The sequence below is a fragment of the Moorena bouillonii PNG genome (assembly GCF_001942495.1).
Lineage (GTDB): Bacteria > Cyanobacteriota > Cyanobacteriia > Cyanobacteriales > Coleofasciculaceae > Moorena > Moorena bouillonii.
The window spans coordinates 3,820,258-3,877,928 of the sequence record NZ_MKZS01000001.1; the positions used below are offsets into that span (position 1 = coordinate 3,820,258).

Annotated in this window: 44 protein-coding genes; 14 read left to right on the forward strand and 30 right to left on the reverse strand. The window is 43.0% G+C overall.

Going from position 1 to position 57,671, the window contains the following annotated elements:
• Positions 1–346: 346 nt before the first annotated feature.
• On the forward strand, positions 347–1,432 hold the full coding sequence (locus BJP37_RS15650) for a pentapeptide repeat-containing protein (protein ID WP_075900110.1): 1,086 nt from the start codon (positions 347–349) through the stop codon (positions 1,430–1,432).
• A 259-nt stretch (positions 1,433–1,691) separates the two neighbouring features.
• Positions 1,692–2,654, forward strand: a complete 963-nt coding sequence (locus tag BJP37_RS15655) for a hypothetical protein (protein WP_075900112.1) — start codon at positions 1,692–1,694, stop codon at positions 2,652–2,654.
• A gap of 82 nt (positions 2,655–2,736) precedes the next feature.
• Here BJP37_RS15655 and BJP37_RS15660 read toward each other — a convergent pair whose 3' ends face one another.
• The gene (locus BJP37_RS15660) at positions 2,737–2,955 is read right to left on the reverse strand and encodes a helix-turn-helix domain-containing protein (RefSeq protein ID WP_143727636.1); all 219 of its coding nucleotides are present in this window, start codon (positions 2,953–2,955) and stop codon (positions 2,737–2,739) included.
• A gap of 267 nt (positions 2,956–3,222) precedes the next feature.
• Between BJP37_RS15660 and BJP37_RS15665 the strand changes: the two genes are divergently transcribed.
• The 3 genes from BJP37_RS15665 (at position 3,223) to BJP37_RS15675 (ending at position 5,411) form a co-directional block, all read left to right on the forward strand.
• Positions 3,223–3,459 (forward strand): hypothetical protein, encoded by a 237-nt coding sequence (locus BJP37_RS15665; protein ID WP_075900114.1) that lies wholly within the window; start codon positions 3,223–3,225, stop codon positions 3,457–3,459.
• A gap of 208 nt (positions 3,460–3,667) precedes the next feature.
• Positions 3,668–4,465 carry a class I SAM-dependent methyltransferase gene (locus BJP37_RS15670; protein WP_075900116.1) on the forward strand — a complete coding sequence of 266 codons (798 nt, stop codon included), beginning with the start codon at positions 3,668–3,670 and terminating at the stop codon, positions 4,463–4,465.
• A 550-nt stretch (positions 4,466–5,015) separates the two neighbouring features.
• On the forward strand, positions 5,016–5,411 hold the full coding sequence (locus BJP37_RS15675; RefSeq protein ID WP_075900118.1) for a hypothetical protein: 396 nt from the start codon (positions 5,016–5,018) through the stop codon (positions 5,409–5,411).
• A gap of 16 nt (positions 5,412–5,427) precedes the next feature.
• On the opposite strand, the gene BJP37_RS15680 is transcribed toward BJP37_RS15675, so the two are convergent.
• The 6 genes from BJP37_RS15680 to BJP37_RS15705 form a co-directional block, all read right to left on the reverse strand.
• Complete coding sequence (locus BJP37_RS15680; protein ID WP_075900120.1) at positions 5,428–6,798, reverse strand: serine/threonine-protein kinase; 1,371 nt, start codon at positions 6,796–6,798, stop codon at positions 5,428–5,430.
• Positions 6,799–6,946: 148 nt separating this feature from the next.
• A complete protein-coding gene (locus BJP37_RS15685) occupies positions 6,947–7,621 on the reverse strand; it encodes a hypothetical protein (RefSeq protein ID WP_075900122.1) in 675 nt (224 codons plus the stop codon).
• Positions 7,622–7,713: 92 nt separating this feature from the next.
• Positions 7,714–7,995 (reverse strand): helix-turn-helix domain-containing protein, encoded by a 282-nt coding sequence (locus BJP37_RS36640; RefSeq protein WP_198954062.1) that lies wholly within the window; start codon positions 7,993–7,995, stop codon positions 7,714–7,716.
• Entirely contained in the window at positions 7,986–8,216 is a 231-nt protein-coding gene (locus BJP37_RS36645; RefSeq protein ID WP_143727637.1) for a hypothetical protein, read from the reverse strand. The genes BJP37_RS36640 and BJP37_RS36645 overlap by 10 nt, the downstream gene beginning before the upstream one ends.
• Positions 8,217–8,537: 321 nt before the next feature.
• Entirely contained in the window at positions 8,538–9,596 is a 1,059-nt protein-coding gene (locus tag BJP37_RS15700; RefSeq protein ID WP_081431203.1) for a transposase, read from the reverse strand.
• Between the two features lie 417 nt (positions 9,597–10,013).
• Positions 10,014–12,194 (reverse strand): glycosyltransferase, encoded by a 2,181-nt coding sequence (locus BJP37_RS15705; protein WP_229415325.1) that lies wholly within the window; start codon positions 12,192–12,194, stop codon positions 10,014–10,016.
• 495 nt (positions 12,195–12,689) lie between these two features.
• Here BJP37_RS15705 and BJP37_RS15710 point away from each other — a divergent pair, with 495 nt between their 5' ends.
• Positions 12,690–13,199, forward strand: coding sequence for a DM13 domain-containing protein (locus BJP37_RS15710; RefSeq protein WP_075900126.1), 510 nt, complete (start codon positions 12,690–12,692; stop codon positions 13,197–13,199).
• A gap of 43 nt (positions 13,200–13,242) precedes the next feature.
• Here the strand turns inward: BJP37_RS15710 and BJP37_RS15715 are convergent, their stop codons facing one another.
• The 9 genes from BJP37_RS15715 to BJP37_RS15755 form a co-directional block, all read right to left on the reverse strand.
• Positions 13,243–14,457, reverse strand: coding sequence for a bifunctional sterol desaturase/short chain dehydrogenase (locus BJP37_RS15715; RefSeq protein WP_075906133.1), 1,215 nt, complete (start codon positions 14,455–14,457; stop codon positions 13,243–13,245).
• Positions 14,458–14,711: 254 nt separating this feature from the next.
• Positions 14,712–15,461, reverse strand: coding sequence for an ABC transporter ATP-binding protein (locus BJP37_RS15720; protein ID WP_081431210.1), 750 nt, complete (start codon positions 15,459–15,461; stop codon positions 14,712–14,714).
• 1,043 nt (positions 15,462–16,504) lie between these two features.
• Complete coding sequence (locus BJP37_RS15725; protein ID WP_070393287.1) at positions 16,505–17,029, reverse strand: chemotaxis protein CheW; 525 nt, start codon at positions 17,027–17,029, stop codon at positions 16,505–16,507.
• Between the two features lie 302 nt (positions 17,030–17,331).
• Entirely contained in the window at positions 17,332–21,096 is a 3,765-nt protein-coding gene (locus BJP37_RS15730) for a hybrid sensor histidine kinase/response regulator (RefSeq protein ID WP_075900128.1), read from the reverse strand.
• Positions 21,097–21,184: 88 nt separating this feature from the next.
• Positions 21,185–24,226, reverse strand: a complete 3,042-nt coding sequence (locus tag BJP37_RS15735; protein WP_081431211.1) for a methyl-accepting chemotaxis protein — start codon at positions 24,224–24,226, stop codon at positions 21,185–21,187.
• Between the two features lie 219 nt (positions 24,227–24,445).
• Positions 24,446–27,496 carry a methyl-accepting chemotaxis protein gene (locus tag BJP37_RS15740; protein WP_075900130.1) on the reverse strand — a complete coding sequence of 1,017 codons (3,051 nt, stop codon included), beginning with the start codon at positions 27,494–27,496 and terminating at the stop codon, positions 24,446–24,448.
• A gap of 123 nt (positions 27,497–27,619) precedes the next feature.
• Complete coding sequence (locus BJP37_RS15745) at positions 27,620–28,165, reverse strand: chemotaxis protein CheW (RefSeq protein ID WP_070393289.1); 546 nt, start codon at positions 28,163–28,165, stop codon at positions 27,620–27,622.
• 29 nt (positions 28,166–28,194) lie between these two features.
• Positions 28,195–28,560 (reverse strand): response regulator transcription factor, encoded by a 366-nt coding sequence (locus BJP37_RS15750; RefSeq protein ID WP_070393290.1) that lies wholly within the window; start codon positions 28,558–28,560, stop codon positions 28,195–28,197.
• Between the two features lie 101 nt (positions 28,561–28,661).
• Positions 28,662–29,870, reverse strand: a complete 1,209-nt coding sequence (locus BJP37_RS15755) for a response regulator (RefSeq protein WP_075900132.1) — start codon at positions 29,868–29,870, stop codon at positions 28,662–28,664.
• A 672-nt stretch (positions 29,871–30,542) separates the two neighbouring features.
• Here BJP37_RS15755 and BJP37_RS15760 point away from each other — a divergent pair.
• On the forward strand, positions 30,543–31,796 hold the full coding sequence (locus BJP37_RS15760) for an FtsX-like permease family protein (protein WP_075900134.1): 1,254 nt from the start codon (positions 30,543–30,545) through the stop codon (positions 31,794–31,796).
• Positions 31,797–32,023: 227 nt separating this feature from the next.
• Here the strand turns inward: BJP37_RS15760 and BJP37_RS15765 are convergent, their stop codons facing one another.
• From BJP37_RS15765 to BJP37_RS15780, 5 genes are all read right to left on the reverse strand, one after another.
• Positions 32,024–33,373 (reverse strand): NB-ARC domain-containing protein, encoded by a 1,350-nt coding sequence (locus BJP37_RS15765; protein ID WP_075900136.1) that lies wholly within the window; start codon positions 33,371–33,373, stop codon positions 32,024–32,026.
• A gap of 1,081 nt (positions 33,374–34,454) precedes the next feature.
• Positions 34,455–35,033, reverse strand: coding sequence for a hypothetical protein (locus BJP37_RS15770; RefSeq protein WP_075906137.1), 579 nt, complete (start codon positions 35,031–35,033; stop codon positions 34,455–34,457).
• Between the two features lie 72 nt (positions 35,034–35,105).
• Entirely contained in the window at positions 35,106–35,255 is a 150-nt protein-coding gene (locus BJP37_RS39300; protein WP_158069608.1) for a hypothetical protein, read from the reverse strand.
• Positions 35,256–35,362: 107 nt separating this feature from the next.
• Positions 35,363–36,634, reverse strand: a complete 1,272-nt coding sequence (ftsZ, locus tag BJP37_RS15775; RefSeq protein WP_075900138.1) for a cell division protein FtsZ — start codon at positions 36,632–36,634, stop codon at positions 35,363–35,365.
• Between the two features lie 220 nt (positions 36,635–36,854).
• On the reverse strand, positions 36,855–37,697 hold the full coding sequence (locus BJP37_RS15780; RefSeq protein ID WP_075900140.1) for a cell division protein FtsQ/DivIB: 843 nt from the start codon (positions 37,695–37,697) through the stop codon (positions 36,855–36,857).
• 436 nt (positions 37,698–38,133) lie between these two features.
• On the opposite strand from BJP37_RS15780, the gene BJP37_RS15785 reads away from it, so the two are divergent.
• The 5 genes from BJP37_RS15785 to coaBC all read left to right on the forward strand — a co-directional run bounded on the left by BJP37_RS15785 (position 38,134) and on the right by coaBC (position 49,940).
• Positions 38,134–39,453, forward strand: a complete 1,320-nt coding sequence (locus BJP37_RS15785) for a P-loop NTPase fold protein (protein ID WP_075900142.1) — start codon at positions 38,134–38,136, stop codon at positions 39,451–39,453.
• Positions 39,454–40,490: 1,037 nt separating this feature from the next.
• Positions 40,491–45,695 (forward strand): WD40 domain-containing protein, encoded by a 5,205-nt coding sequence (locus BJP37_RS15790; RefSeq protein ID WP_075900144.1) that lies wholly within the window; start codon positions 40,491–40,493, stop codon positions 45,693–45,695.
• A 476-nt stretch (positions 45,696–46,171) separates the two neighbouring features.
• Positions 46,172–47,467, forward strand: a complete 1,296-nt coding sequence (gene ctpC / locus BJP37_RS15795; RefSeq protein ID WP_075900146.1) for a carboxyl-terminal processing protease CtpC — start codon at positions 46,172–46,174, stop codon at positions 47,465–47,467.
• 1,019 nt (positions 47,468–48,486) lie between these two features.
• On the forward strand, positions 48,487–48,699 hold the full coding sequence (gene isiD, locus BJP37_RS15805; protein ID WP_075900150.1) for a protein IsiD: 213 nt from the start codon (positions 48,487–48,489) through the stop codon (positions 48,697–48,699).
• A complete protein-coding gene (coaBC, locus tag BJP37_RS15810; RefSeq protein ID WP_075900152.1) occupies positions 48,696–49,940 on the forward strand; it encodes a bifunctional phosphopantothenoylcysteine decarboxylase/phosphopantothenate--cysteine ligase CoaBC in 1,245 nt (414 codons plus the stop codon). The genes isiD and coaBC overlap by 4 nt, the downstream gene beginning before the upstream one ends.
• Before the next feature lie 44 nt (positions 49,941–49,984).
• Here the strand turns inward: coaBC and arsC are convergent, their stop codons facing one another.
• The 7 genes from arsC to purS form a co-directional block, all read right to left on the reverse strand.
• Positions 49,985–50,380, reverse strand: a complete 396-nt coding sequence (gene arsC, locus BJP37_RS15815) for an arsenate reductase, glutathione/glutaredoxin type (protein ID WP_075900154.1) — start codon at positions 50,378–50,380, stop codon at positions 49,985–49,987.
• A gap of 374 nt (positions 50,381–50,754) precedes the next feature.
• A complete protein-coding gene (locus BJP37_RS15820) occupies positions 50,755–51,471 on the reverse strand; it encodes an MIP/aquaporin family protein (RefSeq protein WP_075900156.1) in 717 nt (238 codons plus the stop codon).
• A gap of 16 nt (positions 51,472–51,487) precedes the next feature.
• Positions 51,488–51,943: an ArsI/CadI family heavy metal resistance metalloenzyme gene (locus tag BJP37_RS15825; protein WP_075900158.1), complete on the reverse strand. Its 456-nt coding sequence runs from the start codon at positions 51,941–51,943 to the stop codon at positions 51,488–51,490.
• Positions 51,944–52,153: 210 nt separating this feature from the next.
• Entirely contained in the window at positions 52,154–52,480 is a 327-nt protein-coding gene (locus BJP37_RS15830; protein ID WP_075900160.1) for an ArsR/SmtB family transcription factor, read from the reverse strand.
• A gap of 14 nt (positions 52,481–52,494) precedes the next feature.
• Entirely contained in the window at positions 52,495–52,953 is a 459-nt protein-coding gene (locus BJP37_RS42555) for a hypothetical protein (protein ID WP_143727638.1), read from the reverse strand.
• Positions 52,954–53,244: 291 nt separating this feature from the next.
• On the reverse strand, positions 53,245–53,940 hold the full coding sequence (purQ, locus tag BJP37_RS15840; RefSeq protein WP_075900162.1) for a phosphoribosylformylglycinamidine synthase subunit PurQ: 696 nt from the start codon (positions 53,938–53,940) through the stop codon (positions 53,245–53,247).
• On the reverse strand, positions 53,937–54,218 hold the full coding sequence (purS, locus tag BJP37_RS15845) for a phosphoribosylformylglycinamidine synthase subunit PurS (protein ID WP_075900164.1): 282 nt from the start codon (positions 54,216–54,218) through the stop codon (positions 53,937–53,939). The genes purQ and purS overlap by 4 nt, the downstream gene beginning before the upstream one ends.
• 270 nt (positions 54,219–54,488) lie before the next feature.
• Between purS and BJP37_RS15850 the strand changes: the two genes are divergently transcribed.
• The gene (locus BJP37_RS15850) at positions 54,489–54,899 is read left to right on the forward strand and encodes a Fur family transcriptional regulator (RefSeq protein WP_075900166.1); all 411 of its coding nucleotides are present in this window, start codon (positions 54,489–54,491) and stop codon (positions 54,897–54,899) included.
• 255 nt (positions 54,900–55,154) lie between these two features.
• Positions 55,155–55,367: a hypothetical protein gene (locus tag BJP37_RS15855; RefSeq protein WP_075900168.1), complete on the forward strand. Its 213-nt coding sequence runs from the start codon at positions 55,155–55,157 to the stop codon at positions 55,365–55,367.
• Between the two features lie 386 nt (positions 55,368–55,753).
• Here BJP37_RS15855 and BJP37_RS15860 read toward each other — a convergent pair whose 3' ends face one another.
• On the reverse strand, positions 55,754–56,752 hold the full coding sequence (locus BJP37_RS15860) for an SPFH domain-containing protein (protein WP_075900170.1): 999 nt from the start codon (positions 56,750–56,752) through the stop codon (positions 55,754–55,756).
• A 318-nt stretch (positions 56,753–57,070) separates the two neighbouring features.
• Complete coding sequence (locus BJP37_RS15865; RefSeq protein ID WP_075900172.1) at positions 57,071–57,502, reverse strand: NfeD family protein; 432 nt, start codon at positions 57,500–57,502, stop codon at positions 57,071–57,073.
• Between the last annotated feature and the right edge of the window lie 169 nt (positions 57,503–57,671).

Below are 57,671 nucleotides of genomic sequence, written 5' to 3' on the forward strand. Positions count from 1 at the left end.
AAGGGCTAGGTTGCTTATAGAATCTGCATTTTAGCTTATTTCGTCGCCCCCTCAGATCAAAATACACTATAATTTCCGGGATAATTCTTCCCATTTCCCGCTTTTCCCGACTCCCTACTCCCGATTCCCGATTCCCGACTCCCGACTCCCGATTCCCTACTCCCTGTTCCCTGTTCCCTGTTCCCTGTTCCCTGTATATAGATATAGCTCGTTAGTTAGATTTTTTAATTTCTTCACATTATATTCACAAGATGGTGATTTAATAAGTTATACCAGTTGAGTCAGTATAATACAAGACATGAAGCTCAAGGTAAACCCGCCCAACAATCACCCTTTACGGTTGAAAATGGTTGTTTTTTTGATTTATAGTGGCTTAGTCTACTTAGGGATTGCTTCGTTATATTGGTTTGTGGTATTTCCCATAAATTTTATTGAGGGGTTTCTTGAAAAATCCCAACTCAATAAGCTATTTTTTTTTGTAAATCAAGTAGAGCAAAAAGACCAAATTTTGTTTTTTATAGCTGTTGTAATAATGGCTATTGGACTAGTAATTTTGATTAAACTTTACTACTTAAACAAAGGGTTATATAACCTCTCAAAAACTGGTATAACTGTCAAGACTACTATCGGTACAGAAGACAAGCAAATAATTCAATGCTTGAATAATGCCCTGGAGTGGCTGAGTTCTGATCAGATTGCCCTACGGCTAGGTGGAATTTATGCCCTAGAACGAATTGCTAAGGTTTCTGCCCAAGACCACTGGAAAATTATGGAAATTTTATCGACATTTGTGCGATATCAGTCCCCTGGGAAGATTCATGTAGAGCAGCAAAAGCAAATAAATGAGTTATCCAGTCCTCTTCCAATTACAGAAGACCAAAAACTCCCTATTGATATTCAAGGTGCCCTAACGGTTATTGCAAGGCGCGACAGCTCAAAAGAACTCGAAGATCAGAAAATTGATTTACGTAACGCCACACTGATTGGGGCAAACTTAACAGAAGCAAACCTGCAAGAGGCATACCTTAGTGGCTCCAAACTACAAGGAGCTTGTCTTAATCAGGCTAATCTAAAAGGAGCATATGTGATCGGAGCCAATCTAGAAGGGGCAGACTTTAATCAAGCTAACCTCCAAGGAGCATACTTGATAAAAGCTAACTTGACAGACGCTTGCTTATTTGATGCTAACCTAGAAGGGGCATTTCTCAGGAGAGCTAAGCTAGAGAAGGCAATCCTCTGGAATGCTAATTTACAGCGGGCATCGTTGATTAAAGCTAACTTGCAAGAGGCAAATTTAGAGGGAGCTAATCTCCAGAGTACAGATTTAAGAGGGGCTAACCTCCAAGGAGCTAAAAATCTGACCCAAAAGCAGATTGAATTGGCACAGATAGATAGCGAAACTATTTTACCAGACTACCTGATTAGGAATTAATATTAGTATAATAAATTGGCTGTATTTTTAGGAAACAGAAGACATAAATTATATCGGGTGCATCTTATATTTATTTGTAAAAAGATCATCCCTCAAGAATTCCATTTAGATAATTTTTGATGCCATATTCCCTACTCCCTACTCCCTACTCCCTACTCCCTACTCCCTACCAGGAATCGATGATAGCCGTCGGGTAGGGTACGCGATCGCATAAACTGATGGAATCATCGATCAAATTCCACAGAAGAGAGGCTGATCCGTGGCTACGGACTACATTTTGTTTATACATGGTGTCAATACTCGCCAAGATCGAGAAACACCCGAATACGCTGACAAGCTTTTCGATCTGATTCAATCTAATGTTGAGTCATCCGTTCAACTCAAAAAGATCCCTCTGTACTGGGGTAATGTGGTGATTGAGCAGGAGAAGGAACTCCTAGGAGCATTGAAGGCATCGAAGGTGTGGAATGAGTTCTGGTTCAGAGACTTCCGTCAAAAGCAAATCTTACAATTCGTTGGAGACGGGGCTCTCTACCTCAGCAGACATGTTAGCTCTCTGGCTATTGAGCAGATGAGTAAACAAGCCTATCAGGGATTGGAGGGATACCAAGATCAGGACCGTTTGCACCTAGTCACTCACAGTTGGGGAACGATTATCCTATTTGATGTATTGTTTGCTAGTCGATGGGATGACCCAACTATACCTGGTCATGAGAGTATTCAGGGGATTCGCAAAAGCATTTTGGGCATCGAATCTGAGCTTGACAGTGCCATTCCTCTGGCTAGTGTTCATACCATGGGTTCACCGATTGCCCTATTTACTCTGATCCATATTGTTGGCAAAACCAGAGATGGCAGTACCCATGATATTAGTTCAAAACTAAAGGAATTACTGGCAATTCTGACTCAACAAGGAGTGGCGTTACCCTGGCAAAACTTTGTACATCCGGGGGATCCCATTGCTTGGCCCCTAGAAGGAGTGTTGCCAAAATTAGTAGATGAGTATGACAAAGTCATCAAACTTGAAGATGTACTGACGTACGGTTCTGGATTATTAGAAAATGTCGCTAAACCGATACAATCGACATTTTTAGCATTAATAAATGGTGGAAGTGCTCACGACAGCTACTGGACTAGTCAGAAGGTGGCTAAAAAAATTGCAGAGACGATTCACCAGACAGCTAAGGGCTCCTATATTTTGGGCCCATCGATAATGCGCTGATGGCTAAGGCTCAAGGAAAATTACGGATTACCGGTGACCGATTATCGATTACCGATTACCGATTACCGGTAAATTTCCCGTTTTAGGGATCTTGTTCATCCTCTTGATAGACTATCAAGTCCCCTGGTTGGCACTTGAGGGCTTTGCACAGGGAGTTGAGTATGTCTTCGTCAATTCTAGGTAGACGGCGATGCCGTTTTAGCCTGGAAACGGAGTTAGGATGCTTTCCAATTATCTCAGCTAGATCTTTGTTGCTGATGTTGCGCTCAGCCATTACTACTGCCAATTTCCAGTGAATCACCACTTTAGTGTTTAACCTCTTACCATACTAAACGCTCGTTACGTTTGATTGTAACCTCTCACAGCATGAATTGTTGAAAATAATACTTCTATAATTTTTTTTTAAACTCAAAGTGTTGACAAACTGGCCAAGATAGGATATACTATAAAAGTACGCAGTTACAGTGATTGGCAATTCCCTCGCCAGCACAAAGCGATCGCACATAGGTTCTACAGGCCGGGATGTGCGATCGCTGTTCCACCACCAAGAAAACAAGGTGATATATAAATGGTAAACCCACGTTCTATTCCAGAGCTAATCAAAGCTCCGATCTATGATGTCCCTCAGGGCAAAACCCCAGTCCGCCTCCTCGCCTGTGGTGTACCCAAAGGTGTTGAGAGTGTGATTAACCAATTGCACGTGCTCCGCTTTGCCGAAGTCATTGCGTGGACCCCGCCGATTCCTTCTCCTGTCGAAGGTGAGATCATCCGGATTTTGACTCGCTATATTAATTTGAGGCGATAGGTTTAGGGTAAGCTATCAGCTATCAGCGGTCAGCTGTCAGTTATTAGCGATCAGCGATTAGCTTATGGGTTAGGTCACAGGTTGGAAGTCTGTGCCACCCTAATTAAGGTGCTTTTGAATAAAATAGGCTGACGACTGACGGCTGAGTGCTGACGGCTGACGGCTGAGTGCTGACCACTGACCACTGACCGCTGAATGCTTTCGCAATATGACCAATCACAATCAATGGAATCCTGATGATTATGCTAAGAATTCTTCAGCACAGCTCACATGGGCAAAGGAACTAATTGAAAAGCTATCACTAATCGGGAACGAAACACTCCTGGATATTGGTTGTGGAGACGGAAAGATTACTGCTGAATTTGCCAGTATTCTTAACAAGGGTAGTGTTTTAGGAATTGATTCATCCAAGACCATGGTTGAGTTAGCTCGGAAGACATTTCCAGGAGTGGAGTATCCTAATTTAGACTTTAAACTTATGGATGCTACAGCAATTAACCTAAATCATGGCTTTGATGTTATCTTTTCTAATGCTGTCTTACATTGGATCAATGACCATGGGTCAGTTTTAAAAAGTGTTCGTAATCACCTTAAACCTCACGGAAAATTACTGTTTCAGATGGGAGGTAAAGGTAACGCTAGGGAATTACTACTTTTCATAGATGAAATTATCACTGCTCCAGACTGGAAAGAGTATTTTATAGACTTTAACTTTCCTTATTCATTTTATGGCATTGAAGAGTATCAAAGATGGTTACCAGAAAATGGATTTAAAGCTCAACGTGTGCAGTTAATTCCTAAGGATATGCAGCATCAAGGCAAGGAGAGATTGAAAGGGTGGTTACGAACAACCTGGTTTCCCTATACCAATAGAATTCCTCAGAAGTTGAGAGAAACATTTTTGAACACTGTTGTGGATAGGTACATCCAGCGCTATCCAATAGATAGTCAAGGGTTAACTCATGTCAAGATGGTTCGCTTGGAGGTTGAGGCTTATGCTATCTAGAGGTAAGCTATCAGTTATTAGCTATCAGCGGTCAGCTATCAGCTGTAAGTTATCAGTTATCAGTTATTATCTATCAGCTATTAGTTATTAGCTTATGGGTTAAGTCACAGGCTGGAAGCCTGTGCCACAGTGCTTTTGAAGAAAATAAGCTGAGGTTAGGTCACAGGCTGGAAGCCTGTGCCACTTTGAGGTACTTTTGAATAAAATAAGCTGACCACTGACCACTGACCACTGACTACTGACTACTGACCACTGACAGCTGACCGCTTACTGGTATTGAAAATTTTCTGCATAATCCTTGGTAGTTCGCCCGATAAGTCTATAGATACTTAGAAATCGGCGTTGCTGAATTAAGGAATGAATGCGCGATCATCTGGTTTTATTACAGCCCCCTAAATCCCCCAACTTTGGGGGACTTTGAGAGTTTTGTTCCCCCCAAAATTGGGGGGTTAGGGGGGCAAAACCATACCCATAATCAGCAACGCCTAGAAATCAGCTATTAGCACGCTGAATGCTTACCTTGTCAACCTTTAGAATCGGGTGTTAATCGATGTCACAGAAAAACAATACCGTTACTGGTGATCAGCCGAAACAAATTATTTCTCAGACTTACCGCTATCAGTCCGAATACTACCATAGCCGTCACCCATTAACCAATCGTCAAAGGTCAACCATTAACCGTCAAGGCTCAACCATTAACCGTTACCCAATCTCCGTAAACCGTGAAGAGCAAACCATTAACCGTCAGCCATTTATAGGTGATCCTAATGTGTTTTGGTTTTCTGAAATGGGCAGTGAGTGGAGTGGGACGATTAGAGAGGCGTGCTGGGAAACGATTAAGGAACCCATTGAAGAACAGGAGGATTTATCTCGGGATAAGAAAGGGGTTTCTACAATTGTATCAGTTTTGGCTTTATTGGGGATGATTGCTCTGGCTCTTATTTAAATAAAACCTAAAAATCCTAATTGTTTTCATTAAGGGAATCTCTCATCTTCTCTAGAAGAGCACTAACATCTTTATATTCCTGAGCGATGATATCATCTTCCGGAAGATTTTCGATATCATCGAAGTTATCCTCCAGTCTTTTCTTGATTTCCTCCAGCTTTTTAATTCCCTTACGAACTCCTGGCTCTCCGCTTCGAGCTAATACGTCTTGAGCATATCTACGGGTTAGTTCACTAAATAGCTCCTCAAATTCTTTTTCTCCTTGATATTTGTTTTTATTTTGCTCAAATAGCTCAAGGACTTCTTCTAATGTTTGTTTATCTCTTTCATCAGCAAACTTCCTAATCGCCGATAAACCTTTATCTTCAAGTTGTGGCCATTCCGTGCTACTTAGGGGATAAGTAATAGGTTGATTAGGCTGATTAGTTGGTTTAGGTATCAATTGATAGACGACAGCACCTAATAGCACCAAACCGAATATAACTCCAATCACCCATCTCAAACTACTTAACCTATAAGTTAAAATTAGTATCCCTGGAGATTCCAGTAATTTTAGCCATTCTGAAATTGATTGGGGTCTTCGGTTTTGGTCTAATTCCATTCCTTTGAGAATTGCTATTCTCAATTTTTTGTTGGTTCTCCTGACGAAGTTTTCGATATCTTGTTTTTGAGTGTCTCTTCTATATTTTTTTAATTCATTTTCCCGGTCTCGGTTACTAACTGGTTGGCGTCCGGTTAACAAGAAATAGAAAGTAGCGGATAAGGAATATATATCAAATGGTGGGCCTAATCTAGCACGGCGTAGTTCTTGCTCTGGTGGAGCATAATGATCATCAGTTAACAATGTTTGTGTTACCTCTAGTGTCCGATTAGGAATAAATTCCCGGGCAATACTAAAACCAATCAGGACTGCTTCGGTTCCATCTCTTACTATAATCTTACTAGGGGTGACATCTCTGTGAATCAAATTTTCATCGTGCATTGCTGCCAAGGCATCGGCAACTTGTTTAATATAGTTGATGGCTTTTTCCTCTGGAATTCCTTTCTTTGCTGGAGTTAGTCTCTCTAGAGTCTCTCCCTCGATATATTCCATCACGATGCAAGGACGGTTTATGGTCTGGTCATAGAAGTACTCGATGAATTTAACAATATGCTTATGGTTAAATTGTTTGAGTCGGTTTGCTTCATATTGAAAATCTTGTTTTATTTTGCTTTGTTCATTCTCGCTTAATTCCTCTTTTCCAATTTTTATCGCAACACTGTTTTCCTTACCATCGGGTAACTTACGAGTGGCTTTGTAAGTCGTTCCAAATGTCCCCTCTCCTAATTCTGATTGGATGGTATACTCGCCATCTTTCAGAGAATATTCTGGTTGTAACTTTGTCATTGGGTGCTTTTTATTTAATTAATTGCTTTTACTAATCTTATAGCTTGGTAGATGTAGCTAGCGCCAACTTTACTATAGCAGATTATTGGGTATAAATACACTTGTTGTCAATGCTATAATTGTTACCATTACGGGAATTTCTCATCTTCTATAGAAGAGCACTAACATCTTTATATTCCTGAGCGATGATATCATCTTCCGGAAGATTTTCGATGTCGAAGTTCTGATCTAGCCTTTGCTGAATTTCCTCCAACTTTTCAATTCCCTTACGAATTCCTGGTTCTCCACTTATAGCTAATACGTTTTGAGCATATCTACGGGTTAGTTCACTAAACAGTTCTTCAAATTCTTTTTTTCCTTGATATTTGTTTTTATTTTGCTCAAATAGATCGATGACTTTTTTTAATGTTTGTGTATCTCTTTCATCAGCAAACTTACTAATCGCCGATAAACCTTTATATTCAAGTTGTGGCCATTCCGTGCTACTTGGGGGATATTGAGTAGGTTGATTAGGCTGATTAGATGGATTACTTATCAATGGAATGACAACAGCACCTAATAGCACCAAAGCGTATATAACTCCAATCACCCATCTTAAAATATCAGTTAAATTCATTTCTTGTGCAGGCTCTAGTAATTTTAGCCAATCTGAGATTGACTGAGGTCTTCGCTTTGGATTTAATTCCATCCCTTTGAGAATTGCTCTTCTCAAAATTTTGTTAATGACGAATTTGCTGACATCTTGTTTTTGAGGCTCTTTTCTATATCTTTTCAGATCATTTTCCCTGTCTCTGCTGCTAACTGGTTGCTGTCCGGTTAACAAGAAATATAAGGTGGCAGATAAGGCATAGATATCAACTCGTGGGCCTGCTCTAAGGCGGCGTAGTTGTTGCTCGGGTGGAGCATAATATTCAGCTAGCAGGGCGACAAAGGGGATTGAAAACTAGACAGGGCAAGCTCAATGGCACGTTTGCCCTGATTGTAATGGAGAATCCAACGACGATTAATTTGCAAAAGTTCAGACAAAGTTTGTTGGCACAATTGCTGTAGGCGGAGCCAATGATGAAGATGTTGACCAATATAAAAAGAGCTATGTCTACGTTGTGAAGTTGAGGAATTTTCCGGTCGTGCTACATATTTTTGAATACCAATACTCTTAATGTTTTGACCGTGGATAATGGCACGCTTTATATGCAATAGCAACGACAATAAGTAGAATATTCACGCTGCTGAGGTTTGAGCTTAGAGCCTTCAAGATTATAGCCACCTGCTTTAAAATCTCGAAACATCTCTTCAATATCAAAACGCTTTTGGTAAGCTCGAATAGCTAGGTCTAAATCCATCAAGTTAGTTAAGATATACCAAGGTTCTTTTGTCTTAAATCCTTTGTAGTTTCTTGTCTTGATGCAGTCGCTCATGGGGGGGACCCCCAAGACCGCGCTGCATCGCTTTCCACTTAGCCGCAATATTGAAAGTTCCAAAGCCGGTTTGCGTCGCTCACCTGTCGGTCATTGATGAAAAAGTTCATCCCAGGAGTTAAACCCCAATCTCTTAGTTCCTTATATAAGCCATTTTCTACGGCAATCTTTGTATCGCATTTCTGTCTTAAACAAAAGAAGGTACCTTTTTCTGATAGCCAACTTGCCAATTTTGGTGAACAAAATTCTCTATCACAAGCGCACAACCACTATATACTCATCTATTTGCTCTGATAAAACCTCAAGACTTTTTCCTAATACTCAGATCTTGCACCTGATCAGACAAAAATCAAAACTAAGCTCATGTAACCAAGGCATAAGTGTATCTAAATGATTGAAAATAGAGAGAAGCAAAATATGCGGTAAAAGTAAAATAAGTGCTTGTTGTGCACAATAAAACCCATCTAAATTATCCGATTTACCTAAGTGTAAATAAACCCAATAAGCCAACAAATAAGAAACTAAACACAGAATCAACCAACGGTAGACTCCAAGTCTTGTCTTTTGTCCAAAGCGGTGTAGGCTAAAACGATGTTTAGCTGTCTTAAAGAAACCCTCAATCTGCCATCTACGTTTTCCCCATCGAGCAATAGTTTTACCCTTCATTGGTTTAGTTGATATCACAAAACGTTGAATCATTTTGCCATCTCGTTTTAACCATATCCATGACAAAAAAACAGGTAATTTTAAACCATTCAAATAAACTTGTTGACCACGCTTTTTAATGTCTGAGACCTTACGACCATCAGTTAAAGTTCGATTTTTCCTAATCCCAACAATAGCATGGCCGGATTTTTGACGGATATTATCAATCAATTTAATTGTACCAAAAGCCGTATCACCAAGTACATAAACTTGAAAATTTTGAGTAATTTTTTTAGGGAAATTATTTAATAACTTCTGTGCTAATTGGGATGGGGAGGGAGTACCCTTACCCCTATAAATCCTGAAACTCCAAGGAATACGCCAATTTCCCAGGACTAAATACATCACTACAATGTGTAAACCTTTCTTATGATTATAGACTCGCACTAAGTTTCCTAGATGGGTAAAATTACCTACCTTTTCTAGGGTAGTTAAATCTAGGATTACTTGTAGAGTTGGTTTTCTTCCTCTTTTTCTTTGATCAAGAATAAATTTGATTATTAAAGAACGAACGGTACGAATTAAAGAACGGGTTGACCATTGATAATTATTTAAAAAACGACTAATAGCACTTGCCGATTTGGTTTGACAATGATCCGGAACAGAATTACCTTGCCCACAAAGGATTAATCCAAAAATGGATTCTAAGGTTTCTTGTTGATAACTAGTGGGCATTAATTGTTTTAAGTTTGAGATGAATTTTTCTACTTCTGGTAAAATCTTATTCAGGGTCTTTATCCTCCATTAATCTTAGAAAAGAGTTTACCACAATTCTCATGTAATCCAAAAAACTATCAAGTCTAATTGAAGCCATAACTAAACTATTGATTATTTATAGTTTTCCGTATAATCTGGGTCATTGAGTGTCATTAAATTATGGGATACAGAGGCTTTTTCAAGGTATTTGATTAGTTGTCTCTAACTCAGGGATAGAACTGCCTCTAATCCCCTAATAACAATAACTTCAGCCGTTCCTTCTCACAGCCACTTTTTTTGGTGCAAGATCTGAGTTCTAGCTACTATTCTTCTAGCTACTATTGTCACCCCGCCAGAATTGTGATAAATAGGCACTGGTAAAGTCTTGAGAGTTTCTCAACTCCTACCCTGGCGATCAAATAGCACTCGGGGTTTAAGTAAAATCTTAAACAACAGTAAAAGCGATCGCATTTCTGATGGAGTTTCCCGTCGCTGCCATCGACCCGGACGGCAAAAGAGTATCTCTACCAAAGTGCGATGCTGTTGGAGAGTTAATGGGTCAAACATAATCCGTAGACTAGCTTCCTCACCACTGTTGTCAATTTCAGTAACTACTCCTGACAAGTGTAGCTTTTCCTCGATCATCTCTAGTTCAACTGGCAACGGTTCACTGGCAGTGTTTACGGTATCTAATCGTACATCAGCCACCTCCGTCAAGGCCACTTGAGCACCAATTTCTGAAATCTTGGTGGTCATACCCCAGACAGTGCGATTTCCGATCTCAAGCCGCACCACTCGGCGCAACTTGAACCACTGGTAAAGGTCAGGATTGGGAACATCCACTACAATCAATAAAGCAATACCTAACATGATCAGGTTATAGATACTCCAAATCCAACCTAGACTCAGACCTTGAATCATCTGAGCGTCAGTAGCTGATATCCCACTCCCCCAATACATCACAGAAGTACTCAAATTTTGCCATAGGCTAACTGCTGTCGCGATAAATAGGATAATCAAAGGCAATCCCAACTTCGAGTTAAACACAAAGCGATCGCGTTTTACTCCTTTGGGTGTTACCTTAAATCCTTTCCCAAAAGGATTGAGCATGACTTGTATCACTGTCATGCTCATAGGAACACACCAAGGCAATGAGTAAATATCCGACAACAACCCTGACCGGGAACGGAGGTTTAACCAAGAAAAAACTGTGAGCTGTATCAGATAATAAGGTAGCAAGAAATACAACAATTCACCAGGGGTTGCTTGTAAGGGAATCACCCCTAGAAAGGAATAAGCTAGGGGCATTAACAAGAATCCGAAGCGAGATAAACCGGTAAACCAATTTAGTAATCCATCTAAATGGGCTAGCCTTTGGATCGGTTTTAACCCCGGAATAGTTAGAGGGTTGGCATCAATAAAAAATGCCTGTAATGTTCCTTGAGCCCACCGCAATCGTTGAGCTACATGGGCAGCAATATTTTCTGCGGCTAAACCAGCACTAAGTTTTTCCCCTAAATAAATAACCTGGTAACCCATTGCTGCTATGCGAATACCAGTAAAGTAATCTTCAGTCAAAGAATCGGTGACAAAACCACCAGCCGCTTCTATAATATCACGTTTCACAACAAAGGAAGTTCCGGCACAAACCACACCGCCAGCACCATCCCTTATGGGCTGAAGTTGCCGATAAAATACCTCTTCTTCTGGCAGTAGCACATCTTCTAAACCTAAATTGTAGGCAATCGGGTCAGGATTATAAAAGCTTTGAGGAGTTTGGACTAATCCCACATTACTTTTTTTAAAAAAGCCTACGGTGCGAGTCAGAAAATTTTTAGTTGGGACAAAATCCGCATCGAATAATACAATCAAATCCCCTGAGGTTTTTGGAATAGCATTGTTTAAGTTTCCCGCTTTGGCATAGTAATTATCTGGACGAGTGATATAGTTACACCCCAATTCAGCAGCTAACTCTTTGACATTTTGACGTTTGGTATCATCTAGTAAATAAACCTTTTTATTGTCATAATCTATCCCTTGACAACCCATAATTGTTCGCTTTAGAATAAAACAGGGTTCATTATAAGTTGGGATTAATATATCCACAGAAGGATTAAACCTTCCTGAAATAACATCTAATGATAGCTGGGAAGCCTGAGCGCTACGGTTTTTGAAACTTAACATTAAAAATAGCTGGATAATACTGCTGGTTAGCAACAACATTTCCAAGAAAAATAATCCTAGGCTAAAGAAACCATTAAGGGGATCCACTAAATTCAGGGTAGAGAAGATTCGCCATAGCAGATATCGTCCCAATAGTGCTAGCAAAATCCCCACCACTAGATTTCTAGACCAACTGCGAGGACGGGGAGAGATTTTCGTGACCCCCAGCACAACTACCATTAAGATAATTGTTGGTAGCAATAAGTAGTGGTGCTGAGTCACCATTGGTGCTTCCAGCCACATCGGTGGGTTTCTTTGCCAGATATGCAGCTGAGCAAATAGCTGGGTAATCTGCCCCTGACCAGTCAACCAAGCTAGAGCGATCGCACTAAAACTACTAACTAGAATCAGCATCACGACCGTTGCGGCTCGTAACCTAAAAACTGGTTTGTTAGAAGAACACCTAGAGTTTGAGTAGCTCACTTTGGGAACTGTCATGTCTAAAAACAGGTATAGCGCTGTGGGCAGGGAATAAGTAATAGCAAATTAAAAAGCGTGCTAGTATTCTAAAGCTTGTTAGTATAAAGGTTATAGCAATTATTTGCCCCTTGAATTGGGCAACACCATTACACCAATTGCTGTCTCATAACTTGTTAGTTTAAACTCAACCAAACTACTAAGATAGTATGGGAATAATCTAGATGATATTGATAAGAGATTAATCTAACCTGAGGCAAATATTAAAATTCACTTAACTTGCCGATTGCGGGATATTTTAATGAATAAAATATTTTCTGAGCTAGAGTTGAGAAGTATCCACTAAATTTTTTAACCAAAACTCAGGCTAATGCCACCGAAGACTAGACATAATAGCAAATAGAGTAATGTTTCCACGAGATAGATAATCTGATGAAACTTCACTATTTAGCCATCTTTGGTGCTACTGCCTTTTTAAGCGTAGGTTGTGTAGCAGGAGTACCTGGGAATCAGAGTACTGTTCAGGCAAAACCCTCTACCTCTACCTCTACGACAACCAAGATTGATGTGTCCAGTGCTCCAGCTGCTAAACCAACTGCAACACTGGCACAGGCAACAAGTAGATCAGGAAATTTTGTAACAGCAGCCCATTCTACTCAAGGCATGGTAAGTTTAGTCACAGACAATGGAGAACGTTACCTAAAGTTTGACGAAACCTTTAAAACCGATAACGGACCTGATTTAATGGTGCTGTTGCACCGCCAAACTGTCCCCAAATCCTACAGTAAGGAAAATTATCAAAGTCTTGGTCGTCTTCAGCAGGTCAGTGGCACTCAACGGTACCGTATACCTGCTGATGTTAATCCAGAAGACTTTAGCTCTGTAGTCATTTGGTGCCGTAAATTCAACGTCACCTTTGGCTACGCCACCCTTAGTAATTAGTGCTACTAATTACTAACTAATAATTAAGGCAAGTTGCTAAGGACTAACGACTAAACAGCCTATAGTATAGGCTGACAAAAAATTCCTTGACTGGAAACGCTAAATAGGTTATGGGATTAATCGTCACAATGATGTTACGCACATCACGAGTGGCTAGATTAAGGATTTGCTGGGCTACCCAATCCCCTGACATGACCCCAAATGGATTGAGATTACTTTTAAATGGTCCGAGGATTACTTTACGTACTACACAAGGAGCATCTAGACGACGGAGGGTAACTAGGTCTCCTAGGGTACGTTTGCTCAGTTCATACAAAGGACTAAACGCTGGATTAACTTCCGCTTCCGAAGTATTAACCCAAACTTCTTTGCGAGCAATATCTTGGTTCGTCCGAACCGTGGATAAAAACATCTCTAGCAACCGCCAACTTGATAATGTGTTGACCTCGTAGGATTTTGCGATCGCATCGGCTGTCCGTTCTTGATGAACATTAATGCCGTGATTGAGAATTAGAATATCCACATTTTCAAAATGTGGGGCTAGTTCAGACTCTTTACTCACTTGCCAAGTCAAGGTTTTTACTGGCAAGCTTTCACCATTGACACTTAAACTAACAGTTTGTTCTTTAGAGGTCAGAGCAATCACTTTTGCTCCCCGTTGCTGGAGATGGTACAACAGTGACTGTCCCAGAGTTCCCGATGCTCCCGTCACTGCAATAGTTTTTCCTTGGAGCGATAGTGCTGTCCCCATCAGTTTGTCTACTAAAGTCAATGTGCCGCCATAGTAAGCCTTTTGGTTATCAAAGTGATGTCGCCAATGGTAGCTGCGATTTACCATCCAAGGGGAAGGAGGATATAGGAATGGACCCGGAAGGTGGGTCATATCAGTCAACTTATCGGCTCCCTTGATGCCATAGCCACGAGCGATCGCACCAAATAGAAATACCATACTGTACACAGAACCAGCCAAAGCTGCCCAATGCATATTTGGTGTCCAGCTATAAGCCAACCACCATAGCACCAAGCCTAATATTAGCATGACCAAGGCTTCTGGTACATCATTACGCCAGTGCGCCTGTCGATAAATGGTATCACTGACAGCAGTTAAATCCTGACGGAAGACCCGATGATGCCACACATGCAAGCGATACAGGGGTGTCCAGTGATGGGACAGGAGGTGATAGAAGTCTCGCACCAGTTCTACCCAAAGAATAGAACCCAGTCCCAAAACCCCTATACCTAGCCAGAAATCTACCATGAACATGATTATGATGCCTAGAGTGAACAGTAACTTGTTGTGTTGGCAAATTGCCCATTCACATCATAATTAGGTAGGTACAAATAAAACTAAGATGCTGAAGGTGAACCATTAACACTCACCCCTCACCCGTCAACTTTCACCTATCAACTGTCACCTATAAACCCTGGCCTTTGGCCACGCGTGCGCGTTCAACCCTGGCCTTAAGGCCGTAGGCCACGCTGCGCGAACGGCCACGGGTGGGCGTTCAACCATCAACCATCAACCTTCAACATTCCATCTTCCATATAAGACACTTGGTCAGCTACATCGATAATACGAGGATCGTGAGTTACCATCAGCACTGTGCAACCTTTTTCCTTAGCCAGACGACGCAGCAACTCAATCACTGTATGACCACTATGAGAATCCAAGGCTGCTGTTGGCTCATCTGCCATAATTAGGGGTGGCTCTTTAGCTAAAGCCCGCGCGATCGCTACCCGTTGCTTCTGTCCCCCTGACAAGTCACTCGGTCTAAGATGTCCTTTCCCCTCTAAACCAACCTGCTCTAATAACGTTTTTGCCTGCTGTCGAGCATTGACCCCCTGAATTCCCTTAATGTTTAGCACAACTTCCACATTTTCTGCTGCTGTCAGTGCCGGAAATAGGTTGAAGTGTTGGAAAATAAAGCCAATGTGTTCCCGTCGAAACTCTGCCAGGTTAGTTCTAGACATACCAGTAATTTCTTGACCCAGTAAATAGACTTTTCCCAGTGTCGGGGTCAGTAATCCCGCCAAGATTGACAAAAGGGTAGTCTTGCCAGAGCCAGACGGTCCCATTAAAAGTTGGATATCACCACGTTTGACTTCCCAGTCTATTCCTTTGAGGACTGGAACACGGTTTTGTCCTGACTGGAAGTCCATCTGCACCCCTTTAGCAAGAATGGAGCGTAAACCATATTTAGGTAAATCTATAACTTTAGATACTTTAGAGCCGCCCTTAATCAGTTTTTTGGGAAACACCATATATTAAAATATAGCAGCACCCGTTGACTATACTCCTAAGTGGTACTGCTGGTAATTGACGACTCCCCATCGCTAAAGCTAGGGGATTCTGGCAGATTAATTTATATAGCTGCGAGCTAGACTGAATAGAAACGTTTTGTTTCACATCAGAGGGACTCGCCATCAGTCCTACTGCTGGAGATAAGACTTACCATGCTACATCTTATCTCTAGATGCGTTTTGTCGGATACTTGTTCCGATTGCTTCGTTATAGTGCTAAGCAATAGTGCTAACTATGGTAGTTAGGAGCTTATATCAAAGCTACAGCCGTGACTACCAGACCGTGAGCTTACGCTAAAGCACTGGATTCCGACTTCACCAGGAATTGCCTAAATTTAGTTGCCCAAACCCAGGTCTTATATTCCTGCCATCAGCAGCAGTCCTAGTTTGTGACATACTCCTACACTTACTCTTTGAGTTCTGTGTAGGCTTCTTGCCAACTCCACCCAATGGTATCGGCTTTCGCCGACGCTGCGCGAACGGATACAAGGCCGTAGGCCACGCTACGCGAAAGGCAAGCTTTATTTACCATACGGGATGCCCCGACCCACCGGAACAATACAAAAAAAAAGTTCGATTTTTAGTTAGTAGGTGGCGGTTAGCTCTTAATTTGTCTTCCCTACTACTTTGATTATAGACGATAAAATTCATGTCCGCCATTCATCCGACACTCATGGGGTAGCATTGAGATGTGGGGTATAAGAGCGGATGACGCTAAGACCGATGATTCTGCTTGGTTGTTTTTTTGCCAACGAAGTTTTTTGACTTGGTTATCGTCAAAGCGCGTTTTTGATGCTAGCAACTTCTTGGCACAATTCCCCGAAAAAGGCCTTCCCATACGAAGCTAACCAAGCACGGATAGAGCGCGGGACTTCCCCCCTAACGCTTAATTCTGGCAGATAGCTATTTTATAATCTAAAGTATAACATAAATCTCATCCACTGGGAATATTCCCATCCCATCAAGCTAGGGGAAAAGATAGCTGATTGCTGATTGCTCAATGCTTAACCCCTTTTCGCGCTTTGAGAAACCCAAGGCAGCAATTGATTAACATCTAGCAAAAAGACTGTCAAAGATAAATTTTCTTGGGGAATCACCGCAACATGACTAGCAATTCCTAGGGTATCAGCTTGACGAAAAGACTCTGGTAGGGTACGAATATCACTCACGGAAACCTCGATCAAATTCGGTGTTTTGAGTACAGGGATACCAAATCCTTCACCCATTGTATTTTGAGCAATCAGCAGGAAACGTGCTGGGTTAGAAGTGCTGATTTTGCTAGATTTAAATAACCGGCGATGCAAGTCGATAATAGGAATTTCGTGGTCATCGATATGGGCAATGCCTATATCATTAAGTCCACTGCTATAAACAGTTGTGTAATTAATTACTTTGTTGACACACTCAATCGGAAACGCGAAATTGATGCTGTCTATTCTAAAGACCACTAATTTCAAGAATGATGTAGCCTTATGATTTGGCGATAGATGAGTATCATTAAGCTGGGAGTAAATTAAGTTATTTTTCATGATGTCGAATTCATCGTGTTAGGATAAGTATGAAGGATAAAATATTCCAAGTCTTCTGATCAGGATTTGGAAGCAAGAGGAATTGAATGGAGTAACTCACCATACTAAGTTTGTATACTTAGGATGAAAAGTATCATGATTCACGATAATTCAATGATCTGGTTGCAAGTAACTGATTAGTCGTGGACACCCCTCAAGAAGCTAATTGCTAATTGCTAAAGGCTGATTAGGAATAGCTGATAGCACCTCAATTAGCACCTCAATTAGCGCCTCAATTAGCGCATTAACTGATAGATTAATACTTAAACTTCAGATTTACTTTCTTTAATAATATTTTTGATTTTTCCAATAAAATCTTGTTCAATATAAGGTTTAGTAAAGTAAGCATTAGCCCCCAAATGCATTGCCAAACGCTGATGTTTTTCACTGCTACGGGAAGTAAGCATTGCTATAGGAATTTTTGATAACTGAGGGTCTTGGCGACGTTGACCAAGAAACTCAAAACCGTTCATATTCGGCATTTCAATATCACAAATTATCATCTGGACTTTGGAACTTTGCCGCAATTGTTCCAAGGCTTCGTGTCCATCCCGAGCTTGTAACACTCGGTAACCTGCTTTTTGCAAGCTCATAGCCAAGGTTCGTCGTAAACCTGTCGAATCATCAACAATCAAAATTGTGGGAACTGGAGCAGTTTGAGCAGGAGTTTGAGTCCGGTTAACCGATGACTTTTTCTTAGTGGTAGCTTTGAGTATATCAGACAAGCTTCTCGGTTTAGTCTCTTCATGGCTTTGAGCTAAAAATTGCTCTAGCAGGGCGTTACCATCTATCACCGGAATTAAACTACCATCCCCCAGGATGGTACAACCATAGGTATAACTCGGAGCCGCAAGGGCTTTGCCAAAGGATTTAATCACTAGCTCTTGCTCTGTGATCACGCGATCGATTTCTAACGCAAAAGCTTGCTGGTCTCGACGCATTACTACCATAGGTAACGCCCAATCTTCAGGGGTCGGAACATAAACTAAAGCTTTGCTAGGAGTACTTTCTCTGACTGGACAGTTATATTCCAAAAGATCAGACATGGTATAAGTGGGAACCATTTGTCCGCGCCAGAGCAAAAACCGTTTTGTCCCAGATTTTTGCATCTGATCCCCCTTGGGAACCACAATTTCTTCAATACTGTCTGACGGTAAAGCGATAACAATTGGACCGACTGTAGCAATTAGTAATTTAGCAATGGTTAGAGTTAACGGCAGGCGTAGGGTAAAGGTTGTACCCTTACCTGGGGATGAGGTGACAGAGATTTTACCTTTGAGAGCTCGAATTTGAGAGCGTACTACATCTAAACCTACTCCCCTACCAGACAGTTCACTGACTTTAGCTGCGGTGGAAAATCCTGGTTCAAAAATCATCTTTAACAGGCGGGATGGGGGAGCTTTAGCAATTTGTTTGGCTGACAACAATCCCTTGAGCAATACTTGGTTACGAATGCGTTCAATATTGAGACCTTCACCGTCATCCTTGACTTGAATGATGGTTTGATTGCCTTTATGGCAAGCCCGAATTTCAATTTGTCCTTGCTCTGATTTACCTCGTTTCCGCCGAATTTGAGGGGATTCAATGCCATGATCAAAAGCATTACGGAGTAAGTGTAGTAAGGGGTCATAAAGTTTTTCCAAGACTGCTCTATCCACCAAAACCCCTGTACCACTAAGCTTGAGTTTGGCTGGCTTGTGGTGTTGGGTAGAAAGATCCCGTAAAGCCCGGGGAAAGCGGTTGAGTACTTGACCCAGAGGCAACATCCGCGCCCACATCAGCTCGTCTCGTAGTTGAGAAAGCATTTGCCGCTGTTGTTCCAAGGTCTGATCAGACTGCTGAGCAAATAGGGTTATATCCCCCACGGCTTCTTTAAGCAGCATCATTTCTTCTTGTAGTCCTTGGATCAAAGAATGGACGTTGCTATAGCTATCCATTTCCAAGGAATCAAACAGGGGTTTGTTCAATGGGTCTGACTCACTCTCTAGGCTCTTTTGGCCTGACCACGTTACCGATTGCTGGGGTGAGTTTTGCTCACCAAAAGAATTCGTCCCTTGCTGATTCCACTCATTCTGACTAAGGGAGGCAAAGCTAGGATGTGAGACCATTGATCCAGCACTTGAGGCACTCGCTAGACTCTGATCAGATAACTCTTGTAATTGACTAACAATGGTTTGACAAAGGTCAAATCTTTGGGTAAGCTCCCGCACTGCTGCTTGTAATTGTTCATTTTGCAGACCAATACTATTGCGGTTGATCACCAGTTCCCCGACCTGATTGTTCATCCGTTCTAGTCGCTTTAAGTTAACTCGGACTGAACTCTCGGGGGAGATAGAGGTTGGACTTTGGCTGGGATGCTCTGACGGCTTAGGAGTAGATTGATTAGGTTGAATAGGTTGATGCTGCTGGGATTTAGCCCATTGAGTGGTTTGGTTGATAGCTAATTCATTGGCTAGGAATGCGGCTGCTGGTAGGGTTGGTGATGATGGAACATCTGCTTTAGGCATATCCTGGAGCGGTGGCAGGCTTTCAAAGATTTGTTCAATCTTTTCTACTGCGGCTTCCAGGGTTTTTGGTACCTCTAAGGATGAGTTCTTCCGGGGAGCAGAAGCAGTGCTTGATGGATTAGGCGAGTTCGCTACTGGTTTAGATCCTGGGGTAGGGTCAGCCTTAGAGTTACTCAGGTCTTGCTGGTCTTGCTCCGAGTGTGGAACAGTTTCTGCAGTGGGGGAAACGGTTTCCTCTCGGAAATATGCTTCTGCCTCTTGGACTGGGTTAACTTGATCCTCTGAAGGCGTAGATTGATCAGATGTTAGGTCTTGATTGACTTGCCCCAAGTCACTAGTTCTGAGATCAGCAACAATCGGTGCGCTCAGAGGAACTTCCTGAGCTGGCAGGTTCACTTGGGGCTGCTGGCCAGTGGTTTCCTCGGCTAGAGCAACGTCTTCTTGGTTAAAGTTACTAAAAATATCAGTAAAATCAGCTGAGTCGGTAACCTTCCAAGATGGTGAGTCTTCAGTGGCTTGATCTAGCTCAGTTTCCTGATCGGCAAGGGTGGGTGAGGTCTCGAAAGTCTCTTTACCTAGTGGATTGAGTTGGGATGGTTCGGTAGCGGTTTGCTCGGATAAGGTAAAGTCATCAAAGGCATTGGTTGCTTCCCCTAGGTTAAAGTCACTAAAGATATCTTCAAATTCAGAGGTGGTATTTAGACTATTTGTGATGTCATTAGCCGGAGCGGCAGGAGCTTGTGTTAAAGCAACTAGAGCAGTCGAGGGATTTCCCCCTTGAGTGCGATCGCCTTCTAGTACAGCAGCTCGTCCTGTTGTAAAGTCAGCTAGGGCCAGTTCAATAATTTTCAAGACTTGGTGGGGATTTTGCTCTACTGCCGCTACAGCCGTTTGGGCAATCGCTCCAAATCCAGACAAGTTCAGTAACTCAGCAAAGCCAGCAAATACGTCTGCTTGTGCCTTTAATTCCCCTACGACCTCATAATTTTGGGGATTGGCTAAGACAGCAGCAAGACGTTCTAGTCCCTGAGCTACATCAACCTCAAAAATAGAGGATACAATATCAATACCCAAATCACCGGAACTAGGAATGTAGTTATGAACCTGTGTCAGGGCATCACCGAGTCGTTCTTCAATCTGGGCATAAGTGGATTGAGCCGTGGCGAGGGCTTGCTCTGGATCAAAATGGCCTTGCTCAATTTGCTGGATGAGGGGGTTCCGGAGGCAGTCATAAGCTTTGAGCAGCAAGCTTTCTAGCTCAGTATCAATTTGTACCTCTTCGCTGTAGAAAGCCTTGAAGATATCTTCGAGACGATGAGCCAAGGTTTTTATTGCCTCTAGCCCAACACTGGCAGCACCTCCCTTGATGGAGTGAGCGGCTCGCATTAAATCGTGGATCTTAGCCGTGGTTCGTTCTTGCTGCAGATTCAGTAAGCCTGTCTCGATCAGTTGCAACAGCTCTGGTGCCTCTTCGATAAAAAACTGATAGGCTTGGTCTTGGATCTCAGAGTGAGTTGCCATGGTTATTAATTGGTCATTGGTCAAGAGAAAATTGGAAATTGGTCATTGGTCATTGGTCATTAAAAAAATACTAATAACTAAAATGACACTAACTCACCTTGAACTTGCCCACACTATCTTGCAGTTGCTCAGCCACTTTGAGCAGTTGTTTGAACGAGTTAGATACTTGGGTGACTTCTGTGGAGGTTCTATTCGCGATCGCTGCTACGTCAGCCATAGTTTCAGTCACTGATTCGCTGGCTTGGGTTTGATCAACAGCTGTGATGGCAATTGCTTTGACCAACTCATTGATCTTGACCGTTACGGCAGTAATTTGATTCAAACTCTGCCTGGTATCATCCACCAGTTTAGTTCCAACTACCACTTGCTCAGTTCCCTCTTCCATAGCGGCTGCCACCTCATTGGTTTCCGCCTGAATGTCCGCTACCAGCTTTTCAATTTCCGCAGTTGCCTCCGCCGATTGATGGGCCAAGGCTCGTACTTCATCAGCAACTACCGCAAAGCCTCGACCGGCTTCTCCAGCACGAGCCGCCTCAATAGCGGCATTGAGGGCTAACATATTGGTTTGCTCAGCAAAGCCACTAATCAGGTTGACTACCTTAGAAATCTTTTGGGACGATTCCCCAAGACGTTTGACCTTCTTAGCCGTACTACCTACAGTTTCCCGAATCGCCATAAAACCTTCTACAGTAAGGTTCATAGCAGCATCTCCGGCTTCTACCGTTTGAGCTGCTTGTTTGACTGCGGCTTCGGCTTCAGAGGCACTGACAGCTACAGAGCGAGTTGAGACTGTCATGTCATGAATTTTTTGTAAAGCATTAGCAATTTCCTCCGCCTGTCGTAAAGCTTCTGTGGATAGCTCTCGGATCGCTGCTTCATCTTGAGTAGTGGTGGTAGTGACTTGCTTGGTTGCCTGTTGGACTTGCAGTACAAGTTTTCGCAAGCTTTCGATGGTAGCATTGTAGGAATCGGCAATAGTTCCCAATTCATCGGCAGTCACGTGGGCTCGAATTGTGAGGTCTCCTTTACTAACTGGCTCTACTTCCATCAACAGTTCTAGAGCACGCTTTTGCAGATCCTCTTTGAGCTGGCGCTGTTCCTGAGCAAGATTTTCGGCTTCTTGGCGGGCTGCCTCCATTTGTTCTAAGGATGTGGCTCGCTCCATAACATTGCCCAGCTGAACAGATAACTGCGTCAGAAAAATGATTTCAGACTCTTGCCACTGGTGTGGAGCCGTACAATGATGAGCAATAAGTAAACCGTAGAGTTTCTCTCCGTGGACAATTGGTGTCACTAAATTTGCTTTGATTTGCAATCGTTCCATCAACTTCTCGTGGTCACGATGGAAACCTGCTTCAAAGACATTATTGCTGGCAACGACACGCCCATGTTTGTAGCCATCAAGCAGTTGCTGTGGAATACAAGCATCTTCAATTTTATTGTCAATCCTATCCTCAACCATATTTTCAACTGCTTTGGGCCAACCCGGTTGAACTGCCTCGAATCCAATGTAGCCACTACCATCAGGATTCAGGCGGTAGATAACTACCCGGTCAGCATTTAACTGATTGAGGGCTTTTTCGACCGCTTCTTGGAAGAAAGCTTTGAGGTCGAGAGATTTGTCGATGCTGGTAGCAGCAAAGTTAATAATGACCTGTGTCCGATCTGCCTCTTGACGTATCACCTTTTCGTGACTGGTAACACTCTCAGCCATTTCATTAAACGTCCTGGCTAGTTTACCAATCTCATCGTTAGTGATCAGATTGCTTCGGAGGTGACGTGACCCTTGAGCAAATTGCTCGGCTAAGTTTTGTAGCTGTTGGATCGGTTTAGCAATGGCTCGTCCTAGCAGAATAGCTAGTAATATATCAGCAGTCAAAGCCAAGATCACTACTAACAACTGTAACAGTAGGTTGTCGGTGAGCAGGAAGTTTAGTTGAGCTTCTGAGGTTCCCCTTACCAAAAGGGCAACTGGCTTACCATTAAAATTATTTAGCGTCTTGGCAGCCACTGTATAGGTTTGCCTCCCTATCTTGATGCGTTTGGTAATTGGATTACCCTGAGCTGTTACCGCTTGATTCAGGAAAGGGGTATCGGGCAAGAAGACGTTCGGTTGAGCTTCTGCTAAATTGGTACTTTTACCCTGGTCTAAGGCAGTTGCCAAGAGGAATTGACCATCGGGTTGACGTAGATATACCGCACTATAACCTCCCCCAAAAGACTTTAGGGTATCCTCGACGATAGGCAGCTTGCCATTGACAATATCCCCAGAAACCAGTACTCCCAAAACTGCCCCTGTGTCGGTGGTTCTAACCGGTGTGACGGTGTAGCGAATCAACAGATTGTTTTGCTGGACAATCCCAGCAGGTAGGAAGGGAGACTCTTGAGCAACCTCAGACCAGCTGACCAGTTCACTGGTTTTAATTTGCTGAGGATTTTCCAGAACCTGACTGACTAAGTCATTGGGATCGAAAAACTCCGCAGTTCGATCAGAATTAGCATTGACAATAATTCGTCGATCCTTTCCCACCAACGTGGCATATTCAATCCGACGAGTCTGGATTTCTTGCTGGAGAATATCTTTCACTTCTTTGAACAAACCAGGGGTTAAGGGTTTGCCTTGAGCATGGGTTTGAACCGCTTTAATAATTGCGCTATTGTCAGATTGTCCCCGAAAGCCAAACCCCATCTGATTAATTTTGATATTATAGATAATATCCATAACCGCCAATTCTGATTTGGCTTGGTTGATTAACTGAGCACGACCTCCTGTAATAATCAAAAAAGCCCCCACACCTGCTAAGCCAACCACGGAGATCACTTCTGACGTGAACAAGGCTAGAAGCTGCTTCCCTTGTATGGGTAGGTTATAAAACCATTTCAAAAATAAAGATGGAAGTCTTTGGGGTGCTGCAAGCTTTGACTGGATTAACTTAGGTAGTGGTAGCAGTGATTTCCCCAGTTTGGTTTTCAGGGTAGATGTTGACAGGTTAAAAGTTTGGTGAGTGCCAGTATGACCATTATCAGATAAATTATTAGACAATTTATCTGATAATTTTATATCATGAGTATCAATCTGGTGACCATTGTTATCCTTAAGGGAGTTATTCTGAGGAGGGATTTGAGTCATGGAATACGCCCAATTAATTAAAAATAGGTAGTTTATCGTTGTGAAGACACCCAGGGTTTGGACATCGCTGCCACCATTGCCTAACTCGGGGTGACTGATAAATTTTAGGAGTTACAATCACAGAATTCCCCGTCAATCTTGTTGAGAACACAGTTACTTTTAAAATCGCAATTAACAATTAACAATTAACAATTAAACATTAACAATTAACTAACAACACTAACTCACCTTGAACTTGCCTACACTATCTTGCAGTTGCTCGGCAACTGTAAGCAGTTGTTTAAACGAGTGGGATACCTGCAACGCTTCTATGGAAGTATGATTAGCGATCGCTGCCACATTAGTCATCGTCTGAGTCACTGAAACGCTTGTTTGAGTTTGCTCAACAGTTACGCTAGCGATCGCTTCGACCAACTCATTAATCTTGACCATTACTGTAGTGATTTGATTCAAACTCTGCCTGGTGTCATCCACCAGTTTTGTTCCTCCTACCACTTGTTCAGTACCAGCTTCCATGGCAGCTACCACCTCATTAGTTTCCATCTGGATTTGTGCCACAATTTTTTCAATTTCTGCGGTTGCTTCTGCTGATTGATGGGCTAAGGCTCGCACTTCATCAGCAACCACCGCAAAGCCTCGACCTTCTTCCCCAGCACGAGCTGCCTCAATAGAAGCATTTAACGCTAGCAAGTTGGTTTGAGCTGCAAAGTTACTAATCAGGTTAACTACTTTAGAAATCTTTTGGGAGGATTCCCCAAGGCGTTTGACCTTCTTGGCAGTGCTGCCTACAGTTTCCCGAATCGCCATAAAGCCTTCCACAGTGCGGTTCATAGCAGTATCCCCAGCTTCGACTGTCTGAGCCGCTTGTTTAACTGCAGCTTCAGCTTCAGAGGCTCTAGCAGCCACAGCTTGAGTTGAACTGGTCATATCTTGAATTCGTTGTAAGGCTGCAGTAATTTCCTCCGACTGTCGTAAGGCTTCCGTGGATAGTTCTCGAATCGCTGCTTCATCTTGAGTAGTGGTGGTGGTAACTTGCTTGGTTGCCTGTTGCACTTGCACCACAAGTTTGCGCAAGCTTTCAATGGTAGCGTTGTAGGAATCCGCAACAGTTCCCAATTCATCGGCGGTCACACGGGCACGGATCGAGAGGTCTCCTTTACTAACTGGGTCTACTTCCATCAGCAATTCCAGTGCTCGTTTTTGAAGCTGCTCTTTAGCAGTCCGTTGCTCGGCTTCAGCAATTCTTTGCCGTTCCAAGAGGTTGATGCGCTCAAGGGTTATTCCTACTTGGTTAGCTACTTGGGTTAAGAAATCGATTTCTGAAGCTTGCCAGGTTCGAGGTTCACTGCATTGGTGAGCAATTAATAAGCCCAAGAGTTCCCCTTCAACCAGAATCGGGGTAACTAAATTGGCTTTGACCGCAAAGGGTTCTAACTGCTTCAGGTAACACTGGGTCAGACCAGCTTCATAAATATTGGGTATTGCCTTAACTCGACCTTGGATGTACTTATCCACATAATTTTTTGCAAAGCAAGGGTCAGCAATTTCCGCACCGAGAGCCTGGGGCCAACCCGCAGCCACCGATTCAGCAATGACAGTACCTTTCCAATTGGGGTCAAAGCGATAGACAACCACTCGATCCGCATCCAGCCCTTGTCGGCTCCCTTGGACTACCATATCCAGGATCTCTTGGAGACTAAGGGCTTGAGTTAGCTGAATCGTAATATCTTTCAGTTGCTTAGCACGCTTAGCCTCAAGGCTTTGGTCTTGTAGCAGAACTTTAATCCTGGCTACTAGGTTATTAAAGGTATGAGCTAGGGTTTGGGTTTCTGCGGTACCACTTGGTTGAGCAATCGCATCTAAATTACCCGCAGCCACTTCCTTGGCTGTATCAGACAATTGACTTAGAGGAGCAGATAGGCGGCGGGATAAAAGCAGAACAACGATCAGAGTCACTGCTCCCAAGCCTAGGGCTATGAAGAGAAACGCTACAATTAACTCATTACCAGCGCTTTGCTGTTCTGATTTGTCCACGGAAGCAACGGATACCCAATCCGTGTGTGGATTAGTGACAATGGTATAGAACTTATTTTTATAGAGCAAGTAAACAATTTTTACCTGCTTCCCCGTTTTATTCGTATAGGTCGAAAGTCTTGCTTCCTTTAATGAATACTTAGCTTTGAAACCATTGAAGTCTTGCTTAGTATTAATAGTTAGCTGGCTTGGTGCCTTGACTAAAAACTTAGCAATTTCCCAAATCGCTTCACCCCCAATGATCTCCTCCTCATCCAGACTACCTTCAGCGGTGAGGGTACTAATTACCATGCCTTGGCTAGTGTCTATCAGCTGCACTTGTTGGGAACCCATCAATCCGATATGTTCTAGATAAGGGAACAGTTGCTCTAATTGATTCATCGGTAGCACAGCTTTAATTACCCCAAGAAATTCTCCTGATTGAGGATCCTTGATGGCCTGAGCTAGATCAAAACCAAAGATATTAGCTGAATCATCAAAGTCCAGTTCACTGACCCAACGCCCTTGACGCTTGGCTTGTTGCCACCAGTTTTCATCACTTTGCACAAAGTCAGAGGTGAGATTACTATAAGCAACGTTGTACCCATAGCGGTCAGTGACAAATAATTCCCCTAGACCTACATCCTTGACGATTCTCTTTAAGTAACGATTGAGTTGTGGATTGGGTTTGAGGAGCTTTGTGTTTTGAAAACGTAATTCAACCTCGTGAATAGCCAGTTTCTGAAGTTCTTGCTGTTCTGCGGTTTTGCTACCAGCATGAGCTGCATTGATGACTAAAGGATTACTAGCTAATAAGGTGGGTACGGTAAAGGTATCCTTAATCAGTTGGCTAGCTGCTTCACCAGCAATTAGAGCTTGCTCCTGCTGCTGTAATTTATTTCGCTCTTTGTCATGGTCGTGAATAATTCTGTAACTTACTAGGCTAGCCAGAGTCAGAGGAATCAATACCGTTGGCATAATCGTTGTCAACAACTGGCGGCTGAGAGTATTTTTATTCCTCTGATTTTTTTTTTGAGTTTTGAGCACTTCCAGGAGCTGATCTCCTGCATTGATATCTTGGTCTGCCCAATGAGTGACTTCGGTCTCAGCTTCTGTTAACTCTTGAACAACCCGCAAGTTAACGTTAGAAATAGTTGAATCAGGCAAGAGTGTTTTAACCAGCGCATTTTTTGTTTTTACAATCTCACTATTATTGCCATTTAAATTAAAATTATTCGTTTCTTTTTTATGCAACACTTAGTTTTTATCTCCGTTTTTTGAAATTAATCTTATAATTAATTAACTAATAATTATCGATAATTATTTTTGATAATTTATTATGAAATAATAGGTTCAGGTTACCGTCCCTGAATAGTATAATTAAAACTTGGTATCAAAAATTAGTTGGCCATCAAAAACTACTAGCATTTCCCCACCATGTTTTAGCCAATATCCCTGTAAAAACTTTGCCAATTCTGGATTCATGCTTGATGATGGCAGAGGTTGAATCAAATCGGGATTGCACCATTCAATGTCCTCTACCCGGTTGACGACCAACCCTAGCATTTGGTTATATTTAATGGACTTAGGATCATGAGACTGGATATGCAACACTAAGGAGGTGTAGTGTGATGTGTTTACCGGTTGCTGATGCCAAGGAGTTAATCCCACAATGTGTCCGAGATCCACCATCCAAAGAACTTCACCCCGCCAGTTGTAAACACCCATGACCCAAGGTGGCATATGGGCAATTGGAATAATTTGACCAACACCAATAGTCAGCACTTCAGTCAGCTGATTAATTGGCATTAAAGCAGTAGTATCAGGTACTAGATGAAACCGGAGAAACTGCTGTCTAATTTCATTCGCAGCCGTTTCAGTCGCTGATGATGGGGAAGCTGAAGCTGGGACAAACTTGGACACCATGATGATCTCTGTTTTTTTATATCTGAGATTTAGCCCTTGACCAGTTGTTTAATGATTTTTAGGAGTTCTGCGTGATCAACAGGCTTATACAGGTAAGCATCTGCTCCCTGCTTCAAAGCCCAAAATTTATCCATTTCAGTATCTTTGGTGGAGCAGATTATCACAGGTATTTGGCTTGTCTTAGCTTCATTTTTAAGGGTTCGACAAATTTCAAAACCACTGCGATCTGGAAGGACAACATCAAGGACAATCAAATCAAGCTGATTACTGCTAATTTTTTCTAGGGCTTCTGAGCCATTATTGGCAGTTAATACATTAAACCCATTTTGCTTGAGATAACCTCTGAAGATTTCTAGATCTGTTAATGAATCTTCAACAATTAATGCGGTAACCATTTTTCTCCGATTTTTTAAATAACTATAAAATTATAAGCAGATAAGCAAGTGTTTAAAGGTATTTTTTTGTAAATACTTAAATTTCGGCTATCTAGTCAATTCTAATTAACTTGTTTAAGATGTTTAATGATAACTCTCAATACTTCTTCAGGATTTATGGGTTTACTCATGAAATCTGAGGAGCCAACCATCTTAGCTCTCACACGGTCGATGATGCCGTCGTTACCAGTCAAAATTACAATCGGAGTATTGCGGAAAAAGGAGAGCCTACGCAATTGACCACAAATTTCATAACCATTAGCATTTGGCATGACCAGATCTAAAAATATCAACTCTGGCTTAGTAGCTAACAAAGTAGCGATCGCCCTAAGTGCATCATTGATAGCCACAAAGCGATAGCCTTCTGAGGTAAGAATTTTTTCCATGCTTTGGCAGATCAGGGGACTATCATCCACGCAGGCAATCAAAGGTTTCTGCTCAGGAACAGTTTTTACCGATGTTTCGTTCGGAGGTAGTGAAACTGGAGCAGGTAAATCCGGAATCTCTATCAGTTCCACTAATCCTGATTGCAGGTGAGGTAGAATCGAGAGGGTAACTGCCCTAGTATCCCGTTTCATTAGTATGGCCAAGTCTCGTAGGGTATATTGTCCATTCAACAGCTTGGTCATAGTTTGGTAAGCCTGAGGGGATGTTTTAATTCTCAGTTGCTTGGGCTGCCTGATGATTGGTGCCCGATTAGGGCAGCGGTCTGCTACACGAGCACTTTGCCAAGCTTCCCAAAGTTGATCAGCTTCATGGATGACTTGCTCTGCGTCAATCAAGACCAGTGGTTTAAACAATGATGATAATGATGATGAGGAATCTGGTTGGATTTTATAGGTGATCTGCATGCCTTGGGTAACATCAAAAAGTATTTCTACCATGACAGACTGAATCATTTTGACGGCTTGATCACGGGTAACTTTATGCAGATCTACCCATAGGCATAGCAAATGATAGTCCCAACAGACATTGACATCTTCCCAATTGGTATTAGCTAGATCGTCTTGCAGTGATGAAAGCTGAGCAGATGTCTGAGGACAGTGAATGAGTAGGTTTCTACGCCACCGTCTGACTGGATGAGTTCCTCCGGTAGCATACATGAGGCGACCCATATAAATGTGAAATATCCATTCTTGTTTACTAGGATCACTTAGAATGAGTTGACCGCTAAACCGAGGCTGCTTCAAAATTTCAAACAACCCAGCTTGTTTGACGGAAGTAAACTCTTTGATTGGAATTAGAGGATAATTTTGTTCTATCGCCATCATTGCCTTTGGTTTACCTGATTGCCGTTGTCAGCAAAACTCCGAAGTCCTAGTGCTGCCATTACCGGAATAATTTGCCGATTGGCGTGAGACTTTCTTAACCATAGGCAAGAAAAAACACCGGGAACAGTTAAAGACTTTCACCGAGATGCACAAGTAAAATATGATTGATCAGGTAACTGCTAGCTCAATGCTACAGAATTTTATAAGGTTGACGTATCCGTGAGTTTACACAAATTACACGAAAGAGACTATGGGGTATTTACGCATTGACTGAAGTTTTTGATTATTTATGACCTTCTATGCCATAAAACTACTGAAATGTATCACTCTTGCCCCTGAGCCATGTTGCCATCTTGGCAGGGATTTACAAAAATTTACTGGTTCGTTAATGTTAGTTAATTAAAAGTCTATGAGCTACACTGCCTTTATGAGGTTGACTGTAAGCATTCACCAAGGACGGGCTACAGCTCTGAAACCCTTGCCCTATTAAGTTCTAAAAGCTTTTTCAATCAACAGAGTCAGCCCATAGACTAGTTGTAGTCGCTGACGCTTGCGATCAGGCCTTCTTCGTACCAAGGTTGGGAGAAATAACAATTACCAAAAACCCACACCTTACAATTTATAACCTCTCGGAGGTTATATTACTTAACAGTTCTCTCGGCATGATCTCCTATGGTCTCTATTGCTCGCAAAAACCTCTGGGCAGACATCCCTCGCTTTCTGGTCGCTCAAGCAGGAATTATGTTTGCCGTTAGCCTAGTCACCATTCAAACTGGTCTACTCAACGGGTTCACTCGCTCTACAGTTCTTCTGATTGAGGGGTCGGAGGCAGATATATGGGTAAGTTCTGAGCGAATGGTTCAGTTTGAGCTAACCGAGCCACTTTTAAAGAATCAGCTGGATCAAGCTCAACGAGTCAAAGGTGTGGAGCGAGCAGAAGCACTACTGATGGGGTCAGGTCGATGGCGTCCTCTTAAGGGAGATACCAGTCCTGTTAAGTTGATTGGATTTGACCTAGGGGGCACACTGTTCCAACCCGGAAAAATCACTCGGGGTAGAGTGAAGACCCTTAAGGAGCCTTATACGGTTATGGTGGATCAAAGCAGATTACCGACGCTCAATGTGACAGATATCGGTGATACTGCTACGGTTAACTTCTTGCCTGCTCGCTTGGTCGGCTTAACCACAGAGAGTCAATCCCTTGTAGCTAGCCCATTTGTATTTGCTTCCTTAGAAAATGCCAATACCTATATCAACACAAGCTATACCTCTAAGCTTAACTGCACTGTAGAATCTTCAGATAATTTGCAGTGTACCACTATTTACGAAAAGTCAAAGTCTTTGAATAAGTCTGATGAGTCGGAGATTCCTGAACCTACACCTTTGACCCTGACAGACCCCATTACCTATATCATGGTAAAGGCTAAACTAGGTCAGGATCTTGAGCAACTCAAACAGAATTTAGAAGTTGCTTTACCCGGGACTCGTGCTTATACAAAGGTTGAAATGGCACGCAGGACCCGAAATTACTGGCAGGTGCGAACAGGTCTTGGTTTTGTATTGGGTCTAGGTGCTGCTGTGGGAGTGATTGTTGGCATGGTAGTTGTCACTCAGATTCTCTACGCCTCAGTTTCTGACCATATCAAAGAGTTTGGTACCCTAAAAGCAATGGGCGCACCAGATCGCTTTATTTATAGTGTTATTGTCGAACAAGCCTTGTGGATGGCTGTTCTTGGTTATGTGCCTGGTATGCTCCTTTGCTGGGGGTTGAGTGTGTGGGTTAAATCAAAAGGAATTATCCTTTTGATCACGCCAATATCTGCAACAGGTGTTTTTGGTATAACTGTGGTAATGTGTGTAACTTCGGGTTTGTTCGCTATCCAAAAGGTGACTCGTATTGATCCAGCTATTGTATTTAAAGCCTAGAAACCCTTTTGAGTCATATCATGTCCAATTTAATACTTATCATTCTTGGTTGTTTGTGAATTGTTAATTTTTGTGAATTTTAAATTGTTAATTGACCGTAGACCATTAACAATTTAAAATTCACGACTTCCTTGAATAGGAATTGATTAACTGGAATCGATATCACCCAATTCTAAAATTAAACTATTAATAGTTTAAAAAAAAATTAGTAAACTGGGATATTATGACTATTCTCGCTCAGCAATTAATTGGTTAGTAACTTCCATGACTGCAGGAGGCAAGGTGAATCCGCCTTCAGATTTTTCCACTAGGGATCGCTGTCTGAGGGAGGCTAGAGCCCTGAGTAATTCCTGAGGCGATATCTCCAGTAATTCATCCTGTAATTGAGTTAGCATTACAGGTTCTTTGTGACTAGCCATGGTATATATAATTTTATGTTCCAAATCTGATAACCTATCTAAGATTTCTTCGATAAAGTCACTAACGTCATGAGTAAATAGGGTAGTTGCCAAAAAATCAGTCACACTGCCATCAAAAACTTCTTTGATGGTTATGGCAACAAGTTTTAACATCAAGGGATTACCACGATACCCATGAATTAAATAGTCCCAGTTTTTCTGCCCAGACAATCCTTTTTCCTGCAAAATATACTGAGCGGCTTCTCCTAAACCTTCAAGTTTTAAGGAACGCACAGGTGAAGTCTCTCCTTCTTGTAACGAAATTTCGCTGAGTTTCTCCTGACTGGTAATCAACAAACAGCTTTGATGGGGTTCTTCTCCCCAGCGTCTGAGGAATTCACCATAGCCTTCATACCCTTCTCGGTAGATGCCGGCAAGTGTACCAATCTGTAGAATAGATTCGGCACCGTTGAGGACTATCAAACAACGGTGTTGGCGGCAGTACTCAATTAGTTGGGAGATAAGCTCCTTGGCAGTTTTAGAACTAGGGAGTGGGTTTAACCCTCCTGCTGTTTCATATCCTACAGTTTCTAGGGGCCCAGATAAAGATTGGAACAGTGCTGCTAGGATATCTTCTAACCGGGGTGCCTGACGTAAGGAACGCCATACCACATACTTGAACTGATCCTGAATTTGTTTAGCCAGCTTCACTGACAAGGTGGTTTTACCAATCCCTGCCATACCCTGTAGTGCCACCAATCGGCAACGATCTTTAACAATCCATGTTTCTAACTGGCGTAGTTCTTCAGTACGACCATAGAAAACAGAAACATCTGGTGCCTCACCCCAATCCATCTGCTTGGGGTTTGAGGATTGGACAGTAGAGATAGGGGTATAGCTTCTACAGTTAGAGGAGATATCCTGGGTTTCTAGATGAGTCTGATAGCGATTGACCAGCAGCTGTTGCAGTTTGGTTAGCTTTACAGGTCCTGTCCCCGATATAGGAAACTTTTTGTAGACCTCGCTGAGTCTTTTGCGCACTGCATGTTCACTAATGTCGAGGGTTTTTGCGATCGCGTTTGTCGATTGACCCTCCATCGCCAAAGCCACAACCTCCAGCTCGGCTTTAGATACACCGTGTTCATTTGCGATCGCTTTTAGAAAGTCATAGGGAATCACAGTTGCACGCTCATACTCATAGAAACCTGATAGTTCATTGTAAATCCTCTTTCTGAGAACTGCTTGCCATTTTGGTCATTAATATGAGTTTTACCTGCCAGTTGTGTCCCGATCAATTCAAACCCATCTCTGAAGACAGACTTTGTCAAACCCCTATGGTTGAGGCATTTGCTGCCGGTTTGTGTTTCTTAAATCCATCACATATGTATGTCTGTTGGTCAGACGTTCCTCAAAAACTATGGCTAGGGATATCAACGAGGAGGGGTAACTGCAGTCATCATAGGAAGAACCTGAGTTCGACCTAACCCTGAAAGCCTTAATCTATCCTAGTCTCTGAAAGCCTGTATCCCTGCGGTGCGACCCAAGGGCGCGAGCAACCCCTCGCGCCCTTGGAGGCGCGCACCGTGATTTTTTCTGGAGTGTACCCTGATATCGAACTCAGGTGAAGAGAGCACTGACAACCAATCTAGACCATGCCTTGCTGTGTACGACCAGTTCTACTTCCCATTAAATACTCACTCTCCTAGCTAAAATTCATTGTTATGAGTTATACATAAGAATGAATTTTAACCTGAGTTCAACCTGACGCTGAAAGCTTTAATCTACCCTAGTTGCCTAAATATTAGACCTCTTGCAAAAATAAATATGAAATCAAAATCTATCCCTTTTGCCTTTTGCCTTTTGCCTTTTGCCTTGTCTTCACCAAGGTTGATGAGACTTATGCAAGAGGTCTATTCTATCCCTTACTCGTTCATGGAGCGATCGCTTATATAGAACTCAGGTTGAGTAGGTTTTTTGTTGCCCTTCACCACTGACTAATGACTGTGGATTTGATCTAAGTAAACAGACCTGTGATCAGCCAATGTTCTGGGCACAATTGACCATGGCAAACCTTATAGACCTGACCATTAACTGCTAAAAACCGATTTCCCTTGGTAGTAATTATGGTAATTTTCTAGTTAATGGTGCAATGGGGAGGCGAAAATAGCGGTAAATACAGCCGAGGTTGAGTACAAAAATATATTGGCGGATGAATCTCAAAGAACCCGCCATTAATCGATAAATCAAGCAGGACATAGGTTCAACGATTACTATCTAGTATCGGTTTCACCACTAAAAAGCCAGCACCAAATGCGCTCAAGACAATTCCCAAAATGGCTATAACCAACACCCAGCCATTGACATAGGACACTGCCTCTGGCTGCGAACTTCGCAGGGAGCGATTGTCTTGTTGTTCAATCACTAGAGTTTCTCGATAGGAAGAGGGAGGGGTTTGAGGTTTCCTCTGAGGTGCTGAAAATTCACCCCCTGGGATAGTTTTACCCGTGCGCTGGGATGGAATTGGTGGAGCTTGACGGGGTTCTGGCGGCTTGACTTGCTGAGGTCGATGGACTTCAGCTGGACTCACTGGTTCTAAGGAATTGATCACCTGCTGTAGATGCAGAGCTGAATTAATAACTTTTTTAACTTCCTGTCGCAGCTGCTGGTGTTGTTTAACTAAATGCTGATTTTGAGAATGGAGAGAGTCCAACATCGCCTGTGTTGCTTGCAACTCAGCTGCTAGTTCCCGGTAGACAGAAATTGGTACTGATGGACAGTATGTATTCGATTTGTTTGCCGATGTTGAACTAGGGTAACGATCGCTACTGGATTTGGGCATAGGGGGGTTGGTTCGGTGATTAGAAGTCATAAGTATAGCTAAACTTCATCCAAGGCAAGAATAGTTGAAATTTTAATCTGTGGGCAGCCCTTGTTGGCTAAAAGCTAGGGAGATAGTCAAAAAAAACTCCCGCTCCATAGTCTGGCTGACTATTGATAGTGATAACCGAAAAAAGTTTCCCATGGGTTCAGGCTCAGGAGCAATGTCTAGGGAAGTTTTCACGCCTAGTAGTAAAATCAGCAATTACCAAGGGGAGCGACAACAGTCTTGCCTTGGCTATAGGTTGCTTTGCTTTACTTCCATGCCATTTGGTTTCCGTCAGTTTTTTTCTACTCCTTTGGTCCTCTAGGAAAACGACGCCGTTGCAGGAATTCTGGAATATCTAATCCTGGTCTACTCTTAGGCTCAACCTTGGGAGTAGGGGGCATCGGTGTAGGAGCAATCGGTCGCCGATTCAGGGGAGTTTCCACAGATTTAGGTGCAGACTGGGCTTCTCCGGTAAATCCAGTAGCAATCACAGTAATTCTAATTTCACCCTGGAGCTTATCATCAATTACTGCTCCAAAGATGATATTGGCATTGGGATCAACCACTTCATAAACAGTTTCTGCTGCTGAATTCACTTCATGGAGGGTCAGATCACTGCCACCAGTAATATTTAAAACTACCCCTCTAGCCCCTTCAATAGAAGACTCCAGCAGAGGAGAAGAAATGGCGGCTACTGCTGCCTCTCTGGCTCGGGATTTTCCAGAACCCATCCCGATGCCCATCAGAGCCGAACCAGCATCTGCCATCACCGCTCGCACATCGGCAAAATCCACATTCACCAAGCCAGGAATAGTAATAATATCAGAGATCCCTTGCACCCCCTGACGCAGGATATCATCAGCTACTTTAAATGCTTCTTGAACAGGAGTCTGTTCTGAAATCACTGACAAAAGTTTATTATTGGGAATAACAATTAGGGTATCGACTCGACTCCCCAGAGCGGCAATTCCTTCCTCGGCTTGGGAAGTACGACGGCGTCCTTCAAAGGTAAATGGACGAGTGACCACTCCCACGGTTAAAGCACCCATCTCTTTAGCAACTTCTGCTACAATCGGGGCAGCTCCTGTGCCAGTGCCACCCCCCATCCCAGCAGTAATGAAAACTAGGTCAGTGTCTTCTAGAGCCTGGGCAATTTCCTCCCGGGATTCTTCAGCGGCTTTTTGACCAATGGCTGGGTTCCCTCCTGCTCCCAAGCCTCGAGTCAACTTCTGCCCCATTTGTAAGCGCTGGGGTGCTGCTGATTGGGCTAGTGCTTGAGCATCTGTGTTAATTGACCAGAACTCTACTCCACTGACATCACTGGCAATCATGCGGTTAACTGCGTTACCACCACCCCCGCCAACACCAATGACCTTGATTTTTGCAACGCTACCTGGCACGATATTGTCACTCCTAGTTTCTTCCCTGGGTATGCGATTAGAATCATAAGTTTGACCGAATTGTAATACAGAGTTACTAAAAGGATGTGTATTGTCGGATCCTAATGAAAGATCTGCTTCTGCGATGATTTTAGAACTTTGAGCAGCAAGCCCTAGTTGACTATTAAGCGTCATTGCAAGAGGTGAGGGTAAGTGTTTATCTTTATCTTTATAAGTTATATGTAGCAGTCTGAGTTAACTATAGAGTAAGTTGATTGAAAAACCAAAGACCCTGGCAACGGCTGGCTCTATACCCGATAACTGACCTGAAACAAAACATAGGTTGCTGGAAATATCACCTCGGTTTAGCTGTCAGAGTAGGGATGTAGAGCTGTCTGACCTTCAACGCTTATCGTTATTTAACTCTGGATTCCACACTGTTATGGTCTGTGATCATTTGAATCGATGGTAAGTCTGGGTTTTGCAGGTCAATGTAAGCTATTTTGCTCTTTTGTGTGCGCTTCGGCAATTCTCGCATCTGATCTAGAACCCTCAGTTGCGTGGAAAAGTGTTCACTGTAAGGACCTAAATGTACATTTCCTAACTCGGTTTTTAGAATTAAGTTGGCTGGATTTCGCCAATCGATCTCGAAAACTGTGACAGCCGAATGACTCACAGCTTGATAAACATCGAACCAGTAAGGGCGATAATCGGAATTTTGACCAATCACTTTCAACTTCGGCAACTTCAGGTTGGCCGAGAGTGGTTCGTAACTGCTCTTGGGGCTCCAGATCCCTTGCTCATCGACTAAACCCAAGGTTGGGGTAGAGTTTTTAGTTTTTTTGGTTTGGAGCTTACTCTGGTCAGCAATAGCCACTGGTTGACGCTCTCTAACTTGTATTGTCAATCCTGGTGGTATTAGTTGACGGCTAACATTAGCCGAAGCAATAGGAGCTTCAGATTCCAAAAACTCGGCAAGGACTTGGGGTTGTACTTGTAGTAAAGACTGGGGATAGGATAAAGGCAGCAGGGAGCGTATCGCTTCAGCAGAAAGCCAATAATTCCCTTGAATCTCGATTTGTTCTGGGTGACGAATCATCCAATCTGGTAAAGTTATTGCCCAGAGTAAACTTCCAGCGATACCGCCCACCAAAAGTGTACGCCAAATCCTTTGATAAAATTGAATCCGGCGTGTCCGTCGCAGTTGTTTGCGTCGATTAGACAATTGTGATTGAGAGACTGATGCGATGTTGGTCATCTACTACCGATCAATCGACAGAGTACATTTATGACTTGAAGTAAGCCTAACAATTGGGGCGTGGGCGTTTTTTGCGCATTGCGCGATCGCTTCACGCCAATCTACCCAAAAATCTGGGTAACGACAAGGTTTAAACTTTGCAATTCCTGACTGAGCACCAAATACTTGTTTTAATTTAACCACTACTAGGTTCCCACGTTTTATACTTAACAGGTTGCATCAGTCTGATGGGAAAAGGCATTGGTGCCTAATCAGTCCTCTATAGTTAACTCATCCCACGACTAAGGTACGTGGGATGGGTCAGTGATTAATGATTAGTCTTTTACAAAAGACTAATCACTGGCGACGCTTTCTATATCACCCTGTTAAAGGAGTGGGCTTTATAACCGCCTTCTGTAAACCATAACCATCACCACAGGGAGTGGGAGGTTCATTTATGGAACTGCATCTACCAAGATTTTTCAAAGCGTGTAACCCAGCTAAAACCTTAGATATGGGGAATCCAGAAGACCATCCATACTATATCGATTTTTCCGCTGTCAGGGGAGGAAAGATTATCGAAGCTTTAGGACGAACCATTACCCGTCTGTCACCAGATGAACCTACCTGTCAATTGTTTACTGGTCACATTGGCTGTGGTAAGTCTACTGAGTTGTTAAGACTTAAAGCCGAGTTGGAAAAGCAGCAATTTCATGTTGTTTATTTTGAGTCCTCTCAAGACCTAGACATGGTGGATGTTGATGTCAGTGACATTTTACTCAGCATCGCTAGGTCAGTCTGTGAAAGCCTAGAAGCGATCAGCATACAGCTCAAACCCAGTTACTTTAGTAAATTATTTAATGAAATCAAAGACTTTTTGCAAACTCCTATTGAGTTTTCAACAGAAGCCGAATTTTCGGTAGGCATTGCCAAGATTACAGCCAGAAGTAAAGACAGTCCTCAGCAACGCCAACTGCTACGACAGCATCTAGAACCCCGCACCCAAAGCATTTTGAATGCCATCAACGAAGAAATTTTACAATCAGCGATTCAGCAGCTGAAATTGCTTGGCAAAAAGGGTTTGGTGGTGATTATTGATAATCTTGACCGAGTTGATAATCGCTCCATGGCTTCAGGTCGCTCCCAGCCAGAGTATCTGTTTATCGACCGTGGTACTCAGTTAAGGCGTTTGAACTGCCATGTGGTTTACACTCTACCCTTATCCTTAATGTTTTCCAACGAGTATGAAACTCTCAAAAATCGAGTCGGTGGTGGTGTAGCTCCCAAAATTTTGCCCATGGTGCCCATACAGTTACGGGATGGTAGTGACTATCCAGAAGGTATGGCACTGCTGCGACAGCTCTTGCTAGCCCGAGCTTTTCCAATGGTTGATCCTCAACAGCGGCTAACTCTTATTCCACTAGTATTTGATAGCCCAGAAACCCTCGACCGGATGTGTCGGATTAGTGGGGGTCATGTCCGTAACTTGTTAGGGTTGCTGTATAACTGTTTGCAACAGGAAGACCCGCCCTTTTCCAGGAGTTGTTTAGAGCGTGTGATTAAGGGATACCGAGATGATTTGACTCTGGCTGTTGAAGAGGAAGAGTGGAAGTTGCTATCTCAAGTCGTCCAACAGCAGTCCGTCAAGGGGGAACAAGAATATCAAACCCTGTTGCGCAGTATGTTTGTCTATGAATACCAAGATGAACAAGGGCGCTGGTTTGGGATCAACCCAGCGTTAGCAGAAACAGAAAAGTTTCGGTCTCTAGCTCTGTGACAAGGCTAAAATCCCTTGGAAGCCAAGGGATTTTGCCAGAGAAGGGGGTGTAGGGTCTAGGGTTCAGCGTGCAAGGTGTGAGGTGTTCTAGAAAATTAAGCGAGACTATTGACCTACAAATTAAAACTCAACAGGTGCGACCCGTGGCGAATTTAATAATTAGATGCGGAAAGCGCACCTATGGAATTTATCAGTTTGCTAAGAACGCTTTTGGCCATCATCTTGTTACCTGAGCTGTTAATCACCCTTTTCCTTTTGAGGGAGAACTTTCTCTAAAAGCTTGGTATCACATTAGTTTAGCCTTCAGGTTCACCCTCGTCAGGTCGTCAGGTCAGGTACATCCCCTCATCTAGAACCTACAACCTACGACCTACTACTTGGCTCAAAAGGACAAATTTTGTCCCTAATTAAGTTAAAAACTGATCTAGTCAAAACTTCGGCAGTAACTCTAGCTGTAGGGACTCACCCGCGCGCCTACAGCTAGAGTTTGGTGCCCAGTTTTGCGGAAGTCCTAATATCCTAATAGTTTAACTGTTTTACCTATTTTCGTCTAGGAAGTTAGAAGGGCGTTTGTATCTGGGTTGTAAACACATGTATTGCAGAAATTGGCTGGCATACAAGAGGCAAAAGGCAAGAGCAGAAAGAGCTCCGGAATTGTATTGGACAATAAAAAAAGACCATACAGCTTTACATCTCATTTATAAACCCTATACTTCCACCCCACTATAGAATCATAAAAATTCCGGGAAATCACTGATATCGAAGCTATGGACTTGAGGCTCAATAAGTGAATTTATCATTGCTATTCAGTATTTAAATTAACTATATTTATAAACTAAGTAGTAGTAATTACTGAACTATTTATCAAGGTACTTATGAAATATGTTTTTATTACGTAAGACCTGATTATGCTTGTTGTTTTTTATAATTAAAAACCCATACTTACCGATAAGTTCTGATAGTAATATTACTATCTATATGGAAAATAACCCTAGTAATAAGTAATTTCTACCAGTAGGGGTCAAAAGGTTAGTGACATGAAGCAGCAAAATCCCCCAGAAACACTAGCCCCATACAGTGCTCGCTCTCTATTAACCCTATCCCGGGCAATAATGTTCTCCCAAGGAGAATTTGCACTGATTTTGGTGCGATGCAACTACGAGTTATTTAGGAAGCAAATATGGCAGTACGTCCGAGAAATTACAGAGCTCACCATAGGTGAGCTAGTTTTTAACAAGTCTAGTCAAACTCTATTTAGTAATATCTTTACCACCCAACAGTATGGGACAACATCTGCCCTCATGGTATCGGGTCTAGAGTTAGTTGATGGCATCAACCAGGTACTACTTTCAGCTAACCAGGTGCGAGATGAATTGCCCAAATGCTTAACCTGTCCCTTAGTGGTATGGGTAACTGACAAGGGACTTCAAAAGTTGATCAGGCTTGCTCCATATCTTAAAAATTGGGCTACTACCTCGATTCGGTTTGAACTTACTATTGAGCAATTACTCACTTTATGTTACAACACGGCAGATGAAATCTTTGCCAATATTTTGGCTAAAGACTTGGGAGAGTTTTTGCCCAACAAGGTGCTTTCATTGTCTCGCGATTGCCACCGACGCCAAGAATTTGAGTGGGCATTACAGGATTTGCAATCTCGTGACATCAGCATAGATTCTGTCCTACTAGCTACCAAGCACTTTATTCTAGGGCGAGATGCCTTTGAAAATGACCAGATTAATCTGGCCTTGGAGCATTATCAGCAGAGTCTAAATTTTTGGCAGCAGGATATAGGAGAATGGGGAGGCTGGTTGGGCAGTGAAGCTCCCCATTCAGATGAGCAATATTATAATAATCCGGTTAAACAGGTAAACGGATGTACAACTATCCAAGGCAGAGCTTCTAGGAAGAGAAAAGAAGGCACAAGGGAGACAGGTAAATGTTTCGAGCAACGTCTTGGGCAAACTAACCACTCAATCCCCCCCTTCTCTAATCCCCCCCTCACTCCTTCAGGTTTAGAACGGCTTGGTTTAGTGTTCCATCACATTGGCTTGTGCTATTGCCGTCAAGCCCAGTTACAAGACTCCATCGGTTGCTATCAGTGGCAGCAAGCCCAGAAAAGCTTCTGTACTGCTATTGACCTGTTTACTACAACAGGACGCTTGGACTTGGTGGCTCAGTTGACCATAAAATTAGGAGAAGTCCTACAACACCTGGAACATTGGACAGAATTAGAAGCTTTAGCGCTAGCGTTTCTGGCACAGCCTCACACTCAAGATAATCCAGTTCAGCTCTCTCGAGCCTATGGCTTTTTGGCAACAGTTGCCTATGAGCAATCGAATTGGAACCGTGCTATAGACTTAGCCCTCACAGCTGTGCGCACTCTGGAGACATCTCAGCCGACTCTCAACGCTCAAAAGCTTTGCCACCGAGGTTCCTATCTGCTGCTAGCTGCTAGATCTGTGCGTCAGCTGGGCAAGCCAAAATCTGCCATTAATTATCTTGAACAAGCCATAAACCTCAAAACTATCGAGCCCAACCCTCTACAGCAGCAGCCTCAACTGTTCATGGAGCTGTTGGAGGAATTGCGATCGCTCTATTTCGAGCAAAAAGCATACCAACGAGGGTTTGAACTTAAGCAACAAAAACGCTTGATAGAACAACAGTTTAGGTTTTCTACCTTTGCTGGTATGGCTCCCTTACAGAGTGTCGGGCCAAGTCGAGAAACTGACGCAACGATTACCAAGAAAGGTTTTTGTCCATCAGCCCTAGAAATCGCAGCAGCTGGACGTCAAACCGATGTCAACGGCCTGCTCGAACGCATTAGCCGCAATGACCACAAACTAACCGTGATTCACGGGACTTCTGGCGTTGGCAAGAGTTCCCTGATTAATGCTGGTTTAGTTCCTGCACTTAGCTCCAAAATTATTGGTGCTAGACAAACCTTGACGGTGGTGCAAACCGTTTACAGGAATTGGCTCGGTGAACTGGAAAAACGTCTAGACCTTGAATTAGCAAGTACAGTAGTCTTAAAGTTTAAAGATGCCAACGTTTCACCTTTAACCGTTCAACCTACGCGAAGGGAACGCCTACGGGGAACAATCTACGCGAAGGGAACGCCTACGGCTAACAACTTACCCGACTCCAACGCCTGGGCTGAAAAACCTTTAACCCTTAAACCAATTCTCGATAAGTTGTATCGGTGTTCCCAGCATAACTTATTAACCGTCCTGATTTTTGACCAGTTTGAAGAATTTTTTTTCCTTGCTACCGACTTAGAGCAACGACATCAGTTTTATAATTTTTTAGCCCAGGCTCTGAATCTCCCCTTTGTAAAAATAATCTTGTCTATGCGAGAAGATTATCTACATTACTTGTTAGAGTTTGAGCGCTTTAAGGATCTCAGTGTCATTAACAACAATATCCTAGATCAGAAGCTGCGTTATCACTTAGGTGATCTGTCCCCAGAGAATGCCAAAAACGTTATTCACTCCTTAACAGCAGTATCTCAGTTTAAGTTAGAACCTGCTCTAATCGAAGCACTGGTAAAGGATTTAGTCACCAATACGGGAGTGGTGCGCTTAATTGAGTTACAAGTCGTGGGTGCTCAGCTACAAGCAGAAAAAATTACTACCCTTGAAGGATACCGAGCTTTGGGAAATGACCCCAAGACAGTTCTAGTCGAGCGATCGCTTTCCCAAATTATTTATGATTGTGGGCCAGAGAATGAAGATGCCGTCTGGGAAGTTTTATTCTCCTTAACCGATCAACGAGGTACCCGTCCGTTGAAAACTCAAGCTGAGTTAGTACTGTCCAATTGGGACAACTCCACACTAACTCAAATCCCCTTGATTTTGGAAATTTTGGTCGGTTCCGGTTTAGTCTTCCGAGTGCCAGAAACACCACAAAACCGATATCAGCTGATTCATGATTATCTAGTTCTACCGATTCGTCAAAAATATAAGCAACGTACCCAATCTAATATTAAAGTACGGCTAAAACAAAGTGAGAGTCAACTGTTGCGGGTTCGTAAACAACGACTGCGTGCCATTGCCATTAGCACAGTGATGGCACTTTTAGCAGTGACCAATGGTGCCTTGAGATGGCGAGCCGAATCTCAACGAATCAATGCTATGCTTAGTGCCCTGAGTGCCTCTTCAGAAGCTCTTTTCGTATCCAATAAAACCTTTGATGCTTTGCTCGAAGGGTTAAGAGCGGCAAAAAAACTACAACAGGAAGAGCAGCAATATCTACCATCTCGAACAGTAGAGGCAGATACCCGTCTACAAGTAATCACAGCTCTGTCCCAGGCAGTTTATTCAGTTTCCGAACACAATCGACTCGAAGGACATAGTGATATTGTTTCCAGCATCAGTTTTTCCCCAGATGGTAAGTTTATTGCCTCCACCAGCCGCGATAAAACGGTCAAACTGTGGCATCCTGATGGCAAGTTGATCCAAACCCTAGAAGGTCATCAAGATAGTGTAACCAGCGTATCTTTTAGTCCCGATAGTCAGTTAATTGCCTCTAGTAGCTGGGATGGCACAGTCAGACTATGGCGTCAAACTGGCGAGCTAGTCAGAATAATTACCCCTGATGCTGGTCATATATACAGTGTCAGTTTTAGTCGAGATGGGCAGATGATTGCTGCGGCTGGCAAAGATAAGAAAATTCGATTATGGACTGTTGATGGCAAATTAATTAAAACCTTTTCCGGTCACCGGGGTGTAGTGCGGTCGGTAAGCTTTAGTGGAGATGGCAAAATTATTGCTTCTGCTAGTTCCGATAACACCATTAAGCTGTGGAGTCAAACCGGAAAATTGCTAAATACTCTTAAAGGACATAGCGCTCAGGTTAACTGTGTAGTATTTAGTCCAGATAGTCAGTTAATTGCCTCCGCTAGCGATGATCAAACCGTAAGGTTGTGGAGTGCCAATGGCAAGCTAATCAAAACCTTTCCCAAGCATCAGCGATGGGTTAATGGTGTTGCTTTCAGTGCTGATGGTCAGCTGATTGCCTCTGGCAGTGATGATAATACAGTGCGGCTATGGAACCGTGAAGGCACTTTAATAAACACGTTTAAGGGACACAGCGATGGGGTTAGTGCTGTCAGTTTCCGTCCTACTGAGCCTTTTAGTTCTCAAGACAACCTAGCCCACAGCAATTATCATATCCCTCTACAACCATCCAACCCTCAAACTGACCAACTGATTCTGGCTTCAGCCAGCCACGATAAAACTATCAAGCTCTGGAGTAGTATTAATCAGTCTCACGTGATTTTAAGAGGGCATCAGGATGATGTACAGGATGTCACCTTTTCTCCAGACTCTCAACAGATTGCGACAGCTAGTAATGACAGAACTGTTAAGCTTTGGGATCGCAACGGTAAGCTGCTCCAAACCTTAACAGGGCATCATGATATGGTCTATAGTATTAGTTTCAGTCCTGATGGTGAGCTAATTGCCTCAGGTAGTCGAGATGGCACCGTGAAACTCTGGCATCGTAGCGGTACCTTAATTAAGACAATAAAGGGACATCAGGACTGGGTATTGAATGTTAGTTTTAGTCCTGACTCGGAGCGCCTCGCGTCTGCCAGTCGGGACAGGACAGTCAAAATTTGGGATCGCACTGGTAAATTGATTCATACCCTCACTGGTCATAGTGAGCGGGTTAATGCAGTTAAGTTTAGCCAGGATAGTCAGCGATTGGCATCGGCCAGTGATGATAAAACTGTAAAACTGTGGAGTGCTGATGGGAAACTTCTGAAAACACTACCAGGTCATCGCAATTGGGTTTTGGATGTCAGCTTCTCACCCGAGAACAAGTTCTTGGCGACCGCTAGTTATGATAATACAGTGAAACTCTGGCACAAAGATGGTACTTTACAATCAACCCTCAAAGGCCATACTGATAGTGTGGCCAAAGTCCGTTTTAGCCCCAAGGGCAAAATTTTGGCAACCAGCAGCTGGGACAACCAGGTTCAGCTATGGCGCTTCGACGACACCTTGATCAAAACCTTGAAAGCTGGTGAGCATCGCGTCACAAATCTTAGCTGGAGCCATGATGGAACAGGCTTGGCAGTCGCTAGTGAAGATGGTACAGTGGCAATTTGGAATTTGAATTTAGACGATCTGCTAGATAAAAGCTGCCACTGGCTAAGAAATTATCTCCAAAACAACCCAGAAGTCAGAGAAAGCGATCGCCAACTTTGTCAGCTGATCACAAACAGCCATATCAAATAGAATAATTAGTAGGTCTTTTGCGGTAATGTTAGACTGGGAAATGGTGAATGGGTAATCATTGAACAAATAACGATGAAAACCAATGACCACAATAATTTTCCGGAGGGGAAGTTGGGTGGGAGGAAAATTAATAATATGGGACTGATACCCCCAGCTTCCTTATCCTTAGTAAGGATAGTTTATTTCTTGAAATCCTAGCTAGATAGGATTATGGTGGTGTGGTGTGGTGGTATGATGGCGTGATTAGCTAATGAGGTTAGTATGGATAAATAAGATCCTCATGACCCTAATCAACAACACAGATCACCCCTAAAAGGCTATAGCCATAGGGGTATCTTAAAAGGGTTAGACTACCCAAAATTGAACAAGGGGGTGTCAGTCTCAGATTGATTTGCATAGGAGCTGTCTGACATCCCCGTTCGTTAGATTTAGCTTAGCTCCTTTGCATTAGTTTCCCGACCTTAAGCGAAAGGATTATGGTAATTACAAAACGTGGCCTGGTTCTTGGTGCGACAGCAGTAGTCCTAACAACTGTAGCAGTTACAGGAGCTGGTCTTCATCTATCTCAAAGTCAGGCTTTCTTTCGCGAGAGTCCTAAGGAGCTAGTTGATGAAGTTTGGCAAATTATTAACCGCAGGTATGTAGATGCTACCTTCAACCAGGTTGATTGGGAAGAAGTTCGCCAAGATTATCTGAATCGGTCTTACAGTAGCAAGGAACAAGCCTACAAGGCAATCCGGGAAATGCTAGAGCCCTTGGACGATCCTTACACCCGGTTTATGGATCCCGAAGAGTTCAAGAATATGCAGATTGATACATCTGGGGAATTAACTGGTGTAGGTATTCAGATTGCCCTGGATGAAGAAACAAAAAAGTTGATGGTGATTTCCCCCATTGAGGATACCCCAGCTTTTAAAGCGGGAATTCTGGCGAAGGATATCATTATCAAAATTGATGGCAAGAGTACCGAAGGTATGGATGTCAACGATGCAGTACAACTGATCCGAGGCAAGCCAGGTACTTCCGTGACTTTGACCATTCAGCGAGGCCAAAAGGTAGTTGACTATCCGATTACACGAGCTAGGATTGAAATCCATCCTGTAAAGTATAGCTATCGGGAAACTTCAGATGGTTATGGCATCGGCTACATTCGCCTTTCTCAATTTAGTGCTAACGCCGCAAAGGAGATGGGGGAAGCCATCCGAAAGTTAGAAGATCAGAAGGTTAGTGGCTATGTTTTAGATCTCCGCTCTAACCCTGGGGGGCTACTTTATGCCAGCATTGAAATTGCTCGGATGTGGTTTGATTCCGGTACGATTGTGTCAACAGTTAACCGAATCGGCAAATCCGAATACCAGAAAGCAATTAATCGCTCTCTGACTGATAAACCATTAGTGGTACTGGTGGATGGTGGTTCAGCCAGTGCTAGCGAAATTCTTTCGGGTGCTTTACAAGACAATCAACGTGCCATCTTGGTAGGAACTCAGACTTTTGGTAAGGGCTTAGTCCAATCCGTCCGAGGGCTTGGAGATGGCTCAGGTCTGGCAGTAACCATTGCTAAGTATCTTACCCCTAGTGGTCGCGATATTAATAAGTCCGGAATTGAACCAGATATTGTGTTTGAGCTTTCGGATGAACAGCGTAAGGACTTGCAGAAAAATCGTGACAAAGTTGGCACCTTGGATGATGCTCAGTATGCTAAAGCGTTTGATATTTTGATCCAGGAAATTGCTGCAAAACAAGGGTCAAGGGCAGAAAGGAAAGCTCGTTAAGCCTTAAACCTTTCACTGATTGAGAGTGGGTCGAATGTGGCAAGAGATGGGAGATTTTATGTTAGCAATTCTCCCAACTATTTCTAATTGATAATTGTTAATTGGTAAGGAGTAATTGGTAACGAGTAATTGGTAATTGCCAAACGCAATATGGTTATAAGTTTAAATGTAATTAAGTTAAGATATCTTAGAGGTTGTCTGAGAAGTCTCATTTGCTACATCCAAGCCCCCGTTGGTCCCCCAATTTTGGGGGACTTTTAGAAGCAAATGGACTCTTTTTCCCCCCAAAGTTGGGGGGCTAGGGGGGCAAAATTCAGTATAAAAACACTTTTCAGATATCCTCTTACTGATATGAGGTGAACCTTCCCCTTTCCCTTTCAAGCAAAGTATGATGTTCTAAGTCCATGTAGTAGTGATAGACTTGGTAAGTGATCGGGCTTTCCAAGTAGTGTATTCCGATAAAAATTTTTGCTATTCCGGACTTAGTATACATTGAGTCAGCATTTTTTTGATGGAGCGGTCTTGTTGATAATTGAGACCGTTTTTTTTGTACCACAAGTCAGAATAATTACCAACTTATTATAATCCTAGCCCGGTTACCCGTCACATAAATCTCCTTTAAATTTCCTTAGTGACGAAAAAGTAGAGACGTAGCATGCTAAATCTCTAATGAACCAACGATCAGCACTAGTCGAGTTGAATACAACTGCTGGAGACTGCGGAGCACTTGGGAAGAGCGATCGCTATTGCCAAAAATCTGTGCCACCTAATCAGAGCCAGGGCTTTTAAACTGAATAAATATAACTAACTAATAATAGTTAGTTTATGAATAAGTGATATTTCTATAGTAAGCCTCCATACAAATGACCCCTAAAAACTGATAAAAAATTTACGAATACTTCACGCTAAAGCTGGTATGATATATACTCAGTTGCGTCACTAAATAGGGATAATAGAAGTAAAGTTGTCGAAGACGTACAACTGTTAACAAAAAAAGCTAACAAAGAGAGGCGTGAGCAATGGCAACTACGACCATTTCCCAACGTGACCTTTCCGCTCTGAGTGCAGAGGACGTTGCCAAGTTGGCTGCACGTCTAGAGCTGGATGATTACTCTGGCGCATTTGAAGGACTCAAAGATTGGCATCTACTGCGGGCACTGGCCTTTCAGCGTCCAGAGTTAGCAGAACCCTATATCTACTTACTGGACATGGAAGCTTACGACGAGGCGTGAATAAGGGTAGAAAAGTTTTAATTGGTGTATGTGGGGGCATCGCTGCCTATAAAGTTTGTGAGGTTGTTTCTACCCTATTTAAGGGGGTTGCTGAAGTAAGGGTAATTCTAACCCAGGGAGCTGAAAAATTTATCACTCCTTTGACTCTAAGTACCCTCTCTCGCCATCCAGCTTATACAGACAACGTATTCTGGCAAGCAAAGCACGAACGCCCGGTGCATATTGAATTAGGGGAATGGGCAGAAGTATTGGTGATTGCTCCTCTGACGGCTAATACCCTAGGTAAGTTGGCTTATGGTTTAGCCGATAACTTACTAACCAATACGGTTCTAGCGTCTAGTTGCCCTATTTTGTTGGCACCAGCTATGAATACAGATATGTGGAAGCAGCAGTCAGTGCAACGAAATTGGCAACAGCTGTTAAGTGACCCCAGGTATCATAGTGTTGGTCCAACGGCAGGACGGTTAGCATGCGATCGCATTGGTGCAGGACGGATGGCAGAACCAGAGGAGATAATCGCCTCTATCCAATCCCTGCTGTACACTGGTGGCAAACGAGACTTAACCGGTAAACAAGTCTTAATCAGTACTGGTGGCACTCGGGAATATATAGATCCAGTACGCTTTATCGGGAATCCTGCCACAGGCAAGATGGGACTAGCCCTAGCCCAAGCTGCCAGAAATAGGGGAGCAATTGTCACCCTCGTTCATGGACCAGCTACTTGGGAAGCACCGATGGGTATCCGGACAATTCCAGTAGTGAGTGCTACTGAGATGCACCGGGCAATGCTAGCAGATTTTGCCAATGCTGATTTGATTGTGATGGCAGCAGCGGTAGCAGATGTAACCCCCGGAATCTACCAGGAGATGAAGATACCGAAGCATGGACTTCCTGCTGCTCTACCTTTAAAACCGGTACCAGATATCCTAGCTGAATTGGGACGACTGAAACAGCCCCATCAGTACTTAGTCGGATTTGCTGCACAGACTGGAGATATTATCAAGCCTGCGTTACAAAAATTAAACAAGAAGCGATTGGATGCAATTGTAGCTAACCCAGTTGACAAACCAAATGCTGGTTTTGGCAGTGATACCAACCAGGCAATTTTGATTGATAAAAGAGGACGGCATCAACAGATTAATCGCTGCACTAAATTAGAGTTAGCTCACCGTTTATTTGATTTTATCCAAAATCCTCCGGAAGGTAATAGTAATGTAAAGTATCAAATAATTACTAGATAAATAGGCTGTTTATAATTCCTTGAAATTAACCGTAAATCAAGTAATTAGCTCAAGGTTTCTACTAACTTAGCTACTCGTTCTTTAATTTCATCTCGGACACGTCGAAACGTCTCTAGTGGTTGCCCATCAGGATCATCGAGCTGCCAATCTTCAAACACATCTCGTAATACCCAGGCTTCTGGTAAATTAACACCACAGCCGCACAAGGAAATGACAGCATCATAGTCTTCAGCATTGAAATCCTTTAAAGGATTAGATGTCTGGTCAGTAATATCTATATTAATTTCATCCATGACTTGAATTGCTGTAGGATGAACTCGGCTTGCTTCTAGTCCAGAACTAGTAACAGAAATTTTCCCTTCTCCTAAGGTTCTAGCAAACCCCTCTGCCATTTGAGAACGGCAGGAATTTCTTTTACAAACAAACATGATTTGTTTCATAGTGATTGGTTACTTGTTACAGCAGTTTTAAATTGGGTAAGGTACAAATTATTGGATTTTAGGGAGCAGGGAGCAGGGAGCAGGGAGCAGGGAGCAGGTAAGAGGTAATAGCTAATAGCTAAGAGTTAAAAAATCCTGTGTACCTGATAGTTATGAAAAACGCTGTATTTGTTATTTTTTATTTGTTACTTGTTACTTTTAAGCTATAGCAATCCGTGTAGGAATTGTGATAATTTTTGATTCCATATTCCCTACTCCCGTCTTGATGCAATAGCGAGTGGGGGAAACCCCCAAGACCGCGCTGCATCGCTACTCCCTACTCCCTACTCCCTGTTGCCTGTTCCGAGATCCGCTGTTCCCTTTGCTATATGCTTTTACTTAATATCCCGAAATCCATGGGAAAGTTGCCGATAAGCAATCACGGCTAATTGCGCTCCTACAATTGGGGCAACCCAATAAATCCATTGATGTTGCCAAATTCCAGCTACTAGGGCTGGCCCTAATGAACGGGCTGGATTCATGCTGGCACCGGTAATTGGTCCGAAGCAAGCTGCTTCTAATGCTACGGTTAAGCCAATAGCCAAACCAGCAAAGCCAATGGGAGCACGGCGGTCGAGACCAGAGCCTAAGATCACAAACATTAAGATAAAGGTGAGTACTACTTCCAGCACTAAGGATTGAAACCAGTTCCCTTGTAGAGGCAGAGTTGCGCCAAGATCAGCAACATACCCCAGTGTCAACAACAGTAATGTTGAAGCAGCGATCGCACCAATGCATTGAGCGAGGATATAAGGTAACACCTTGCGAGCGGGAAAAAAGCCACTAGCCCAGAAAGCAAGAGTCACAGCTGGGTTAATATGGGCATCGCTAATATGTCCTGTGGCATAGATTAAAGCAGCGACCACTGCTCCAAACACAAAACTGACGCCCAGATGAGTTAAGGCTCCCCCAGTGATGTGATTCACCATGACAGCACCAGTGCCAACAAAGACTAAGATAAATGTAGCCATGCCTTCAGTTACTGCCTCTCGCCAGCAATGGGATATTAAGAGCCAGAGAGTTTGTTTGGGTATCAGTTTGCGGATTCTCATTTAACGGTGATCTAATTTATCCACAGCAGGAGGATTTAACAGTATTGGATTCCTGCTCAGAATTGTCGGTAATCTTCAGATTCAGCTCGGGTGCGGTATCTTCGACGTTCACTACAAATACTTCCCAGCGGTTACCATCTGGGTCACTTACCCACACCTTATCCTGGATGGCATAGCAACAGTGAGTGTTCTTTTCCTCTAACATCTCTAGTCCTGCAGCTTGAAAACGCTTGATCTGAGCTTGTACCTCTTCTGTACTTTCAACCTGTACACCTAGATGAGATAATGTCCCACCAGAGTGCATGTTGGGGTTTAGTTCTAGGGTGAGATTGAGGGGCGGATTTGCCAAATCAAATTTGGCGTAGTCAGGTTTGTATTTAACTGGAGACACACCAAACATTGCCTGGTAAAACGTGACAGATTTGTGAAGGTCAGTGACATTCAGGGAGACATGAGTTTTGAGAGTAGCCATTAAGATCCCTCCTGTTTTACTAATTAGTCAATCCTAATATATCAAAAAAAATTGATTTATTGCTTAAACAATAGTTAAGCCATCGGCTGAATTGGCTAATGGTATTGGGCTAATGGTATTAGGTACATCAAGAGCAGTTGACAGGGTCGGTGCTTTAAGACACTCTATACCCTGATCAGAGCCCTAGAGCCATTCAACCTAGACTTTAAACTAGTCTGAGCAACAACTACGGGCAGGTACCATCACACCTGTGCGACGAAATTCTGCCAAATATTGCTCTAAAACCACAAACTGGGGCAAATTCAAGCTGTAGTACATCCACCTTCCCTGTTGGCGGGGGCGAATCAGACCAGCTTGTTTAAGGGTTTTCAGGTGAAATGATAGTTTTGATTGCTGGACATTTAAGCGATCGCATAAATCACACACACACAACTCTTGTGATCGCAGTAGCTCAATCACTGCCAGGCGCAGGGGATCGGAAAGAGCATGGAAGCCAGCGAGGATAGTAGTGGAGTCTGGAGCAGAAGTGGCTTGCATCAATTTTTATTGAATTATTCTGTGGGTTGGACATCGATAAATTTTATTAATCGCACTTTTGGATCAGATAGATTACTATACTTCTTCGCTTTGTCTTCTATTATCTTCAGTTGTCCTAGTGCTTTGCTACAAGAGAAACCAAATTGAGCTTTGACGCGATCACTACCATCCTCAAGTGCAGTCCGAGACAGTGCCACAAATTCCGAAAGGGAATAGTCTTGCTCAGAGGTTGTCTGAGAAGTCCCATTTGCTACATCCAAGCCCCCGTTGGTCCCCCAATTTTGGGGGACTTTTAGAAGCAAATTGACTCTTGTTCCCCCCAAAGTTGGGGGGCTAGGGGGGCAAAATTCAGTATCAAAAAACTTGGGAGATATCCTCTCAGCATTAAAATATTTCTTGACCACTAGAGAAGGGGAATAGCAAAGTTCTTGATTACCATCAGGCCATTCAATTTTAAAGTGAGTTTCAGGCATTTTTTTATCTTATTCGATTTTATATTTATAATTTTTTATTTTACTAATTATAACGATAAATTTTAACAAACACTCGCTGTCCACTCAACGACTAACCTCTGCTTATTTTTACTTTTTTAAATACTCTTTCGAGCCTTAACAGCCACTAATTTTAAAAAGTATAAACTTCAGTTTATGGCAATATTTATCAGTCAACCAGATCCCGTATAATTGGAATCTGTTGCAGACAGATAAGGTTTAGGGAACCCATGTAGCGGTCGCGATTATCGGTAATTAGTGGTATCTAGAACACTAGCAATCTTCAAAAGTCTTCAACAAACTCTGAAACAATCTCATCCCATCGATATTGCCTAACATCGGATCAGCTGCTCGTTCTGGATGGGGCATCATACCCAAAATTTTGCCAGTGGTATCACAAATTCCGGCAATGTTATGTAGGGAACCATTGGGATTACCTGTTGTCTCTATCTCTCCTGAAACAGTAGCGTAACGAAACAATACCTGACCATTATCTTCGAGAGCTTTAAGAGTGTCAGCATCAGCGTAGTAGCGCCCTTCACCATGGGCAATAGGTAGAGTTATAATTTCTCCTGGGTGATAAGCTGTAGTCCAATATAAATCAGTGCGCTCTACTTTAACTGGAACGCGATCGCAAATAAAATGTAAGTCCCGATTTCTGACTAATGCCCCTGGTAAAAGCCCCATTTCGGTCAGCATCTGGAAACCATTACAAATGCCCAGGACAAATTTACCCTGTTTAGCATGGTCTACCACCATTGGCATGACTGGAGAAAATTGGGCAATCGCGCCACAGCGCAGGTAATCTCCATAGCTAAAGCCCCCTGGGAGTACCACCACATCTAAGTCAGAAATATCGGTTTCCTGATGCCAAACCATCCTGGTTGGACATTGGAGTAAGCTAGTTGTAACATAGGCCAAATCGCGATCACAGTTTGACCCAGGAAAGACCACCACCCCAAATTTCATGCTTCCACTCCTAGTTTTGCTGAAATCTCAACCAATTCAAAGCGATAATTTTCAATAACTGGGTTGGCTAAGAGCTGGTCACAGATCTGATTCAATTGTTCTCGCGCCATATCTTCATTAGCAGCACTCAGGCTAAGTTCGATATATTTACCAATACGCACCTGTTCTATACTCTCATAGCCTAGCTGCTTCAGTCCTGACTCAACAGCTACACCGGCTGGATCCAATACGGAATTTCTAAGTGTAACATAAATAGAAGCCTGATATTTGTTAATCACAACTCTCCCCTTTCACTATATAATGATAATGGATATAAGATCAAGGATGAAGGATCAAGGATTAAAAAAGTCTATCAGCAACTAGTATTTTTTGAACTAGTATTTTTTTTAGCTGCCACAGCGCGTAACTAGCGATAGCCTAATCCTGGGATTTGGGCACAGCCGCGCTCATTGTTGCTCATGATCCGTTTATCATTCATCCTTCTTTACAGTTTGAACCAACAAGCACCATTAACATCAAAAAAATTCTAGGATATTAAAAAAAGATTAATGAAAGGCCAACGCACCCGCTCTCAAGAGCGAATTCTGAAACTGCTCACAACCTTGAATCGGGCTATGTCGGCCCAAGATCTTTATGTAGAGCTGCGCAAACGTAAGCAATCTATGGGTTTAGCTACAGTTTACCGCGCTTTGGATGCTTTAAAACTAGAAGGAATGGTGCAAGTCCGGACTCTTGGTAGTGGAGAATCCCTCTACAGTGGTGTACAAAATGATCAACATCACCTCACTTGTCTCAATTGTGACATGTCTATTCCCATTGAAGAATGTCCCATACCTCAATTACAGAAGAAGTTGCAAGATTCTTATCAATTCACGATTTTTTACCATACCTTGGAATTTTTCGGATTATGTGAACAGTGTTCTGTAACCAATGCTACAGAATATCAAGAGTCAGAATGAGATAATACCGTAATCACCTACAACAGCAATGCTAACAGAAGCTTGGTGATTCTTCCTTAGCGGCTTAGCTAGCCAAAGACACGATCCCAGTACAATGTACAATTTTCAATGGAACATTGAACAGGGATTCAGTGTCATCAAAATAATCAAAAGCTTAAAAAAGGGTGATAAGTACTTTAGAGGCATAGTCCAAATTGGCTTTTGCTAGACTTTCAGCCTCGAAGGTACATTCTTATTTTAATAGGTGCTTGTGTTATGGCTAATATCAGGGAAGTTGTACAAAAAGCACTCAAAACTGGCTATTTGAGTGTGACAGAAGAAGACAAGCTACGGAAGCTTCTAACCAGAAAATATCCACTGGAAGACTTAAATGCCTTCATGAAGCTACAGCTAGCTGTGATGAATGGTTGTGTTAAGCAAGAATCTCGTGAGATGTTCTGTTCCAAGGAACTTTCTCAAGGGATTTAGGTGTCCTGTGGTTATACCAGCGCCAACCAGTTAAAACTGCGTTGGCTAGAATCGCTGTCAACAGGCTCCTATATCCCTTGGCTATATTAACACCTGTGGATTTACTCTGTTTTTACTTTCACCATTCAACCGTCATACTATCGATTAGTGTGGTGGTGGCAAAACCAATCAAGAGTTACATTGTTTAGGTCTGGCGGGGTAATGGTAAGCAAGAATAATCCTTAATTTTCCATTACTGTCAATTACACTAATTTTACCATAGAAAAAATCGAGGAGCTTGCAACTCTGCCATCGGGGATGGCGCTCCTCGGGCTAAAAGATTTTTTAAGCCTAGACATAAAACCTACCTAAACGGGGATACCCGTCTAGGTATGGGTGATTTACTCTCAACTACCCCTTTGATTCACATTCATGCCTAGGGAATTGGGGTTAACCTTGTCGCCATCACCGACAATCGAACGCATCCCTTCAATGGTTGCCGGAATGCTGCGAGGATCCATAAACATAACTTTACTACTCTCGCTAGTGCCAACTTGCATACCCATATCGATATAATTCTGAGCCAGTAAAAACTGGAGAGCATCACGAGCATTGGGGTCATTATTAAGAGTCTTAGCCACAATTTTCAGAGCCTCAGCAGTGGCTTGTGCCTTGAGAACCTGCTGCTGTCGTTCTGCCTGCGCTTTGAGAACGATTGCCTGTTGTTGGGCTTCAGCATCCATAATCGCAGCTTTTTTACGGGCCCCAGCATCTAACTCTAGTGCCTCAGCTTTACCTCTGGCAGTGTTAACCGCAGATTCTCGTTCCCCTTCAGAGGTCAGAATTGCCGCCCGCTTACGGCGTTCTGCCGACATCTGTAACTCCATTGAGTCCTGCACTGCCTGAGACGGCACAATATCCCGCAGTTCAACCCGCGTGACTTTAACCCCCCAAGGATCAGTGGAAATGTCTAATTCCCGCAGTAGGGTTTCATTGATTTGAGAGCGAGCGGTAAAGGTTTGATCCAGTTCCAGTTTACCCATTTCAGCTCGAATCTGGGTCAGCACCAAGTTCTGCATGGCGGAGCGCAGGTCTTCAACCTTATAGTAGGCTTTCTCCATATCCATGATCCGCCAGTAAACTACAGCGTCAACGGTAATGGAAACATTGTCGGAGGTGATACAAGGCTGAGGTGGCACATCAAGGACTTTTTCCCGAATGGTTTGCTGGTAAACCACTCGCTCAATCACGGGAATGACAAAGTTGAGCCCAGGTTCGAGTTTTTTGCCACTATATTTTCCCAATCGTTCCACTAAGGCTTGGTTTCCTTGATTAATAATCTTGACGGAACCGAGAAGACCTGAACCGCCCAAAGCTAAAAAGACAAGTAAAAACCACTGTGACACGCTCTTTCCTCCCTTTCGGGTAGTGTTTTACAAATTTGTTGTTAGAGGGGGAGCGGATGGGTGGGGAAGGGCAGAAAACTTAATTTAGACTGATTTAGTCTGATTCTCAAGTGCTTGAAGCTGACTTTATGACCCTCTGTCCAACCTGACTGTTCCACGTATCTTTTGTCAAAAAATACTGGACCCGGTGAGCAGGGAGACTCCCAACAACTAGTAACTAGGGGGACTAATAGATCTAACGTTGACTCTATTACTCCATCACCCTATTAACCCATCACTATCCCCTGAAGCTGGCAGAGCACCCTTGGTCGATCAGCTTCAGTCATGCAATAGGTGATGAGGCACAACAATCAGGGTAGTGCCTTCCCTGCGCACTACGTAGACTTTTTGGTTGGATGCGATCGCATCTGCATAGTCTTCACAACGGGCACGCCATGAGTTGCCTTCATAGAGTACCCGTCCAGTTCCCCCCGGCAGAATTTCTGTCAAGGTTTGAGCTTCCATCGCATCCAAATTTTTGCCCACTCTAGCAGGGGGCATCAGGCGACGGGATAAAAAGACTGAAGCAGTGGAAAGCAGCAACCATAACCCCACTTGTAGGGTATAAGATATGGGCAAAATCGAGATCAAAAATGCTACCACCAAAGCACTGATGCCCATTATGAAAGCAACAAATGCTGTTGGCACAAACAGCTCGACTAAGCACAGCATTGACCCGGCAATTAGCCAAAGCATCGAGGAACTTACCATCGGCTCATAATATACAGGGTATCGGGTAAGTAGTTGCGGGTAACTCTAATTTATTTTGTCTGAGGTCAGACAAAGATCGCTCGTTGCTGAGTTATGTTAATTTTCTTGAATCTACTAGACAAATTTGAGAGAAAATGTTTAAAAGCTCAAACAACCCCTCTTGTGACAT

Excerpts from the sequence above, each read along its gene's own strand:
- arsC (WP_075900154.1), bottom strand. The coding sequence starts at position 50,380 with ATGAAACAAATCATGTTTGTTTGTAAAAGAAATTCCTGCCGTTCTCAA.
- BJP37_RS15830 (WP_075900160.1), bottom strand. The coding sequence starts at position 52,480 with ATGCAAGCCACTTCTGCTCCAGACTCCACTACTATCCTCGCTGGCTTC.
- BJP37_RS15750 (WP_070393290.1), bottom strand. The coding sequence starts at position 28,560 with ATGGTTACCGCATTAATTGTTGAAGATTCATTAACAGATCTAGAAATC.
- BJP37_RS15855 (WP_075900168.1), top strand. The coding sequence starts at position 55,155 with ATGGCTAATATCAGGGAAGTTGTACAAAAAGCACTCAAAACTGGCTAT.
- BJP37_RS15780 (WP_075900140.1), bottom strand. The coding sequence starts at position 37,697 with ATGACCAACATCGCATCAGTCTCTCAATCACAATTGTCTAATCGACGC.
- BJP37_RS15650 (WP_075900110.1), top strand. The coding sequence starts at position 347 with ATGGTTGTTTTTTTGATTTATAGTGGCTTAGTCTACTTAGGGATTGCT.
- BJP37_RS36645 (WP_143727637.1), bottom strand. The coding sequence starts at position 8,216 with ATGAGCGACTGCATCAAGACAAGAAACTACAAAGGATTTAAGACAAAA.
- BJP37_RS15825 (WP_075900158.1), bottom strand. The coding sequence starts at position 51,943 with ATGGCTACTCTCAAAACTCATGTCTCCCTGAATGTCACTGACCTTCAC.
- BJP37_RS15820 (WP_075900156.1), bottom strand. The coding sequence starts at position 51,471 with ATGAGAATCCGCAAACTGATACCCAAACAAACTCTCTGGCTCTTAATA.
- BJP37_RS15760 (WP_075900134.1), top strand. The coding sequence starts at position 30,543 with ATGGTCTCTATTGCTCGCAAAAACCTCTGGGCAGACATCCCTCGCTTT.
- BJP37_RS42555 (WP_143727638.1), bottom strand. The coding sequence starts at position 52,953 with ATGCCTGAAACTCACTTTAAAATTGAATGGCCTGATGGTAATCAAGAA.
- ftsZ (WP_075900138.1), bottom strand. The coding sequence starts at position 36,634 with ATGACGCTTAATAGTCAACTAGGGCTTGCTGCTCAAAGTTCTAAAATC.
- BJP37_RS15675 (WP_075900118.1), top strand. The coding sequence starts at position 5,016 with ATGTCACAGAAAAACAATACCGTTACTGGTGATCAGCCGAAACAAATT.
- isiD (WP_075900150.1), top strand. The coding sequence starts at position 48,487 with ATGGCAACTACGACCATTTCCCAACGTGACCTTTCCGCTCTGAGTGCA.
- BJP37_RS15680 (WP_075900120.1), bottom strand. The coding sequence starts at position 6,798 with ATGACAAAGTTACAACCAGAATATTCTCTGAAAGATGGCGAGTATACC.
- BJP37_RS15745 (WP_070393289.1), bottom strand. The coding sequence starts at position 28,165 with ATGGTGTCCAAGTTTGTCCCAGCTTCAGCTTCCCCATCATCAGCGACT.
- BJP37_RS15700 (WP_081431203.1), bottom strand. The coding sequence starts at position 9,596 with ATGCCCACTAGTTATCAACAAGAAACCTTAGAATCCATTTTTGGATTA.
- BJP37_RS15790 (WP_075900144.1), top strand. The coding sequence starts at position 40,491 with ATGAAGCAGCAAAATCCCCCAGAAACACTAGCCCCATACAGTGCTCGC.
- BJP37_RS15725 (WP_070393287.1), bottom strand. The coding sequence starts at position 17,029 with ATGAAAAATAACTTAATTTACTCCCAGCTTAATGATACTCATCTATCG.
- BJP37_RS15755 (WP_075900132.1), bottom strand. The coding sequence starts at position 29,870 with ATGATGGCGATAGAACAAAATTATCCTCTAATTCCAATCAAAGAGTTT.
- BJP37_RS15785 (WP_075900142.1), top strand. The coding sequence starts at position 38,134 with ATGGAACTGCATCTACCAAGATTTTTCAAAGCGTGTAACCCAGCTAAA.
- purQ (WP_075900162.1), bottom strand. The coding sequence starts at position 53,940 with ATGAAATTTGGGGTGGTGGTCTTTCCTGGGTCAAACTGTGATCGCGAT.
- ctpC (WP_075900146.1), top strand. The coding sequence starts at position 46,172 with ATGGTAATTACAAAACGTGGCCTGGTTCTTGGTGCGACAGCAGTAGTC.
- BJP37_RS15735 (WP_081431211.1), bottom strand. The coding sequence starts at position 24,226 with ATGACTCAAATCCCTCCTCAGAATAACTCCCTTAAGGATAACAATGGT.
- BJP37_RS15865 (WP_075900172.1), bottom strand. The coding sequence starts at position 57,502 with ATGGTAAGTTCCTCGATGCTTTGGCTAATTGCCGGGTCAATGCTGTGC.
- BJP37_RS15730 (WP_075900128.1), bottom strand. The coding sequence starts at position 21,096 with ATGGCAACTCACTCTGAGATCCAAGACCAAGCCTATCAGTTTTTTATC.
- BJP37_RS15770 (WP_075906137.1), bottom strand. The coding sequence starts at position 35,033 with ATGCCCAAATCCAGTAGCGATCGTTACCCTAGTTCAACATCGGCAAAC.
- BJP37_RS15665 (WP_075900114.1), top strand. The coding sequence starts at position 3,223 with ATGGTAAACCCACGTTCTATTCCAGAGCTAATCAAAGCTCCGATCTAT.
- BJP37_RS15850 (WP_075900166.1), top strand. The coding sequence starts at position 54,489 with ATGAAAGGCCAACGCACCCGCTCTCAAGAGCGAATTCTGAAACTGCTC.
- BJP37_RS15715 (WP_075906133.1), bottom strand. The coding sequence starts at position 14,457 with ATGGTAGATTTCTGGCTAGGTATAGGGGTTTTGGGACTGGGTTCTATT.
- BJP37_RS15720 (WP_081431210.1), bottom strand. The coding sequence starts at position 15,461 with ATGGTGTTTCCCAAAAAACTGATTAAGGGCGGCTCTAAAGTATCTAAA.
- BJP37_RS15670 (WP_075900116.1), top strand. The coding sequence starts at position 3,668 with ATGACCAATCACAATCAATGGAATCCTGATGATTATGCTAAGAATTCT.
- BJP37_RS15710 (WP_075900126.1), top strand. The coding sequence starts at position 12,690 with ATGAAACTTCACTATTTAGCCATCTTTGGTGCTACTGCCTTTTTAAGC.
- BJP37_RS15705 (WP_229415325.1), bottom strand. The coding sequence starts at position 12,194 with ATGCTGATTCTAGTTAGTAGTTTTAGTGCGATCGCTCTAGCTTGGTTG.